Origin of the sequence: Streptomyces sp. Y1, from assembly GCF_041053115.1 — a bacterium.
In the GTDB taxonomy this organism is placed as follows: Bacteria; Actinomycetota; Actinomycetes; order Streptomycetales; family Streptomycetaceae; genus Kitasatospora; species Kitasatospora rubellomurina.
On sequence record NZ_CP163445.1, the window covers coordinates 1 to 54,499 of the forward strand.

General features: G+C 75.1%; 57 protein-coding genes (1 of these 57 cut by a window edge). 25 read left to right on the forward strand and 32 right to left on the reverse strand.

Annotated features, from left to right (window positions below; translation table 11 throughout):
• Positions 1-289 precede the first annotated feature (289 nt).
• From AB2U05_RS00005 to AB2U05_RS00015, 3 genes are all read left to right on the forward strand, one after another.
• Entirely contained in the window at positions 290-754 is a 465-nt protein-coding gene (locus AB2U05_RS00005; RefSeq protein WP_045705386.1) for a MarR family winged helix-turn-helix transcriptional regulator, read from the forward strand.
• Positions 755-1,191: 437 nt separating this feature from the next.
• Positions 1,192-2,298 carry an NADH:flavin oxidoreductase/NADH oxidase gene (locus tag AB2U05_RS00010; RefSeq protein ID WP_369181994.1) on the forward strand — a complete coding sequence of 369 codons (1,107 nt, stop codon included), beginning with the start codon at positions 1,192-1,194 and terminating at the stop codon, positions 2,296-2,298.
• 36 nt (positions 2,299-2,334) lie between these two features.
• A complete protein-coding gene (locus AB2U05_RS00015) occupies positions 2,335-3,849 on the forward strand; it encodes a hypothetical protein (protein WP_369181995.1) in 1,515 nt (504 codons plus the stop codon).
• 30 nt (positions 3,850-3,879) lie between these two features.
• On the opposite strand, the gene AB2U05_RS00020 is transcribed toward AB2U05_RS00015, so the two are convergent.
• Entirely contained in the window at positions 3,880-4,524 is a 645-nt protein-coding gene (locus AB2U05_RS00020) for a TetR/AcrR family transcriptional regulator C-terminal domain-containing protein (protein WP_369181996.1), read from the reverse strand.
• Between the two features lie 65 nt (positions 4,525-4,589).
• Here AB2U05_RS00020 and AB2U05_RS00025 point away from each other — a divergent pair, with 65 nt between their 5' ends.
• Positions 4,590-6,026, forward strand: a complete 1,437-nt coding sequence (locus AB2U05_RS00025) for an FAD-dependent oxidoreductase (RefSeq protein WP_369181997.1) — start codon at positions 4,590-4,592, stop codon at positions 6,024-6,026.
• A gap of 740 nt (positions 6,027-6,766) precedes the next feature.
• On the opposite strand, the gene AB2U05_RS00030 is transcribed toward AB2U05_RS00025, so the two are convergent.
• The 10 genes from AB2U05_RS00030 to AB2U05_RS00075 form a co-directional block, all read right to left on the reverse strand.
• On the reverse strand, positions 6,767-7,708 hold the full coding sequence (locus tag AB2U05_RS00030; protein ID WP_369181998.1) for a RimK family alpha-L-glutamate ligase: 942 nt from the start codon (positions 7,706-7,708) through the stop codon (positions 6,767-6,769).
• A gap of 20 nt (positions 7,709-7,728) precedes the next feature.
• Positions 7,729-9,063, reverse strand: a complete 1,335-nt coding sequence (locus AB2U05_RS00035; protein ID WP_369181999.1) for a hypothetical protein — start codon at positions 9,061-9,063, stop codon at positions 7,729-7,731.
• A complete protein-coding gene (locus AB2U05_RS00040) occupies positions 9,060-10,244 on the reverse strand; it encodes a hypothetical protein (protein WP_369182000.1) in 1,185 nt (394 codons plus the stop codon). The genes AB2U05_RS00035 and AB2U05_RS00040 overlap by 4 nt, the downstream gene beginning before the upstream one ends.
• A gap of 59 nt (positions 10,245-10,303) precedes the next feature.
• Positions 10,304-11,692, reverse strand: coding sequence for a DUF6002 family protein (locus AB2U05_RS00045; RefSeq protein ID WP_369182001.1), 1,389 nt, complete (start codon positions 11,690-11,692; stop codon positions 10,304-10,306).
• A 63-nt stretch (positions 11,693-11,755) separates the two neighbouring features.
• Positions 11,756-13,030, reverse strand: a complete 1,275-nt coding sequence (locus AB2U05_RS00050) for an MFS transporter (RefSeq protein WP_369182002.1) — start codon at positions 13,028-13,030, stop codon at positions 11,756-11,758.
• Between the two features lie 314 nt (positions 13,031-13,344).
• Entirely contained in the window at positions 13,345-14,481 is a 1,137-nt protein-coding gene (locus AB2U05_RS00055; protein ID WP_369182003.1) for a hypothetical protein, read from the reverse strand.
• A complete protein-coding gene (locus AB2U05_RS00060; protein WP_369182004.1) occupies positions 14,478-15,341 on the reverse strand; it encodes a hypothetical protein in 864 nt (287 codons plus the stop codon). The genes AB2U05_RS00055 and AB2U05_RS00060 overlap by 4 nt, the downstream gene beginning before the upstream one ends.
• Positions 15,338-16,225 (reverse strand): hypothetical protein, encoded by an 888-nt coding sequence (locus tag AB2U05_RS00065; RefSeq protein WP_369182005.1) that lies wholly within the window; start codon positions 16,223-16,225, stop codon positions 15,338-15,340. Before AB2U05_RS00065 ends, AB2U05_RS00060 begins: the two co-directional genes overlap by 4 nt.
• Positions 16,226-16,290: 65 nt before the next feature.
• Positions 16,291-17,157: a hypothetical protein gene (locus AB2U05_RS00070; RefSeq protein ID WP_369182006.1), complete on the reverse strand. Its 867-nt coding sequence runs from the start codon at positions 17,155-17,157 to the stop codon at positions 16,291-16,293.
• A 263-nt stretch (positions 17,158-17,420) separates the two neighbouring features.
• Positions 17,421-17,963 (reverse strand): NUDIX hydrolase, encoded by a 543-nt coding sequence (locus AB2U05_RS00075; RefSeq protein WP_369182007.1) that lies wholly within the window; start codon positions 17,961-17,963, stop codon positions 17,421-17,423.
• Between the two features lie 456 nt (positions 17,964-18,419).
• Between AB2U05_RS00075 and AB2U05_RS00080 the strand changes: the two genes are divergently transcribed.
• The gene (locus tag AB2U05_RS00080) at positions 18,420-18,677 is read left to right on the forward strand and encodes a hypothetical protein (protein WP_045697862.1); all 258 of its coding nucleotides are present in this window, start codon (positions 18,420-18,422) and stop codon (positions 18,675-18,677) included.
• 16 nt (positions 18,678-18,693) lie between these two features.
• Positions 18,694-19,008, forward strand: coding sequence for a hypothetical protein (locus AB2U05_RS00085; protein ID WP_369182008.1), 315 nt, complete (start codon positions 18,694-18,696; stop codon positions 19,006-19,008).
• A gap of 66 nt (positions 19,009-19,074) precedes the next feature.
• Here AB2U05_RS00085 and AB2U05_RS00090 read toward each other — a convergent pair whose 3' ends face one another.
• Positions 19,075-19,677, reverse strand: a complete 603-nt coding sequence (locus AB2U05_RS00090) for a DUF3995 domain-containing protein (RefSeq protein ID WP_244178826.1) — start codon at positions 19,675-19,677, stop codon at positions 19,075-19,077.
• A 571-nt stretch (positions 19,678-20,248) separates the two neighbouring features.
• Between AB2U05_RS00090 and AB2U05_RS00095 the strand changes: the two genes are divergently transcribed.
• Positions 20,249-21,520: a LuxR C-terminal-related transcriptional regulator gene (locus tag AB2U05_RS00095; RefSeq protein WP_369182009.1), complete on the forward strand. Its 1,272-nt coding sequence runs from the start codon at positions 20,249-20,251 to the stop codon at positions 21,518-21,520.
• A 177-nt stretch (positions 21,521-21,697) separates the two neighbouring features.
• Here the strand turns inward: AB2U05_RS00095 and AB2U05_RS00100 are convergent, their stop codons facing one another.
• A complete protein-coding gene (locus AB2U05_RS00100; RefSeq protein WP_369182010.1) occupies positions 21,698-21,841 on the reverse strand; it encodes a hypothetical protein in 144 nt (47 codons plus the stop codon).
• A gap of 250 nt (positions 21,842-22,091) precedes the next feature.
• Here AB2U05_RS00100 and AB2U05_RS00105 point away from each other — a divergent pair, with 250 nt between their 5' ends.
• From AB2U05_RS00105 to AB2U05_RS00115, 3 genes are all read left to right on the forward strand, one after another.
• The gene (locus AB2U05_RS00105) at positions 22,092-22,508 is read left to right on the forward strand and encodes a hypothetical protein (RefSeq protein WP_369182011.1); all 417 of its coding nucleotides are present in this window, start codon (positions 22,092-22,094) and stop codon (positions 22,506-22,508) included.
• Positions 22,505-22,759 (forward strand): hypothetical protein, encoded by a 255-nt coding sequence (locus AB2U05_RS00110; RefSeq protein ID WP_045710093.1) that lies wholly within the window; start codon positions 22,505-22,507, stop codon positions 22,757-22,759. The genes AB2U05_RS00105 and AB2U05_RS00110 overlap by 4 nt, the downstream gene beginning before the upstream one ends.
• A 122-nt stretch (positions 22,760-22,881) precedes the next feature.
• Positions 22,882-23,214 (forward strand): DUF6087 family protein, encoded by a 333-nt coding sequence (locus tag AB2U05_RS00115; protein ID WP_369182012.1) that lies wholly within the window; start codon positions 22,882-22,884, stop codon positions 23,212-23,214.
• 37 nt (positions 23,215-23,251) lie between these two features.
• Here AB2U05_RS00115 and AB2U05_RS00120 read toward each other — a convergent pair whose 3' ends face one another.
• Both AB2U05_RS00120 and AB2U05_RS00125 read right to left on the reverse strand, forming a co-directional pair.
• Entirely contained in the window at positions 23,252-23,623 is a 372-nt protein-coding gene (locus AB2U05_RS00120) for a hypothetical protein (RefSeq protein ID WP_369182013.1), read from the reverse strand.
• Between the two features lie 46 nt (positions 23,624-23,669).
• On the reverse strand, positions 23,670-24,191 hold the full coding sequence (locus AB2U05_RS00125) for a peptidylprolyl isomerase (RefSeq protein ID WP_045697852.1): 522 nt from the start codon (positions 24,189-24,191) through the stop codon (positions 23,670-23,672).
• Between the two features lie 151 nt (positions 24,192-24,342).
• On the opposite strand from AB2U05_RS00125, the gene AB2U05_RS00130 reads away from it, so the two are divergent.
• Complete coding sequence (locus tag AB2U05_RS00130; RefSeq protein ID WP_369182014.1) at positions 24,343-25,281, forward strand: NAD-dependent epimerase/dehydratase family protein; 939 nt, start codon at positions 24,343-24,345, stop codon at positions 25,279-25,281.
• Between the two features lie 9 nt (positions 25,282-25,290).
• Here the strand turns inward: AB2U05_RS00130 and AB2U05_RS00135 are convergent, their stop codons facing one another.
• Together AB2U05_RS00135 and AB2U05_RS00140 are read right to left on the reverse strand one after the other, a co-directional pair.
• Complete coding sequence (locus AB2U05_RS00135) at positions 25,291-25,623, reverse strand: DUF1330 domain-containing protein (protein ID WP_045710094.1); 333 nt, start codon at positions 25,621-25,623, stop codon at positions 25,291-25,293.
• Between the two features lie 74 nt (positions 25,624-25,697).
• On the reverse strand, positions 25,698-26,096 hold the full coding sequence (locus tag AB2U05_RS00140; protein ID WP_369182015.1) for a hypothetical protein: 399 nt from the start codon (positions 26,094-26,096) through the stop codon (positions 25,698-25,700).
• Between the two features lie 371 nt (positions 26,097-26,467).
• Here AB2U05_RS00140 and AB2U05_RS00145 point away from each other — a divergent pair, with 371 nt between their 5' ends.
• Positions 26,468-26,974 (forward strand): helix-turn-helix domain-containing protein, encoded by a 507-nt coding sequence (locus tag AB2U05_RS00145; RefSeq protein WP_244178825.1) that lies wholly within the window; start codon positions 26,468-26,470, stop codon positions 26,972-26,974.
• A gap of 93 nt (positions 26,975-27,067) precedes the next feature.
• Here the strand turns inward: AB2U05_RS00145 and AB2U05_RS00150 are convergent, their stop codons facing one another.
• Both AB2U05_RS00150 and AB2U05_RS00155 read right to left on the reverse strand, forming a co-directional pair.
• Positions 27,068-27,484, reverse strand: a complete 417-nt coding sequence (locus tag AB2U05_RS00150; protein WP_045697901.1) for a VOC family protein — start codon at positions 27,482-27,484, stop codon at positions 27,068-27,070.
• A 10-nt stretch (positions 27,485-27,494) separates the two neighbouring features.
• Positions 27,495-27,869: a helix-turn-helix transcriptional regulator gene (locus AB2U05_RS00155; RefSeq protein ID WP_063773520.1), complete on the reverse strand. Its 375-nt coding sequence runs from the start codon at positions 27,867-27,869 to the stop codon at positions 27,495-27,497.
• A 155-nt stretch (positions 27,870-28,024) separates the two neighbouring features.
• Here AB2U05_RS00155 and AB2U05_RS00160 point away from each other — a divergent pair, with 155 nt between their 5' ends.
• On the forward strand, positions 28,025-28,645 hold the full coding sequence (locus AB2U05_RS00160; protein ID WP_045710096.1) for a carbonic anhydrase: 621 nt from the start codon (positions 28,025-28,027) through the stop codon (positions 28,643-28,645).
• 133 nt (positions 28,646-28,778) lie between these two features.
• Here the strand turns inward: AB2U05_RS00160 and AB2U05_RS00165 are convergent, their stop codons facing one another.
• Entirely contained in the window at positions 28,779-29,342 is a 564-nt protein-coding gene (locus AB2U05_RS00165; RefSeq protein WP_369182016.1) for a GNAT family N-acetyltransferase, read from the reverse strand.
• A 157-nt stretch (positions 29,343-29,499) separates the two neighbouring features.
• Between AB2U05_RS00165 and AB2U05_RS00170 the strand changes: the two genes are divergently transcribed.
• Positions 29,500-30,324 (forward strand): isocitrate lyase/phosphoenolpyruvate mutase family protein, encoded by an 825-nt coding sequence (locus tag AB2U05_RS00170; protein WP_369182017.1) that lies wholly within the window; start codon positions 29,500-29,502, stop codon positions 30,322-30,324.
• Positions 30,325-30,416: 92 nt separating this feature from the next.
• Positions 30,417-31,004, forward strand: a complete 588-nt coding sequence (locus tag AB2U05_RS00175; RefSeq protein WP_369185866.1) for a histone deacetylase — start codon at positions 30,417-30,419, stop codon at positions 31,002-31,004.
• Between the two features lie 16 nt (positions 31,005-31,020).
• Here AB2U05_RS00175 and AB2U05_RS00180 read toward each other — a convergent pair whose 3' ends face one another.
• Positions 31,021-31,416 carry a cupin domain-containing protein gene (locus AB2U05_RS00180; RefSeq protein ID WP_369182018.1) on the reverse strand — a complete coding sequence of 132 codons (396 nt, stop codon included), beginning with the start codon at positions 31,414-31,416 and terminating at the stop codon, positions 31,021-31,023.
• Between the two features lie 52 nt (positions 31,417-31,468).
• Between AB2U05_RS00180 and AB2U05_RS00185 the strand changes: the two genes are divergently transcribed.
• Together AB2U05_RS00185 and AB2U05_RS00190 are read left to right on the forward strand one after the other, a co-directional pair.
• Entirely contained in the window at positions 31,469-32,461 is a 993-nt protein-coding gene (locus tag AB2U05_RS00185) for a GlxA family transcriptional regulator (RefSeq protein WP_369182019.1), read from the forward strand.
• 29 nt (positions 32,462-32,490) lie between these two features.
• Positions 32,491-33,858 (forward strand): HEAT repeat domain-containing protein, encoded by a 1,368-nt coding sequence (locus AB2U05_RS00190; RefSeq protein ID WP_369182020.1) that lies wholly within the window; start codon positions 32,491-32,493, stop codon positions 33,856-33,858.
• An 18-nt stretch (positions 33,859-33,876) separates the two neighbouring features.
• Here AB2U05_RS00190 and AB2U05_RS00195 read toward each other — a convergent pair whose 3' ends face one another.
• On the reverse strand, positions 33,877-34,872 hold the full coding sequence (locus AB2U05_RS00195) for a zinc-dependent alcohol dehydrogenase family protein (protein ID WP_369182021.1): 996 nt from the start codon (positions 34,870-34,872) through the stop codon (positions 33,877-33,879).
• A 136-nt stretch (positions 34,873-35,008) separates the two neighbouring features.
• Here AB2U05_RS00195 and AB2U05_RS00200 point away from each other — a divergent pair, with 136 nt between their 5' ends.
• Positions 35,009-36,016, forward strand: a complete 1,008-nt coding sequence (locus tag AB2U05_RS00200) for a phosphotransferase family protein (protein ID WP_369182022.1) — start codon at positions 35,009-35,011, stop codon at positions 36,014-36,016.
• A gap of 27 nt (positions 36,017-36,043) precedes the next feature.
• On the opposite strand, the gene AB2U05_RS00205 is transcribed toward AB2U05_RS00200, so the two are convergent.
• Positions 36,044-36,664, reverse strand: a complete 621-nt coding sequence (locus AB2U05_RS00205; protein ID WP_369182023.1) for a TetR/AcrR family transcriptional regulator — start codon at positions 36,662-36,664, stop codon at positions 36,044-36,046.
• Between the two features lie 502 nt (positions 36,665-37,166).
• Between AB2U05_RS00205 and tpx the strand changes: the two genes are divergently transcribed.
• Positions 37,167-37,667 (forward strand): thiol peroxidase, encoded by a 501-nt coding sequence (gene tpx, locus AB2U05_RS00210; protein ID WP_045697830.1) that lies wholly within the window; start codon positions 37,167-37,169, stop codon positions 37,665-37,667.
• Positions 37,668-37,791: 124 nt separating this feature from the next.
• Here tpx and AB2U05_RS00215 read toward each other — a convergent pair whose 3' ends face one another.
• Positions 37,792-38,478, reverse strand: coding sequence for a polysaccharide deacetylase family protein (locus tag AB2U05_RS00215; RefSeq protein ID WP_045697828.1), 687 nt, complete (start codon positions 38,476-38,478; stop codon positions 37,792-37,794).
• Positions 38,479-38,735: 257 nt separating this feature from the next.
• Between AB2U05_RS00215 and AB2U05_RS00220 the strand changes: the two genes are divergently transcribed.
• The 4 genes from AB2U05_RS00220 (at position 38,736) to AB2U05_RS00235 (ending at position 43,241) form a co-directional block, all read left to right on the forward strand.
• Positions 38,736-40,100: a hypothetical protein gene (locus AB2U05_RS00220; protein WP_369182024.1), complete on the forward strand. Its 1,365-nt coding sequence runs from the start codon at positions 38,736-38,738 to the stop codon at positions 40,098-40,100.
• Positions 40,101-40,171: 71 nt separating this feature from the next.
• Positions 40,172-41,419, forward strand: coding sequence for an AAA family ATPase (locus AB2U05_RS00225; RefSeq protein WP_369182025.1), 1,248 nt, complete (start codon positions 40,172-40,174; stop codon positions 41,417-41,419).
• Between the two features lie 11 nt (positions 41,420-41,430).
• Positions 41,431-42,693 (forward strand): VWA-like domain-containing protein, encoded by a 1,263-nt coding sequence (locus AB2U05_RS00230; protein WP_369182026.1) that lies wholly within the window; start codon positions 41,431-41,433, stop codon positions 42,691-42,693.
• Positions 42,694-42,782: 89 nt separating this feature from the next.
• Positions 42,783-43,241, forward strand: coding sequence for a hypothetical protein (locus tag AB2U05_RS00235; protein ID WP_369182027.1), 459 nt, complete (start codon positions 42,783-42,785; stop codon positions 43,239-43,241).
• 27 nt (positions 43,242-43,268) lie between these two features.
• On the opposite strand, the gene AB2U05_RS00240 is transcribed toward AB2U05_RS00235, so the two are convergent.
• Positions 43,269-44,441 carry an erythromycin esterase family protein gene (locus tag AB2U05_RS00240; RefSeq protein ID WP_369182028.1) on the reverse strand — a complete coding sequence of 391 codons (1,173 nt, stop codon included), beginning with the start codon at positions 44,439-44,441 and terminating at the stop codon, positions 43,269-43,271.
• A gap of 89 nt (positions 44,442-44,530) precedes the next feature.
• Here AB2U05_RS00240 and AB2U05_RS00245 point away from each other — a divergent pair, with 89 nt between their 5' ends.
• Positions 44,531-45,232, forward strand: a complete 702-nt coding sequence (locus tag AB2U05_RS00245) for a MerR family DNA-binding transcriptional regulator (RefSeq protein WP_045711319.1) — start codon at positions 44,531-44,533, stop codon at positions 45,230-45,232.
• Here AB2U05_RS00245 and AB2U05_RS00250 read toward each other — a convergent pair.
• The 5 genes from AB2U05_RS00250 to AB2U05_RS00270 all read right to left on the reverse strand — a co-directional run bounded on the left by AB2U05_RS00250 (position 45,227) and on the right by AB2U05_RS00270 (position 52,584).
• On the reverse strand, positions 45,227-48,214 hold the full coding sequence (locus AB2U05_RS00250) for a bpX6 domain-containing protein (RefSeq protein WP_369182029.1): 2,988 nt from the start codon (positions 48,212-48,214) through the stop codon (positions 45,227-45,229). The genes AB2U05_RS00245 and AB2U05_RS00250 overlap by 6 nt on opposite strands.
• Entirely contained in the window at positions 48,211-49,929 is a 1,719-nt protein-coding gene (locus tag AB2U05_RS00255; RefSeq protein WP_369182030.1) for a hypothetical protein, read from the reverse strand. Before AB2U05_RS00255 ends, AB2U05_RS00250 begins: the two co-directional genes overlap by 4 nt.
• On the reverse strand, positions 49,926-50,330 hold the full coding sequence (locus tag AB2U05_RS00260; protein ID WP_369182031.1) for a hypothetical protein: 405 nt from the start codon (positions 50,328-50,330) through the stop codon (positions 49,926-49,928). The genes AB2U05_RS00255 and AB2U05_RS00260 overlap by 4 nt, the downstream gene beginning before the upstream one ends.
• Positions 50,327-51,526 carry an AAA family ATPase gene (locus tag AB2U05_RS00265; RefSeq protein WP_107072995.1) on the reverse strand — a complete coding sequence of 400 codons (1,200 nt, stop codon included), beginning with the start codon at positions 51,524-51,526 and terminating at the stop codon, positions 50,327-50,329. Before AB2U05_RS00265 ends, AB2U05_RS00260 begins: the two co-directional genes overlap by 4 nt.
• A 71-nt stretch (positions 51,527-51,597) precedes the next feature.
• Entirely contained in the window at positions 51,598-52,584 is a 987-nt protein-coding gene (locus tag AB2U05_RS00270; RefSeq protein WP_369182032.1) for a hypothetical protein, read from the reverse strand.
• A gap of 192 nt (positions 52,585-52,776) precedes the next feature.
• Between AB2U05_RS00270 and AB2U05_RS00275 the strand changes: the two genes are divergently transcribed.
• Entirely contained in the window at positions 52,777-53,520 is a 744-nt protein-coding gene (locus AB2U05_RS00275; protein ID WP_045697807.1) for a G1 family glutamic endopeptidase, read from the forward strand.
• A gap of 48 nt (positions 53,521-53,568) precedes the next feature.
• On the opposite strand, the gene AB2U05_RS00280 is transcribed toward AB2U05_RS00275, so the two are convergent.
• Both AB2U05_RS00280 and AB2U05_RS00285 read right to left on the reverse strand, forming a co-directional pair.
• On the reverse strand, positions 53,569-54,177 hold the full coding sequence (locus tag AB2U05_RS00280) for an ester cyclase (RefSeq protein WP_369182033.1): 609 nt from the start codon (positions 54,175-54,177) through the stop codon (positions 53,569-53,571).
• A 50-nt stretch (positions 54,178-54,227) separates the two neighbouring features.
• Positions 54,228-54,499, reverse strand: the end of a protein-coding gene (locus AB2U05_RS00285; RefSeq protein WP_045711172.1) for an SDR family oxidoreductase. 454 nt of this gene lie beyond the right edge of the window; 272 of the gene's 726 nt are visible here — the last part of the coding sequence; the start codon falls outside the window, past its right edge; its stop codon occupies positions 54,228-54,230.

Consider the following 54,499-nt stretch of genomic DNA (forward strand, 5'->3'; position numbering starts at 1 on the left):
CCCGAACACAACCCCACGAGCACACAGCCCCACGCGGCCGGGGGGAGAACGGGCGGGGCCCACACCGAGGCCCGCGCCGTGCCGAATGCGGATGGCGCCGGGGCCGGGAGGGACGGCGGGCGCCGGGGCCGACCTCGGGGCCCGCGGCGAGCCGCGACCGGCAGCGGGCCGGGGCCCGGGGGCGGGGCCGCGGGGCGAATGCTTGCGGGGGCTTGCTATTGGCCCTGGCCGGTATTTCCACAGGTGGCTTACCCTGGAGGCCAGGACGCTCGGAAGGAGACCAGGGCCCATGACCGCCACGGATCCCGCGCTCACCGCCCTCGCCAACGGCTGGGGGGCCCTGTCGCTGCTGCACGCCAGGATCGAGGCGCACATCGAACGGGCCCTGCAGGGCGGGCACGAGTTGAGCGTGCGGGAGTACTCGCTGCTCGACGTGCTCAGCCGCCAGCACGACGGGGAAGGCGGGCACCTGCAGATGAAACAGGTCGCCGACGCCGTCGTGCTCAGCCAGAGCGCCACCACCCGACTGGTGACCCGACTGGAGGACCGCGGGCTGCTGGCGCGCTACCTATGCCCGACGGACCGGCGCGGCATCTACACCGACGTGACCGCGGCCGGCCTGGAGCTACTGGCGCAGGCCCGGCCGACCAACGACGCGGCGCTGCAAGAGGCGCTGGACGAGGCGGCGAAGCACCCGGAGCTCGCATCGCTGGTCAAGGCGGTGAGGGACGTGGACGCGCCCGCCGCCCGGTAGCCCGGCCGCCGACAGGACGTGTGGCGCCACCGCCCACCCCGGGCGGTGGCGCCACACGTGCCCACGATTGCAGGCGGGATCCGCACCCGCCGCCCTCGTCGCCCCGGCCATCGGCGCCTTCGGGATCCCAGCGCCACCACCGGCCACCCGCCGTGGAGCGCACCCTCCGAAGACGGCCACTGACACACCGGCCCCCACCACGTCCCCGCCGGCCCGGCGAGGCAACGACCACCCTCCACCGGCCCGGCCACGGCCACCACGCTCGCCACCGGCGCCGGCGCCGACGCTGCCGCCGGGTCGTAGCCCCCCGGGTCCCCTCACAGTCCTTACCCTTGCAAATTACCTTCATGCGCAACTATTGTTTGAGCACACAAAGTGCCGACGCAATGATGTTCCGGCGTCCCGATGCCCGCCCGCCCCGGCCCCCAGGAGTCCGCATGAGTACCCCCGCCCTCTTCACCCCCTACACCCTGCGCGACGTCACCACCCGCAACCGGGTCTGGATGCCGCCGATGTGCCAGTACAGCGCCGCACCCGCGGGGGACCTGGCCGGCGTGGCCACCGACTGGCACTTCACCCACCAGGGCGCCCGCGCCGCCGGCGGCACCGGGCTGATCATCACCGAGGCCACCGCCGTCAGCCCCGAGGGCCGCATCAGCCCGTACGACCTCGGCCTGTGGAACGACACCCAGACCCAGGCCCTGCGCCGCATCACCGCCTTCCTCAAGGACCAGGGCACCGTCCCCGCCATCCAGCTCGGCCACGCCGGCCGCAAGGCCTCCACCGAACGCACCTGGGTCGACCGCGGCCGCCCGCTGGCCGCCGACGAACCCCACGGCTGGCGCCCGCTCGCCCCCAGCGCCCACGCCTTCTCCCCCGCCCACACCACCCCCGACGAACTCACCCGCGAACAGATCGACGTCATCGTGCGCCAGTTCGCCGACGCCGCCACCCGCGCACTCGCCGCCGGCTACCAGGCCGTCGAGATCCACGGCGCCCACGGCTACCTGATCCACGAATTCCTCTCCCCCCACACCAACCACCGCACCGACGCCTACGGCGCCTCCTTCGAAGGCCGCACCCGCCTCGCCCTCGAAGTCGTCGACGCCGTGCGCGCCGTATGGCCCGAACACCTCCCGCTGTTCTTCCGCACCTCCGCCACCGACTGGCTCAGCGAGGACACCACCGACCAGCGCGAAGGCTGGACCTCCCAGGACACCGTGCGCCTGGCCAAGGAACTGCTGGCCCGCGGCGTCGACCTCATGGACGTCTCCACCGGCGGCCTCGTCCCCGACGCCCGCATCGACGCCACCCCCGGCTTCCAGGTCCCCTTCGCCGAAGCCGTGCGCACCCAGACCGGCATGCCCGTCGCAGCCGTCGGCCTGATCACCGAGGCACGCCAGGCCGAGGACATCCTCGCCTCCGGCCGCGCCGACGCCGTCCTGATCGGACGCGAACTGCTGCGCGACCCCTCCTGGGCGCGCCGCGCCGCCGCCGAGCTCGGCGCCGACTTCACCGGGCCGGTGCAGTACCACCGCGCCTGAACGCCCGGCCCGCACCGGAACATGCGAAGGTGAGGCATGTTCAGGTTACGCATCGCAGCGACGCACGCGCCGGGACCATGGCAGTGGGACGGCACCCGATGGCGGTGCGCCACCTCGTGGATCGAACCACTGCGCCACCCGCTGACCACCTGGTCGTGCGCGGCGGACGGGACGCGCACCTCCTTCACCAACACCGCCCGCACCAGCGGCAGTTCGACCGCCCCGGGGCCGGGCCCCGGGGCGGTCGACGACTGCCAGGACTGGGTACGGGTGGAGCTCGACCCAGCCGGCGGGGGCCGGGTCCGGGTGCGGGTGAGCACCGGCACCGCCGGCACCGCGCCGCTCTACCTCGCCGCCGGCCGCGACGCACTCCACGCCTCCTGGGACCTGCTGGAGCTGCGCCACCACGCCACCGGCCTGAACGTCCTCGAAGCCGCACGGCGCCTGGCACCGGCCGTCCGCTACACGGACGCGACGCTGTGGGCGGGGGTGCACCTGCTCACCGAACGGGCCTTGGCGACCTACGAGTTCGGCCGTCTGTCCGTACGCCTGCCCGAACCCGCCGAACCCACCGAACCCGCTGCGCAGGAGGAGACGGACCCTGTCGAGACGTTCGGGCACCTGCTCGACGAGGCCGTACGGCAGGTGCCGTGGCGGACGGGCGCCACGGCCGTACTACTGCCCGGCGACCTCGCCAGCGCCAACACCGCCCTGTCACTGGCCACCGACGAACGCGGCCACCACCTCACCACGGCCGCCCTCGTCCTGGACGGCGAACGAGGCACACAACAACTACGCCGCCGCGCCGCACTGCTGGAACACCTGGGGCGCGGGTGGGCGGACGTACAGGTGGCGGCGGCAGAACACCTGCCGTACGCCCCAGGATCACTGCTCGACCAAGGGACGGCCGTGTCGCCGTACGAAGACCTCTACCTCGACGCCGCCGACACACTCCACGCCGTGCTGCAGGAACGCGGGACACAAGCGCTGTTCACCGGAGTGGGCGGCACAGAACCGACGGCACCCCGCGGCGGCGCGGCGCCACCGGCGGCGCCGGGATGGTTGGGGCCGGTGGCGCGAGAGGCGTTGCGGGAGGTAGACACGGGATTGGCGCCGGCATCGGTGGTGTCGGCGCGCGCGTTGATGGTGAAGGCGGGGATGGCCGCGCCACTGCTACGCCGCGGCCTGTGGCCGATACACCCCCTCACCGACACGGCGCTGGCAGGATGGTGCGCGTCCCTGCCGGCACCCTGGCGCGCGAACCGGCGGCTACTGCGGGAACGGATCCAACGCCGCGCCATGGCGCCGGAGGTGGCCCAGCCGCCGCTGACGGAACACTTCGGCACCATCATGGACTCGGCCGTACACCACCACGGCGCCCGGCACATCCGGCGACTCCTCCACGAAGGCTCGCCGCTACTGGAAGCCGGACTGCTCGACGCGGTGGCGCTGCGCGAGGTCGCCGAACGCCTCGAAACCGGCAACCTCCAGCGCGGCGACCGCAGCGTGCTGTTCACACTGACCACCAACTCGGCACTCACAGCACACTGACCGGCCACCGGGGGCCCGCGAGGCCGGGGGTCAGGTCAGCAGGGTCGCCTCGATGCCGGCGAGGACGGCGGTCAGCCCCTGGTCGTAGCCGTGGTCGAAGTCGTCGAACATGACGCGGCCGGCCTCCGCCGCCAGGGGGTGGTCGGCCAGGCGCCGGGCGCGGGCATCGAGGTCGTGACCGCCGTCGCCGGTGAAGTCGTTGGGGCCCATGGCCTGCTGCTCGATGGTGTAACCGATGGTGTACGCGTAACCGGTGTACCAGGCACGGGCGGCCGCGGGCAGGGTGAAACCGGCATCGACGAGCACACGCAGACCCGCTTCCTGGCCGGCCGCGAAACCGGTGTCGGTGAACCGCGAGCCGCTGAACACCCGGGCGCCGTCGCGGTGGCGCAGGAGTTCCGCGCGCAGGGAGTGCATGGTGGCGAGATAGGTCTCGCGCCAGTCGCCACTGGGGGGCAGCGGGGTGGCGCTCATGCGGCGCATCATCTCGGTGGCCATCTCGTCCAGCAGAGCCTGCTTGTCCTTGAAGTGCCAGTACAGGGCAGGTGCCTTGACATCGAGTTCGGCGGCGATGGCACGCAGGGTGAGGCCGTCGAGGCCGGTGCGGTCCAGGAGGGCGAGAGCGGCGTCGACGACGGTGGCACGGTCGAGTCGGGGAGTGCGCTGGGCGGTCACGCTTGACAGTTTAACGGCGTTAAGTCCATGCTTCGGGACACCAGCCACTTAACAACGTTAAGGAGATGCTCGTGGACACCCCCGCGCACACCGACGTCCTGATCGTCGGCGCCGGCCCCACCGGACTCGCCCTCGCGATCGACCTCGCCCGCCGCGGCACCGACGCCCTGCTCGTCGAACGCGCCCCGGCCCTGTCCCCCGGCTCGCGCGGCAAGGGCCTGCAGCCGCGCACCCTGGAGGTCCTGGAGGACCTCGGCGCCCTGGAAGCGGTACGCGCCCACGCCGCCCCCTACCCGCCGCTGCAGCTGTGGAACGGGGGCCGACCCCAACGCGAACAGCGGATGTTCGACGCCATCAAACCCACCCAGGCCCAGCCCTACACCCAGCCGCTGATGCTGCCGCAGTGGCGCACCCAGCAGGTGCTGCACGAGCGGCTGCGCGCACTCGGCGGGCGCGTCGCCTTCGGGCACGAGCTGACCGCCCTGACCCAGGACGAGCACGGCGTCAGCGCCGAGTTCACCGGCGGCCACCGCGTGCGGGCCCGCTACCTGGTGGCCGCCGACGGCGGGCGCTCCACCGTACGCACCCTGCTCGGCATCGGCATGAGCGGCCAGGACGTCGACCCGCAGCCGATGGTTGTCGCGGACCTGCGCATCAACGGCCTGGACCGCGAACACTGGCACGTCTTCCCACCCACCGACGACCAGGCCGGCGGCGCCACGCTGGCACTGTGCCCACTACCCGGCGGCCAGGACTTCCAACTCCTCGCACGCCACCGGGGCACCGACGAGATCGACCTCACCCTGGAAGGCCTGCGCGCCGCCGTCACCGCCCGCACCCACCTGCACGCCGACCAGATCGAGGCCGTGCACTGGGCCTCCACCTTCAAAGCCAGGACCGCCCTGGCCGACCGCTTCCGCGACAGGCGCGTCCTGCTCGCCGGGGACGCCGCGCACCTCCACTCCCCCGCCGGCGGCCAAGGCCTGAACACCAGCATCCAGGACGCCTACAACCTCGGCTGGAAGCTCGACGCCGTCCTGACCGGCACCGCGCACACCTCCCTGCTCGACACCTACGAACAAGAACGCCGCCCCAACGCCGCAGCCATGCTCGAACTGACCACCGCCGTCCACCACGGCAAGGCCCGCCGCGGACGCGCCACCGCCCAACTCGACCTCGGCTACCGGCAGTCCCCGCTGTCCGTGGAGACCCGCCCCGACCTGCCCGAGGACGCCCTGCACGCCGGCGACCGCGCCCCGGACGGCCACCACGCCGGCACACGTCTGTTCCACACCCTCCACGGCCCCCACTGGACCCTGCTCACCGTCAACACCGACACCGAACTACCGGACGCCGCCTGCCCGGTACTACGCATCCCCACCCACCAGGCCTACGGCACAGGCGTGTTCCTCATCCGCCCGGACGGCTACATCGGCTGGGCCGGACACACCACCCACGGCCTGACCACCTACGCCACCCGCCACGGCGCACCCATCGGCTGACCACCCGACCCCGCCAACCCACCCGCTCAACACGGCAGATCACGCCCCGGGACGCGCAGGACGCCATCCCCCTCCCGCACGGGCCACTCCGGGAAGGCCTCGGCACAGCCCCCGGGCTCCCCCGGTTCCGCGGGCTCCCCGGCCGATGCACAGCGCCGGCGCTCCAAACGCCCGCGCCGAAGCCCCGCCTCGTCGCCCCGCACCTCCGGCTCCGACCACCGCACCTCCGGCACGGCCGGGCGGGCCGTCGCCCAGTCCTCGCCGCGCCACGCCCCCCACTCGCCGGGCATCCCGTCCACCAGGTACTCCTCGAAAGCACTCACGCCGCGCATTCAAGCAGCACCACCCCGAGCCGGAACAGTGCCGTGCGGCCCCCAACTCCCCTCCTACCGTCCGAAGTCGCGCGGGCCGCCCGGTCCCCGGGGCGGACGGTGTCGGCAGGTGTCCGCGCCACCACGCGCGGCCGCCCTCCAACGGAGCGCCGTAGGAGCAGCCGACCGGATCGTCGCCGTCGTAGGCCACGACACACACGTAGCCGGGCCGGGCACTCCAGTGACGGGCGAACCGGTCGAACCGCCGGACGAACGGGTCGCCGGCCTGGTCCCGACAGGCGTCCGCGTGGACGTCGACCAGCAGGTGCACGTGGTCAACGGGAAGGGCGCCGGCGGCCGATGGGCTCTCGCGAGACCGGCGAGGTGGGAGCCGCGCCTGCGGGAGATGGGACGGCGGTGGAGGCGGGGTCAGGCGCGGGTGGTGCGGCGGTGGATCCAGCTGAAGAAGGCGTCGGCGACCAGGTCGCGCTGGGGCTGGGGCAGGTGGGTGAAACCGCCGTGGGCGGTGCTCCATTCGTTGAGGACGGGGCCGGCGGGGGTGGTGAGCCAGTCGACGCACAGCCATTGGGCGCCCAGGGACTCGGCGATGCGCCGGCAGTGGTCGGCGACGAGGTGGTGGTCGTCGTTGGCTTCGGCGCTGCCGCCCTGGCTGAGGTTGGCGAGGTAGCCGCCGGGGCGGGGGCGGCGGGTCAGCGAGGTGACGATGCGCCCGTCCGCGAGGTAGACGCGCATGTCGCCGCTGTGGTCGAGCAGCGGCTGGACGAGGTAGCCGGCGGCGCTCTGGGCGGCGAGGTCGACGGCGGCCTCGAGTTGCTGGTCGGTGTCCACGCGCAGCACGCCCACCCCCATGGACAGTTCGCGGGGTTTGACGATGTAGGGGCCCTCGCCCAGGGCCCGGCGGACGAGGGGGACGGCGCGGCGGGCGTGGCGGCCGGGGGGCAGGGCGATGGTGGGGATGGTGGGCACGCCCACGGTGGCGGCGTGCTGGATGAGGGCGAGTTTGTCGCGCTCCAGGTAGTCGGGGGCGGTGAAGGCGCGATTGAGGAGGACGGCGCCGGCGGTGTGCAGGGTGCGGTAGATCGCGCGCAGCGCCTGGGCGCCCTGGGGGTGGCTGCTGGCGTCCTCGACGATGTAGCTCTGGGGGGTGGCGAGGAGGTCTTCGCCGTGGTGCAGGAGTTGGGGGCGCTCCAGGCACAGGGGCACGAGGTCGGCGGCGGGGATGACGCGGAAGTCGAAGCCGCGGGGGTTTGCGAGTTTGCGGTAGCGCTCGGTGATGCCGGTTTCGAAGGCGTCGATGTCGGCGGGGTCGTAGTCCTCGCTCGGGTAGATCCAGGTGATGAGCCCGGTCACGGGGGGTCTCCTCGGCGATGTCAGGCGGATCGGTGGGTGAGGGCGGCGTTGGCGAGGGCGCCGTGGCCCAGGATGCTGACGACGCCTTCGCCGCCGGGGGGCAGGTAGCGCACCAGGCAGCCGGCGGGCCGGCCGTCGAAGAGGAAGGGGCTGAAGACGGGCTGGACGGGGGCGTGGAAGGTGGTGGTGGCCTGGTCGTCGGCGGCGAACTCCATGGTGATCGGGGCGGGCTCGACGTGTTCCTGGACGATGTGGTCCTCGGCGGCCGCGGCCCGGGTGACGGTCTCGCGCCACAGCCGCGGCTCGCAGGTGCGCCCGACGAGGACCTGCTGGCCGCTCATGCCGATGGCGGGTTTGAGGACGTAGTCCTCGGGGTGGTCGAGGAGGAGTTCGGGCAGGGGGCGGGTGCGGCCGCGGTGGCGGGCGGGGCGGTCCGCCAGGACGCGGGTCCAGGGCAGGTAGCGCTCGACGGCGGCGCGCTCCGTCTCGCTCATCCAGGGCCGGCCCTCGGAGATCCAGGCGAGGACCTTCTTGTTGGCGACCAGGTAGGCGCTCTGGGTGGCGATGAGGGCGCAGCCGGCGTCGAGGGCGGCGCGTACGGGGGCGAGGTCGATGCCGTGGCGTTGCCATTCGAGGATGGTGAGGTGGCGCAGGCCCACCTTGTAGCGGGTGGGGTCGGCGGGCAGGTCCTCGGGTTCGAAGAACTCGGCTTCGAGGCCGTGGCGGCGCAGGGAGTCGAGTTGGAGCTCGAAGTAGCGGCCGGCGGGGTAGTCCCGGCGGGTGCCGAGGAGGGCGACGGCGGGGGGTGCGTGAAGGTCGCGGACGGCGCGGGCGAGCAGGGTGTCGCGCACGGCCAGGGGGTCGGGGGCGGTGAGGGGGGTGGTGTCGGGGCCGCCGAGGGCGTGGGTCCAGGCGCGGGTGTGCAGGGCGGTGTCGACGACGCCGCCGATGCCGGAGCCGATGTTGAACTCGATGAACTTGGGGCCGCCGCCGGTCTCGATGAGGACGTCGGGTCGGGCGATGCACGTGGCGTAGCGCTCTTCGAGGGGACCGGTGACGGTCAGCGGGTAGAGCGCGGGATCGGCACCGAGGGCGGCGATGCGCGAGGCCGGGTCGGGAGCGGCGGTGAACAGGGCGCGGCGCAGCAGGGAGAGGAGAGTGGCGGTGGCGGTGAACAGTTCCCGCCAGGACGCCGGGGGCAGGACCACCGGGTGCAGGGAGCGTTCGGAGGGCACGAGGTTGGCGTATTCGCCGTCCCTGAGGGCGGTGAGGTGGCGGGCGACGTCGGGCAGGGGCAGGCGGGTGTGCAGCGGAGGCGGCTGGGTGCCGTACCACGGCGTGGCGGGGGTGGTCATCGGGCGGCCCGGTGGCGCGGGGTGGTGAGGGGGGCGAGGAAGGTGTCGAGGTCGAGGTGGCGCGTGTGGTGGACGCCGGGGGATGCGGCGCTGTAGTCGAGGCGGGCTGGGCGCTGGTGGTCGTGGAAGTAGACGGCTTCGAGGTGGCCGTGGGGGTCCTCGGCGAGCAGGGGGTTGGCGACGAGGAAGTCGCGGACCTGGGGGGTGTCGTGGTTGACGCGCAGCCACAGGCGTTTTTCGCCGAAGTGGTTGGGGGGCAGGACGACGCGGCTGCCGAAGCGGCGTTTCCACTGGTAGGTGCCCTTGCTGAGGAAGGGTTCGGTGCCCTGGAAGTCGAGGTGGCGTACGCCGTTGCGGGCGGCCCAGTCGATGAGGAGGTGGTAGATGGCTTTGAACGCGCCGCTGTCGTAGTGCTTGCTGTCGCCGTCCTGGATGCCGAGCAGGCGCAGGGTGAGGGTGGCGCTCGCCCGGTCCCAGTGGCACAGGGCGCCGCCGATGCGCTGTCCGTCGTCCTGGGTGAGGGCGAAGAGGCGGCCGGTGCGGAAGAGGCACTCGTAGGCGGCGTCCTTGGTCTCGGTGCGTTCGCGGTCGCCGTGGCGGGCGCGCATGGTGGGGCGGTACATGCGGTCGTAGAACTCGTCGAACCAGCAGGGGTCGTGGACCGGTTGCCAGGCCCAGTGGTGGGTGCGGCGGGTGGCGGCGTACTGCTGGCGTTCGCGTTTGGAGATGCGGGCGCGGGTGGCGTCGGGGCCGGTGTGGGTGTCGACGACGAAGTGGACGCGCATGGGGACGATGAGGGAGGCGGCGCGCGGGAGGGCGCGGGCGCGGGTGGCGCTGGTGCCGATGATGGCGATGTCGGCGTCGGGCAGGGTGGCGGGGTCGCGCAGGTGGCGGCCACTCAGGCGGGTGGTGTCGCGCCGGGCGCTGTCGTGGCCCGCCTCGCGGCGCAGTTCGGTGAACTCCAGGGTGTAGGCGAGGCCTTCGGCGAGGCCGGCGTAGCAGACGGAGAGGCCGGCGAGGTCGGAGCGCACGGCGGGGAAGACGGCGCCGTCGCGGGTGTCCCAGGCGGTGCGGGTGCGGGTGAGGCGGGGGTCGGCGCTGTTGCGCCAGTGGTAGCCGGCGTGCAGGCGCAGGCGATCGGGCAGGGGCAGGCGCGGGGGCGCGGGGGTGGTGGGGGGCACGGGCGGGTTCCTCACGGGTGCGTCGGGGCCGGTCGTCAACCTGGGTGCGGTGCCCGGGCTCACTGGGCGCAGGCGCCCAGGACCAGCCGGCGCAGGGCCTCGGTGTCGGGGGTGTCGTGCAGGTCGCGTGCGCTCAACTGGCCGACCTGGTCGGCGTGGTAGTGGCCGGAGGCGTGGATGAGGATGTCGTCCTCGGGCACGAGGCCGCGGTCGACGGCGTTGAGCAGGCCGACGACGGCCATGACCAGGGACCATTCGCGCACCGCGGTGGGGTTGGCGGGCAGGTCGATGGCGGCGCGGGCGAGCAGGTCGCGGGCCTGGGCGTAGCGCTGGAGGCATTCGGCGAGGGAGACGACGATGCCGCCGCCGCCCTGGGTGTGGATGAGGTGGTTCATGCGGGCGCTGGTGGGCGGGTTGCGGGTGTAGAAGGTGGGGTCGAGGTCCTCGTGGGGGTCGAAGGTGTGGGTGGGGAAGTGCGGGTCGGTGTGCTGGGTGTACAGGCCGGTTGCCGGGTCGCGGGTGTAGGCGGGGGCGTGGGCGGGGTCGACGACGCCGTGGTGGTAGAGGCTGAGGACCATGTCGGGGGCGCCGAGGTGCTGGACGAGGAGGTAGTGCGGCTCGGGGGTGGCGGCCCGCGCGGTGGGGTCGAGGAGGGTGCGGCCGTAGGCGTGGCCGAGCAGGCCGTAGGCGCTGGAGACGGCGTGGACGTGCAGGCGCGGGCGGTCGGGGGCGGGCGGGAAGTGCTGGTGCTCGGCGAGGGCGCGCACGGTGTCGGCGGCCAGGTAGTTCTCCAGCTGCAGGGTGTACCAGAGGTTGGTCTTGGTGGCCTGCTCGATGGGCGTGCGGTGGTCGTCGACGAGGGCTCTGGCGATGGTCTTGACGGCACCGGGGGTGGGGCCGTGGTGGACGGCGATGGGGTTGCGGGCACGCAGGGCGGGGTCGGTGAACAGCTCGGAGCTGCGCAGTTTGGGGACGGAGGCGGCCGGGACGACGGTGATCACGTTGAGCTGGTCGGCGCCGACCAGGCCGCAGGTGATCGCGCGCAGGACGGCGTCGCGCAGGGCGATGGCCTTGTTCGCGGAGGAGGGGGTGACGATGGTGACGCGCTGGCCGGTGTCCTGGATGAAGCGGATCGCGCGGGCGACGATGACCAGGGACGGGTAGGTCTTGGTGGTGCCGGTGGCGGGGTTGCGGGTGAGGTCGAGCAGGGCCAGCTGCTTGCCGGCGTAGTGGCCCATCGGGGCGTGGGCGAGGCCGGAGGGGGCGAGGAAGTCGCGCATCGCGGCGCTCAGGTGCGGCAGTTCGGTGCCGGGGGTGAAATCGCCGCCGGTGTCGGGGGTGGTGGCGCCGCCGGTGTCGGGAGTGGTCTCGGGGGTGGTGGCGAACAGGTCGCGCAGTGCGTGCTGGATGTCCCCGTAGTAGGTGGCCAGTGCGTTCTCGATGAGCATGTCCGAACCTTTCGGGAAGGGGGCGCGCGCGGCGGCGGCCGGGTGGGCCGTGGCGCTCGCGCCTCAGGGCGGGGGCGGGGTGGGCAGGTGGGCGGCGCGCAGGCGCACCGTCCACACGAGCAGGGCCGCCAGGGTCAGGGACACCACGGCGCAGGCCATGCCGGCGCGGATGCCCGCCCGCACGGTGACGGTGCTCGCGACCAGGGCGCCCAGGGGCACGCCCAGGCCGGAGGAGAGCATGCGGCGGGTGGTGTTGACGCGGCTCTGCAGGTGGGGCGGGGTGACTTCCTGGGAGTAGGTCATGGTGTTGACCAGGACGACGAGGTAGGCGCAGCCCCAGGCGGTGATGGCGGGCAGGGCCGGGCGCCAGTCGCGGGTGAGGACGACCAGGACGCCCAGGGCCGCGCCGGCGGGCAGGACGCCGAGCAGGATCCGGAAGGCGTCGAAGCGGCGCAGCAGTCGGGGCAGGAGCAGGGAGCCGCCGATGCCGCCGGCGCTCCAGGCGGTGTAGAGCAGGCCGATGCGCGGGTCGCTGTCGTGCAGGCCGAGTCCGCGGTCGGCGAAGACGACGAGTTGGCCGATGACCGCGCCGCCGGCGAAGGACTGCAGGGTGCCGACGGCGGTGAGCAGGCGCAGGGTGCGGTGGTGCCACAGGAAGCGCAGGCCTTCGGTGACGGAGCGGCGCAGGCTCGGGCGCGGGGGTGGTGCGGGGTGGGGGGCGGGTCGGGTGATGGCGCGCACCAGCAGGGCGGAGGCGGCGAAGCTGAGGGCGTCGCCGGCCAGGGTGGTGGCGGGGCGCAGCGTGGCGATCAGGGTGCCGGCGGCGGCCGTGCCGGTGATGCGCATGAGGGTTTCGACGCCGTAGAGGGCGCTGTTGGCCCGGGCGAGGGCGTGTTTGCCGACGATGTCGGGGACGAGGCCGTAGACGGCGGCTTCGTAGAAGAGGGTGAGGCTGGCGCTGGTGAGGGCGGCCAGCAGGAGGTGGGCGGTGGTGAGGGTGTGGGTGGCGTGGGCGAGGGGGATGGTGGCCAGGACGAGGGCGTTGAGCCAGTCGGTGGCGACCATGAGGCGGCGGCGGTCGACGCGGTCGGCGAGGGCTCCGGCGAGCAGGCCGAAGGCGACGTAGGGCAGGGTGGCCGCGGCGGAGACAAGGGAGACCAGGACGGCGGAGTGGGTCTGCTGGTAGGTGAGGACGGGCAGGGCGACGGTGGTGACGGCGGAGCCGAGTTCGGAGACGGCGCGGGAGATCCAGAACCGGCGGAATGCCGGGTGTTCGCGGAGCAGTCCTGGGGGCTTTTCGGCCGTGGCTTCCTTCTCGGTGGTTTCCTGGTCGGTCATGGTGGTTTATAGGCAGAGTGCCAATGGCAGTGTCAAACCGTCGACGGGATGCAGTCGCATCGGTGACCCCCGCAGTGTCAACTGTGCCTGGATCCGCCTGGTTTGCGGCTAACCGGAAGCGACCCTAGGTGACGGCTGTCATGGACACAAGGGGTCGGTTCCCGCGGACCCGGCTCCACCCGGTCCGCGCGCCAGGGCGGTTGAGTCTGATCGGCCGTCAAGTCGGCTCTGCGGCACGGGGTTTACGGTCGGGAGTGCGGATGGCCGGGTCCCCGGGGCCGGCCGGTGACGGCCGGCCGGCTCCGGGGGCGGGGTCAGGAGAGCAGGTCGGCCTGGAGGGTGACGACCTGGCGGAAGGGCGCGGCCGCGACGCCGCCCGGGTTGGTCATGGTGACGATGCCGACCACGTCGCCGGCGCTCAGGTAGGCGATCCGGCCGGTGGGGTCGTTCTTCGCGCCGCCCTTCTTCGTGCCGTTCAGCGCGGTCAGGCTCACGCCCTCCACGGTGTCCCAGTCCTTGGTGGACGCGCTGTCGCTGTCCGGCACCGCCTTGAGCCGGCCCTTGCCGCGCAGCCAGGTGTAGGCGTCCCAGGACTCGCTGGTGGAGTCGAAGCGCAGCAGCCGGATCTGGGTCCGGGTGCCGTCGGATGCCGTCCACTCCCGCACGGTCGCCCCCACGCACACGTCGCGGTTCAGGACCATGCGCGCCTTGGCCGCGTCGCCCTGCTGCTCGGCGAGGAACGCGTCGCACGGCACCCAGTCGGCGAAACCCGGGGTGGCGGTGGCCGGTGCGGCGGCGGTCGGCGCCGGCGCGGTGGCGGCGGGGGTGGGCGCGGCGGTGGCGGTGGCGTCGGCGGAGGCCGAGGCGGTGGGCGCGGCCGGGGAGGGGAAGGGCACCGGCACCCGGGCGCCGCCGGCCTCCTTCGGGGCGGGCAGCACCAGGTAGCGCAGGTCCGCGTGGTGGGTACGGGCCGGGCTCTGCGGGACGCCCTGGCCCGCGGGCAGCGGCGGCAGGGTCAGGGCGGGGAAGGTGTAGCGGCCGTCGCTCGCGGTGGCCAGGCCCGGGATGTCGGTGCGCTCGGGCGCGGTGACGGCCAGCGCGGTGCCGGTGCCGGCCAGGGCGAACACCGCGGCGGCGCAGCCCCAGCGCACGGCCGCCCGGCGGCGGGCGCGCCGGACCTCGGGGTCCACCGCCGGGGCGGCGGCCTCGGCGGGCGGGGCGTAGAAGGCATCGAGGCCGTCAGCAGGATCCCCGGCAGGAGCCGGAGCGGGAGCGGGGGCCGGAGCGGGGGCCTCGGGGACGACGGGCGCGTCGCGGGCCCAGACGGAGTCCGGCACCGGAGCCTGCGGCGGCACCGACACGGGCGCGGCCGGAGCGGCTGCCGGGGAAGCGGGCGCGGGCTGCGACTCGGGCTGCGGCTCGGGCTGCGCGGCGGTGGGCTGGTCGGTCATGCGGTGGCTCCCGGGGCGGCGAGTCGGTCGAGCTGCGCGGCGAACAGCGCGATGATCTTGTCCTTGGGCAGCGGCGCCGGGCCCTCGGCGTTCATGATCACCAGGAGGTCGCCCTCGGCGGCCGAGCACTCCAGGTAGTCGATCGGCGCGGACGGCGGAGCCGGCATCAGATAGCAGTGCGCCTCCGGGTGACCCGGCACCTGCGGGCCGACCCGGAACAGGCCCGTGTCACCGGTGAAGACCGCCGTGTACTCGTTGATCTTCTGCACCTCCTGCTGGTTGAACTGGCGCAGCTTCACACCGATCAGCAGGTCATCGGCCTCCGTGCGGTAGGTCCGCACACCGGTGCCCTTGACGTGCAGACCCTCCCAGTACTCGCGCATCTTGTCGCGCTGGGCCTTGGGCACCTGCTGCAGCTCGGCGTCCAACTCCTCGGCCAGCTGCTGGCTGCCCAGCTCCGCGTCGTTGCCGTAGCCGCCGTCGTCCGGGCCCAGCCGGTAACCGGCCGGCACGGGCAGCAGCAGGTCGCGCAGCGAGCCGAAGTGACTGCCGTTCGACTTCGCGCCGTAAGGCGTCGCACTCGCACTCGGCACCGGAGCGGCGGCGGGCGCGGCAACCGGGGCCGGGGCGTCGTCGTAGTGGACCTTGATGACGCCGATGCCGATCGCCACGCCGGCCAGCGCCGCCGCCACCGTCGCCGCCGACGCGCGCAGCAGCGGGCTCGCACCGGCGGGCCGGGGCCCGGCGCTCTGCGACTGATCGGCGCTCTGCTGCCCGGAGTCGGGCTGCGGCACGGAGTCGGGCTGCGGCGCGGCCGGCTCGGGGGCGGCCGGGGTGCCGGTCACCGTGTTCTCGCTCATACCAGCCGCTCCCACTGCTCCTTGGCGAGGCTCTTGACGGCCTCGGCGTCCAGCGGCTGGGGAGCGAAGACCTCCACCAGCATCTGCACCGAGCCGCGCTTGGCGGCGGCCGAGCCGTAGTAGTACGTGTCGGTGCTGTCGGCCCAGTGCCGCGGTGTGTCGTAGATGCGGAAACTGCTGTCCACGTCATCGGCGAACTGCTGCCCGCGGTCGGGCTTGGCGTTGTCGGCGTCCTGGGCCGTGTACTGGGTCAGCGTCACCCGGTAGCGGATGCCGTCCTTCTTCCAGTCCACCTCGGCCGCGCGCCGAATGCCGGAGCCGAGCAGGGACTTGAACAGATCGGCCGCATCGCCCTTGTGCTCGGCGAGCTCACCGACCGACACCCAGCTCGCCTTGTCGGGGAAGTCGCCCCAGGGCTCGCTGCCCGCCGGGGGCTTGACCAGCAGTTTGGTCAGGTCGCCCTCGATGGCCGGCGCCTTGGGCTGGGCGGCGGCGAACGCGGAGGCGTCCACCGGCGCGGCCGGGTAGCCCGGCAGGGCGACCTGCAGCGGCGGCAGCGGCGTGGGCGGGCGCTGGGCCTGGACGGCGTAGCCGACGCCGCCGCCGGCCAGCACGCCCAGCACCAGGCCGTACACCGACAGCAGCACCGGGCGGGGGCGGCGCGGCGCGCGCGCCGGCTGCTCGGGGCCGGCGGCCAGCACGTCGCCCGGCGCGGCCGGGGCGAGGGCCGGGCCGGCGTGGGGCGCGGTGTGGGGCTCGGCGCTCAGGTCGGTGATGGCGGCGGCGGGCGCGGGTGACGGCTGTGGCGGTACGGCCGGCGCGGCGGGCGCGGGCGGTACGGCCGGCGCGGGCGCGGGTGACGGCTCCGCGGGTTCGGTGGTCACGAAGGTGGCTCCAGAGGAGGAGAGGCGGAGGAGAAGGAGGCAGGGACTCGGGCGGCGGGGCGGGCTCAGCCGCCGGAGGCCAGCCAGTCGCGCTGGCGCTTCATCAGGTCGCTCAGCAGCGCCTTGTCCGGGGTGCCCTTCACCTCGACGTCGATGGTGTACTGCACATCGCCCTGGCTGGAGACGCCGGTCATCGACCCGGTGTAGGCCTGCTGCTTGGGCTTGCGCAGGAAGCCGTGCGCGTCCGGGTCGCCGTCGATGTCGATCGACTCCTGCGACTTGATGCTGTAGCCCTTGACGAACTGGCTCGCCGTCGCGGCGGAGCCCAGGTGCAGCAGGGTGACGGTCACCTGCGCCTTGCCGTCCGCCGTGCGGTACATGCGGGTGGCGCCGCCCTGGTAGCCCAGCTGGTGCAGGAGGTCCATGATGCCGTCCTGCTTGCCGAAGATCTCGGCGACCTCGTCGTCGGTCATCGTCGCCCCGTCCGCGGGGCCGTAGGACTCGCCGCCGGCCGGGATCGGGAGCAGGAAGTAGCGCAGGTCACCCTCGTGCCTGCCGTCGCTGACCGTGCCCTTGACGGTGCTGGACGGCTTGGGCTGGTCGGGCGCCGCGGTGGGCACGGGGACCGGCACCGCGGAAGGCGTCGGGCCGGCGCTCGCCGCGGCGGTGCGCGCGATCGTCGGCACGGGCGCGGCGGCCGCCGCACGGTCGGCCGGCTTGCCGACCGCGACGGTCACCGCGGCGCTGGCCGCCGTGACGGCGAGGAGCGCGACCGTGGACAGGGCCACCCGCGCCGAGCGCGGCATCCGCCGCACGGCCGGGGCCTGCGGCTGCGGTTCCGCCGGCTGCGGCGGCTCCGGCAGCTCGGGCTGCGGCGGCGCGGGCGGCTGCGGTGCCTGCGGCGCCGCGCTCTCGTTCTCGGGCGTGGACAAAAAACTCCCCCGGGGAAAAAGTGGATTCCACGCGCGGGCCCTCTCACGGAAATCCGCTCCCCCGAGCAGGCCTCCGGACCGTCCATCGCGCGTCTCAGCAGGAAGTATGAGAGTTCGATGACGATCCCGCCAACACAATGAACCGTCACACTCCACCGCAATGCCCGATGAATCGGACAGGCCGTGATCCAACCGCAATCGGCGCAGGCCACACGCGGTGCGAGCGGGGCCCCGGCCTCCACTTTCGGGTGGGCCGGGGAGGGTCAGCCGCCGGCCAGGCGGTGCGGGCCGAGGTAGTAGGAGAGCGCGGCCTGCGTGGCGCCGTCCGAGACCTGTCCGCCGGTCAGCAGCTCGACCACCTCGGCCTCGGGCAGCCACTCGACACGGGTGGCCTCGGCGACGTCCTGCGGCTCGCCCACGTACGTGCAGCCGGTCACGTGGAAGGCGTGGAAGCGGGCGTCGGAGATACCGGTCAGGGCGAAGTACTCGGTCAGCGGCTCGACGCGGCCCGGGCGCCAGCCGGTCTCCTCCTCCACCTCCCGGGCGATCGCCGCGGCCGGCTCCTCCCCCGCCTCGACCCACCCGGCCGGCAGCTCCCAGCCCCACCGGCCGGTGATGAACCGGTGCCGGTACAGCAGCAGGAACCGGCCCCGCTCGTCGGTGACGACGGCCGTGGCGCAGGCCCTGGGCATGCGCAGCACGTGGTGCTCGACGCGCCCGACGCCCGGAATCTCGACATCGTCCAGCCACAGCTCCACCCACTCCGAGCCGTACACCCTGCGCCGCCCGAACACCTGCCACCGCACCCTCAACGCCTCCTCCGGCCGCACACCGCTCCGAAGCGCCACTCTGCCACCCCCACGACCGGGCCCGGCCGACACGGGGCCGGGCCGACACCGCCCGCAGGCACGGAACCTCCCACCCGACCCCTCCGCCGCCCGGTCACCATCCGCCATACCTCCCCCGGCGAACCGCCCAGTCTCATCCCGCAGTTCACCACCGGGCGCAACCGGGGCCCACCGCCTGGACGGGCGCAGCGGGGTGTTCGTCGCGTCGATATTTGTCATGGGCATGATGACATGTCCGGATGCGGACAGGCCGATTGGCGACATCCCGAAGGCCTTCCGGCGGGGTCCGCGGGCGACGAAGCTGGTGATCGCCGCCAGGAGGACGAGCCCGGACGGCAGCCGGACGAAGCGTCAACCGCGGGACGCCCCGACCGGCCAGGCCCACCCCTTCCACCGACAGCAGAGGACTCCACCATGATCCGCACCCGTATCGCCCAGGCCGCCGCGGTCGCCTCCGTCGCCCTCACCACGCTCATGATCGCCCCCGCTGCCTCCGCCGCCACCACTTCGGCGGCCGCCCCGGCCACCACCGTCGCGTCCGACAGCATCGGCTGGGGCGGGACCGTCGCCCCGGGCAGCATCGGCTGGGGCGGCACCGTCGCCCCGGCCGGCACCACCGGCTCCGACAGCATCGGGTGGGGCGGCACCGTCGCCCCGGCCGGCATCGGCTGAGCCGGCCGAGTTCGCGATGGAGATCGTCCACGCCAGCCTGAAACGCCGCCACCCCGCCTCCGCAGCACGGAAGAACGAGGCCGCCGAGGCCGTGGACGCCCTGTGGGCGCACGCCGAACCGGCAGACGGCCTCCAGCACGCCAGCGCCCTGCCCGCGCCCGACCGCATCGACCTCCTGCTCTACCTGCTCACCCAGGACACCCCCGGCCAGGGCGACGCCGTCAGCCGCGCCCACCGCCTGATCACCCGCAGCCACCGCACCTCGCCGCTGCTGCGCCACAGCTACCTGCCGCTCGACCCCCGGGCAGCCACCGGCCGCACCGCCCGCTGACCCGCCACCCGGCCCCTGCCTCGGACTCCACCGGGTCCGGGGCCGGCCTCCTACGCCCGTGCGGACCTAGCCGATCCCGGCGATCACGGCGGCCACCGACAGCCCGAGCGCGCCCAGGGCGCCGACGCGGCCCGCGAGGACGGCACCGCGGCGGTCCGCCACGCCGCGCAGGTGCGAGCGGCCGGCCAGCAGGAAGGCGAGGCCGCCGGCGACGAACCACGGCCCCCACAGGTAGGTGTACCAGCGGCTGACCGACTCCAGCTCCGGGTCCAGCGAGATGACGTGGGCCTGCACCAGCAGGCCCTGCCCGACGAACAGCGCCCCGTGCCACACCAGCAGCACCGCCGCGCCCCACGCCATCAGCTGCAGCAGCCGCTCCTCCCAGGGCCGCCAGCGCCCGCGCCCGAAGGTGCGGCCGCTCACCAGCGCCAGGCCCAGCACCCCGCCGACGACCTTGAGGGCACCGGTGGCCCACAGCACCGCGATGAAACCCGCATTGTGCTCCTCCATCAGCCTGACCAGCGACGGCGAGACCGTCGAGGAGGCCAGGGCCGTACCGCCCAGCGCCCAGTAGAAACTCGGGACGGCGAAGGAGAACCCCCACACGGCGGCGGCGTAGCCGGGCCAACGGGCGGATCGGTCGGACGGATCGCGGTGCAGGAGGCTCACGGCCACGATTGTGCCCCGGGCGCGCACGGCACCGGCCGGTTTCGGCCACCCGGGGCCACCCCGGGCCGCACCGGGGCCTGCCGTGTTCACGAGCACGTTCTCGAATGCCCCGGGGCGGATCCCACCCACCCAGCCGGCAGCGGATGGCTCCCGCTGCCCCTGCCCCGCGGCGAGCCCCCGTTCGGGCTCAGGCGAGGCAGTGCCCGAAGGGGGGACGGCCGTCTCCCCAGGCGGTGGTGAGGATACGGGGGCACGGCGGAGCGGGCGAGGCGGCGGGGCCCGCGGCGGCCGCTGCGACCGTGTCCCAGGCCGTCGTGCCCGGGGCCGCCCAGGCGGCCGTACCCGCTCCCGTCAGGGCGGCCAACGCCAACCCCAGTACCACCGCCGACGTGCGCCGTGCGAACCTCTTCACCACGGGATCTCCCTTCCCCACCTGCTCAGTGACCTGGCATCGGATCGCCGGGCTCCGGTTGGGCGCCCGCCGATGGGAAGAACACTCGCAGGCCGAAGCGGTCCGCCGGGAGAGATCGCAGGTCTCATCTGCGCGCCATGCACGTTCAGGAGGTATGCCGTGACCAGCCGGCCCCAGGAGCCGCAGCTCAGCGAAGAGGCCCAGAGCCTCTACCACTGGGCGCTGATCAACGACCCGGTGACGGCACAGGCACGGGCGCGGGCCGCCGACGAGACCGACCTCGGCGAGGACGCCTGCACGGCGGCCTTCGCCACCCTGACCGGCGCGGGCCTGCTCAAGGAAGTCCGCACCGCGCGCGGCACCGTCTGGGAGGCACAGAGCCCCCAGGCCGCCGGCGCCCAGCACCTGGCCGAACGCGAGGCCGCCCTGCGCACCCGCGAGGACGACCTGCGCGGCCAGGAGGACGACCTGCGCCGCGAACGCGAACGCCTGCGCGGACTGCGCGAACAGTACGCCGCCCTGATGCCCGTCTACCTGCACGGTCGCCAGCTCTCCCACCCGCACGGCATGATCGACCTGCTCACCGACAAGATCGCCGTACGCGCCATGCTCGTGGAGGCCGTCGACGCCGCCCGCGAGGAAGTCCTGGTCTCCAAGCCCGGCGGCGCCTTCCCGCCCGCCGCCCTGCGCGAGGCCCTGCCGCGCGACCTGGCCCTGCTCGCCTCCGGCCTCCGGATGCGCAACCTCTACCAGCACGCCACCCGCTACGACCAGCCCACCCGCGCCCACGCCGAACAGCTGATCGCCGCCGGCGCCGAGATCCGCACCCTCACCGAAGTGCTGCCGCAGATGATCGTCATCGACCGCGAACTGGCCTTCCTGCCCGCCCCCGGCAGCGGCGCCCTCGTCATCCGCGAACCCTCCCTGCTCGCCTTCCTCATCGCCGCCTTCGAACGCGACTGGGGCAACGCCGCACCGTTCTCCGTCGGACCGCAGGCCGCCCACGACGTCTCCGAGGACCTCAAACAGACGATCGTCCAACAGCTGTCCAACGGCCTCAAGGACGAGGCCATCGCCCGCCGCCTCGGCGTCTCGCTGCGCACCTGCCGCCGACACGTCTCCGAACTGCTGGAGACCCTGGGCGCCACCAGCCGCTTCCAGGCCGGTGTCATCACCGAACGCCTGCGCGCCGCGATGGCCGCACGCACCGAGGAGGCGGGACCGCCCGCCCACGCCGCCGCGGAGGCGGGACCGGAGTCGGAACCGGGGGCGGGACCAGGGGCTGGACCGGGGGCGCAGCGGTGCGAGCAGTGCGGCGGCGCGCTGCCCGCGGCCGCCGCCACCGGGCGCCGGCGCCGGCACTGCTCGCCGCGCTGCCGCTCCCGCGCCCACCGCGCCCGACAGCGGCCCGCCGACCCGCCCCGGACGTGACGGAACACCACCCCGCGACGAAACCAGGCCGACCGCCGGGCCGCCGCAGACCGGGGCGTTCACTACCAACTCGGGCAATCCGCGCCCGATGTGGCGACGCAACGCAACGAAACGCGCCGGCCCCGGGGCGGAAGGAGCCCGAACAGCCGGAGAACAACTGCTTCCGCCCGGTAGCGGCTACTCGTCGAATTCCTCGAACGGAACGCCGTGGCCGGCGTTGTGGCACTCACTCTCGAATCGGCCCCGGTGTTTCGCCGGATGTTCCTGCGCCCGGCCCAACGACGCGCGCAAACTGCGCACTTCGACGCCGAACTTGGCCACGAGTGGACGCTTCTGTGCCAAGTTCCCTGCCACTCATGACCCTTGAGCCTCCTTCCCCCCCTTTCGCGAGGTTGAAGAGCTTCGGACGCTGGAGGAGAGTTGAGCGCCCTGGGTAGTCATCTCGCTACGGAACGGAGTCATCGCCATGGCGCGAACCCGCCCCCGCACGGCCGCCGGACGGCCGACGCCCTACCGCCCTCGGGAAGGTGAACCGGTCCTGGACCGAACCACCGGCGCTAAGGTCGTCTCCATGGATTCGCGGGGCGGGCTCGCCCATGTGCGGCCGGTGGGCGGGGGCGTGGAGCGGACGGCCCTTCCCGCCCGGATCGAGCCGTTGCCGGACGGGCCCGAAGCGGTGGTCGCGGTGGCCCCGTACTCGCGCCCGCGCGGCACCCGGGGCCGGGTGCGACAACAGGGCCAGGGGGGCCGGGTGAAGCGCCGCCCCCGCCCCGAGACGGACGTGCTGGTCGCGATCTGCGTCGTCGGCGCGCTCAGCGGCGCGGCCTCGGCGGCCGCCGCCTGGGCGGTGCCCGGGCCGCCGAGACCCACCACCGCGCTGGTGTGCCTGCTGGCGTTCGCCTCGGCCCTCAACTCCGGGGTCGTGCTCTCCGAACCCGTCCTGCACCGCGCCGCCGGACGCCGCAACGAACCGGCCGTTCCGCGGTGAGCGCCTCCTTCGCCTCGCCCGCCTCCCCCGCCTCCCCGGCCTGCCCGGCGCGCGGCTGCGGCACCCCGGTCGACCTGCTCAACGACGCCAACGCGGCCGGGCGCACCTGGAGTTGCCCCGGCTGCGGCAGCTGGGGCGTCGCCTGGTCGGCCTCCTACCTGGCGAGCCAGCCCTTCGAGGACCCCCTCGTCCTGCTCGGCCGCAACCTGCGCTACCGCGAGCCGGGCAGCGGCCCCGCGCCGGCGCGCTGACCCCTGCAAGCCCGGCGCTGCCCGGCGCCCGGCGACACCCCGCGGCCCACCGCCGCGAAGGCGCCCGCCCGCGGCAGCGGCACCGGCTACCCTCGGGCCGATGCCCGGGGAGAGGAGCAGCGGTGCTCGGAGCCGACGACGACGGACAGTCCATCGCCCCGTGGTACGGGGCGCGCGCGGGGCGGGTGCGCCCGGTGGGGACGCGGGACGCGCTCGCGCTCGGACCGGCGCCCCGGCGCGGCGCCCTGTTCGAGGACGCGGTGTGCCTGGTCGTGGAGTGGGACGGGGCCTGCTGGCGGCCGCTCGGGGTGGCGGACGGCTACGCCGAGGCGTACACCGTGATCGTGCGGCGCGGCGAGGCCTTCGCCGCGCCGCAGGAGGACACCCCCGTGGCGCTGCTGCGCAAGGGCAGCGGCCGCCACCGGCGGGCGGACGAGGGGACGGCGGGCGCGTGAGCGTGGCAGGGGGCCCACGGTGCTACGACAAGCGCGGCTACGTCCGGCCGGACGGCTCCTGGCCGCCCCGGCTGTTCGGGGCGGCCAGGGCGGCGAGGGCCTCGCGCGCGGCCAGGCGTCCGGCCATCCGGTAGGAGTGCTCGCGGGTGTCGATGAGGTGCACCGTGGTGTGGTGGACCACCAGTGCCAGCGCGAGCGGTACGCCGGGCAGTTGCTCGGCGAGTTCGGCGCGCACGCCCTCGGCGAGCGCGGCGTGGAAGCGCTCCAGGTCGCCGGGGAGGACGTCGCCGCGCACGGTGGCATCGGTGGCGGCCTCCAGGTGCAGGCCCTCCTCCCACGGTTCGAAGTCGACCGTGGTGACCGCGACATCGGACGGACAGCCCGCCTGACGCACGTAGCGCACGTGCACGCCCCGCACCGGGCGGGAGGGAAAGGAGACCACCGCTCCGGTGCCGTCAGGAGTGGTCGATCTCGACCGAGGTGATCACCACGTCGCTGACCGGGCGCTCGCCGTCCACCGGGACGGCGGCGATCGCGTCGACGACGGCCTTGGACGCGGCGTCGGCGACCTGCCCGAAGATCGTGTGCCGGCGGTTGAGGTGGGCGGGCGTGCCCACCGTGATGAAGAACTGCGAACCGTTCGTCCCCGGGCCCGAGTTGGCCATCGCCAGCAGGTAGGGCCGGGTGAAGAACAGCTCCGGGTGGAACTCGTCGGCGAACGCGTAGCCGGGCCCGCCCGTACCCGTACCGGTCGGATCACCGCCCTGGATCATGAAACCGGCCACCACCCGGTGGAACAGGGTGCCGTCGTAGAACGGGCCGGTGCCCGCCTCGCCCGTCCGCGGATCGGTGTACGCGCGGGTGCCCTCGGCGAGTTCGACGAAGTTGCGCACCGTCTTCGGCGCGTGGAAGGGGAACAGCTCCAGGCGGACCGGACCCGCCGTGGTGTGCAGGGTAGCGAACCGGGCGGTGGCCACGAACAACTCCTCGGACAAGGACACACAGGACGAGGGCATCCTGACACAAGCCCACGCCCCGAGCCGAACCACACACTCGGGACACGAGCGGCGCGGGGCGAGAGCGGGCCCGGGTACGGGGTGGGGCCGGGGGCCTTCTAGGGTGGGGCGGGTGAGCTTTCATCTGGTCGTCGGACACGGGCCCGCCGGGGCCGCCACCGCCCGCCTGCTGGCCGAACGGGGGCACGAGGTCCGGGTGGTGACCCGCAGCGGGGGCACCGCCGCGCCGGGCGTGGAGCACGTGGTGCTGGACGCGCGCGACGCCCGCGCCCTGACGGAGGCCGCGCGCGGAGCAGCGGCCATCCACAGCTGCGCGGCGCCGCCGCTGCCGCAGTGGGGCACGCAGTGGCCGGCACTGGCCCGGTCGCTGTGCACCGCGGCCGAGACCAGCGGCGCGGTCCTGGTGATGCTCGGCAACCTGTACGGCTACGGCCCCGTCACCGGGCCGATGACCGAGGACCTGCCCCTGGCCGCGACCGGCACGAAGGGACGGGCCCGGGCGGCGGCGTGGCAGCACGCCCTGGCGCTCCACGAGGCCGGACGAATCCGCGCGGTGGAGGTTCGGGCCTCGGACTTCTTCGGCCCCGGTGTCACCACCGGCGGCCACCTCGCCGCCCGAGCCGTACCCCGGCTCCTGGGGGGCCGGGCCGTGACCGTGCTCGGCGACCCGGACGCCCCGCACAGCTGGACCTACCTGCCCGACGTCGCCCGGGCCCTGGCCGAAGTCGCGAGCGAACCAGGGGCCTGGGGACGGGCCTGGCACGTGCCCACCGCCCCGGCGCGCTCGGCCCGTCACATGGCCGAGCTCATCACGACCGAGGCGAACGCCGAACCGGCGACGGTACGCCGCCTGTCCCCGGCCCTGCTGAACGCGGCCGGGCTGTTCTCCCCGCTGCTGCGCGAACTGCGCGAAGTCCGCTACCAGTTCGAGGGCCCGTTCGTCATGGACTGCTCCGCCTACGAGGCGGCGTTCACCGCACGGGCCACGCCCGTCACGGAACAGATCACCGCCACCGTGACCTGGTGGCGCGAACGCCTGCGCCGTCCCTGACCACAGCCGTCAGAGCTTGGCCAGGTGATCGGCCGCCCGGTAGCCCTCCGGCACACCCTGTGCCAGGACGATGTCGGCCCGCATGTTCCGCGTACGCAACGGGGCGATGTCCCGGTAGGCGGGCGAGTGCCACCAGGCGAGGGCGCTGTCGTGGTCGGGGAACTCGATGAGGATCAGGCCCAGGGCACCCCAGGTGCCCTCGACGGTGTCCAGACGGTCGCCGCCGTGGACGAGGAAACGCCCGCCGAACGGGTCGAGGGTGTCATCGATGCGCCGCAGGTACTCGACGATGTCGGGACCGGGGGTGACGGCATGGACCTGGGCGACGGCGTAGGCGGTCATCGGGATGCTCCCTGGGTGTCGTGGGGTGATGCCCTCGACGGTAGGGGGCGGCGGGCGGCCCGCGAATCCGTCACCTATCGGTACCGGATACGTAGACCGGCGGGCGGGCCGGGCCGGCGGGGGGTGCCGGGGGTGTCGGGTGCGGTGTCGAGGCGTTCCAGGCGCAGGACGAGATTGGCGTAGTCCAGGGGCTTGCCGCTCCGGTGGCAGTCGTTGCTGGTGACCACCTGGCAGGGGGTGCCGTCGCGGTCGGTCAGCGGGCCGGGAGTGGTGCGCAGGTTCGGCCGCCAGAGGCGGCCGGGGGCAAGGTGTTCGAGGGCGAGGGTCCAGCTGTCCTCGTCGACGACGAGGCTGGCGCCGGCACAGCCGGGCAGGACGCGGGTGCCGTAGCGGCCGCGCACGAGAACGCGCTGCTCGAAGTCGGTGTCCTTGCCCAGCACGGTGATCCGCCACGGCCCGTGATACCTCAGCATGCCCGCCTCCCAGCGCACTCGGCGCGCCGCGCTCGGACGCGCTCCCGCCTGCTCTACGGACACGGGAGGCGCGACGGCTCAGCGAGGCGGCCGGTCACCGGCCGACCACCGGTCGACCCACCCCGGCGGCGGGGCGCGCACGCCCTCACGCGGCGCACCCCGCCCGGCACTTGACGAGCTATCAGGTATATTCTCGCGGCCGCCCGTTCCGGAACGCCGGCCGACACCACAGGCCAACTGGCGCGGATCACCGGCAGGTTCAACATCCACACCAGCTGACGGGCTTGGGCTATCGTGACGTGACCCGGTCGGCCCCGCGGGGAGCGGACCGCAACGGCCGGGGAGCCCGAACGGGGCGAGGAAGGCAGGGCATGGCGAAGCCAGACAAAACGGGCCTCAAGCCCGCGACGGCACAGGAAACCGCCGCAGCGAGGACAGCCGTACGGACAAGCACCCAGGCGGCGCAGGCGGGTGCGCTCGCGGCCAGGATCGAGGCACTGTTCCACACCGTCCGCCGCCCCGACCGCGAGCAGTACACCAACGAGGAAGTCGCACGGGCCTGCCGGGAGGCGACCGGGGAATCGTTCTCCACCACCTACCTGTGGCAACTGCGCACCGGGCGGCGGGACAACCCCACCAAACGCCACCTGGAAGCACTCGCACGGTTCTTCCAGGTGCCACCGGCCTACTTCTTCGACGAACAACAAGGCACCCAGATCGCCAGAGAACTCGCACTCCTGGCCGCCCTGCGCGACGCGGGAGTGCGCTCACTGGCCCTACGGGCCATCGAACTGTCCCCGGAAGGACTCGACACCGTCAACGAACTCATGGACGTCATCGCCCGCCGGGACACCGCACGCCGGCGCCCGTCACCCTGACGGAACCGCCACCACACGACAGGACGGGCGCCGTCCGCGCTACGGCCACGGCCGGGGGCCGGGTTCGGGGGCCGGGGTCGGGGTTCGGGGCGGCTACGCCGTGCGCGCCTGGTTGAAGCGCAGCATGTTGCCCGCGGGATCGCGGAAGGCGCAGTCCCGCACACCGTAGGGCTGGTCCATCGGCTCCTGCAGGACCTCGGCACCGGCCGCGCGGATGCGCTCGAAGGTGGCGTCGCAGTCGTCCGTGCGGAAGATGACACCGCGCAGCAGGCCCTTGGCCAGGAGTTCGGCGGCGGCGCGGCGGTCCTCGGCACTGGCGTGGGGATCGGCGAGCGGCGGTTCGAGGACGATCTCCACGCCGGGCTGCTCGGGCGAACCGACGGTGACCCATCGCATGCCCTCGAAGCCGACGTCGTTGCGGACCTCGAAACCGAGCACGTCACGGTAGAAGGCCAGGGCCCGGTCGTGGTCGTCGACGGCGATGAAGCACTGGGCGAGTTGGATGCTCATGACGCCCACGCTACGGCAGGCCCGGCAGTCCCGGGCGGGGCCGGCGGCCCGGACGGGTGGCGACCTTGGCGACGCACGCGGGGATCGCGGCGCCGCCCCGGTGGTCACGGGCGCGGTAGGCGCTGGGACTCTCACCCACGAGCTCCGTGAAACGGGCGCTGAAGGATCCCAGCGACGTGCAGCCGACCGCCATGCACACCTCCGTGACCGACAGGTCCCCCCGACGCAGCAGGGCCTTCGCCCGCTCGATGCGGCGCGTCATCAGGTAGCTGTACGGCGTCTCGCCGTACGCGGCACGGAAGCTGCGGGAGAAGTGCCCCGAGGACATGAGGGCGGCCGCGGCCAGCGCAGCCACGTCCAGCGGCTGGTCGTAGTCGCGGTCCATGCGGTCACGAGCCTGACGCAACCGAACAAGATCATCCAAAGACACCCGGGCCGCCACGGACACCACGCTAGCGAACCGCCCCGACACCCACCACCCTGCCCCCGACCACGGGGTCGCCCCGCCGGGGCCGGGCACCCCGATCTAGGGTGGTGACCATGACCCCCTCCCCCATACCCGGCCCCGCCGAGGCCCTGCAGGCACTCCTGGAAGGCAACGCCCGGTTCGTCGCCGGCAAGCCCGAACACCCCAACCAGGACGCCGGCCGGCGTGCCGCACTCGCCCCCGCCCAGCGCCCCTTCGCGGTCCTGTTCGGCTGCTCCGACTCCCGACTGGCCGCGGAGATCATCTTCGACCAGGGGCTGGGCGACCTGTTCGTCGTCCGCACCGCCGGGCACGTCACCGGCGCCGAGGCGCTCGGCAGCATCGAATACGGAGTCAGCGTCCTGGACTGCCCGCTCGTCGTCGTCCTCGGCCACGACTCCTGCGGAGCCGTCGCCGCCGCGCTCGACTCCCTCGAGCAAGGGCAGCTCCCCGGCGGCTTCGTCCGCGACGTCGTCGAGCGCGTCACACCCAGCGTGCTCGCCGCACGGGCCGCCGGCATCGAGGACCCCGACGCCATCGTCGACGAACACATCCGCCAGACCGTCGACCTCCTCCTCGAACGCTCCCACCTGCTCGCCACCCGCGCCGCCGGCGGCAAGGTCGCCGTCGTCGGCCTGTCCTACCGCCTGCACGACGGCCAGGCCCGCCTCATCACCGGCCACGGCCTCACCTGACCCCCACACACCGGGCAGCGGTGAGCGGGCCGTGTGCGCGAGAAGTCGGCCCCGCCGACTTCTCGCGCACAGCGAGGCCGTCCACGCCCGAGCACGGGCCCCGCTTCCGCTGCGGTCTCAGCGCCTCAGCACCTCAGCGCCTCAGGTCACGCGCGAGCGCCGCGTACACGTACTCGCTGCCCCAGCGCTGCCCGTCCACGTCCAGGTCGTTCTCCACCAGGTGCGCCTCCCGGCGCATCCCCAGCCGCTCGCACACGCCCACCGACCCCGCGTTCTCCACGTCCAAGCGCGCGAACACCCGGTGCACGCCCAGCGCGTCGAACGCCAGCGCCGCGAGGGCCGAGGCCGCCTCCGTCGCGTACCCGTGGCCCTCGTGGTCCGGATGCAGCGACCACCCGATCTCCGCCTGCCGCGCATACGCCGACGCCACCTTCAGCGACACCTCCCCCACCACCCCCGGCAGCCCGCGCCGGCACACCGCCAGCGCCAGCGCGTCCCCCTCCTCGCCCCAGGAGAGACACCGCGCCCGGGAAGCCACCAACTCCTCGCAGCGCTCGCGCGAGTACGGCTCGCGGTACAGGTAACGCGCCACCGACTCCAGCCCCTGGTACGCGAACACGTCGGCCGCGTCCCCCGCCGCGAACGGGCGCAGCACCAGCCGGTCCGTGGTCACCGGAACCAACGAGACGATGTCCATCCGTCCTCCCCGAAGCCTCAGCAGCAGCGCGCCCCGGCCCGGGCCGCGCCCGGCCACACCACCACCCACCACCCCGCCCGTGCAACCGGATTCCTCCGCGGCCGCCCCGGCGCCGGTTCGGGTGGTCCGTGGGGGGTGGGCGTGGTTGGCTCGGGGTATGGCCTCGCAGCGTGACAAAGCCGTCCGTTTCCGTGAGCTGCACGTTCCCGGGAGCCCGCTCGTCCTGGCCAACGTCTGGGACGTCGCCGGTGCCCGCGTCGTCGCCGCCACCGGCGCTCCGGCCGTCGCCACCACGAGTGCGGGCGTGGCGTGGGCGCTCGGCGCTCCGGACGGCGACCGCCTCGACCGGGCCGACGCGCTCGCGCTGATCCGCCGCGTCGCCCGCGCCCTCGACGTCCCCGTGACCGTCGACGTCGAAGGCGGCTTCGGTGCCACGCCCGGGGAGGTGGCCCACACCGTCGAGGCCGTCATCGAGGCCGGCGCGGTCGGCATCAACATCGAGGACGGCGACCGGCACCCGGCCGACTTCGCCGAGCGGCTCGCGGCGGCGCGCCACGCCGCCGACCGGGCCGCCGTCCCGCTCTACATCAACGCGCGCACCGACGTGTACTTCAAGGGGATCGGCGAGCCCGAGGGCCGCCTCGACGAGACGCTCGCCCGAGCGGCGCGCTACCTGGAGGCGGGGGCCAGCGGGATCTTCGTGCCCTTCGCGACCACCCCCGACGACGTGGCGTCGCTGACCCGGGGGATCGCCGCGCCGGTGAACGTCCTGGCGGCCGCCGGCGCGCCGAGCGTCGCCGAACTCGCGGCCCTGGGCGTCGCCCGCGTCAGCCTCGGCTCCAACATCGCCGCGGCCGTCTACGCCCTGGTCCGGCGGGCCGCCGAGGAGCTGGCCACGACCGGGACCTACGCGTCACTGGCGGAGACCATCCCCTACCAGGAACTCAACCGGCTCCTGACGGACACCGCCCAGCCTCGGTGAGCGCCTTCCCGAGCCGTCCCACCGCCCCGTGCGCCGGACACCCGGACGGGCCCGGAGAGCGACTCGTCTGGTACGCCGCGTACGGCTCGAACCTGAACCCCGACCGCCTCGCCCGCTACCTGCGCGGCGGCAGGCCCCCCGGCGCCGCCCTCGCCCACCCGGGCTGCCGCGACCCCCGCCCGCCGCGCCGCCGGACGACCACCACCCTGCCCGGCACCCTCTACTTCGCCACCACCTCCACCCTCTGGGGCGGCGGGCGCGCGTTCTACGACCCGCACGCCCCCGGGTGGACGGCCTGCGCGGCGTACCTGATCACCGCCGGCCAGTTCAGCGACATCGCCGCCCAGGAGATGCGCCGCAGCCCCGGTAGGGACCTCGACCTCGGGCCCGTCCTCGCCACCGGGCGCCACCGTCTCGGCCCCGGGCGTTACGAGACCCTCCTCCGTCCGGGCGACCTCGACGGACACCCCCTGCTCACCTTCACCGCCCCCTGGGACCTCGCCGGGGCCGCGGCCCTCCTCAACCCGCCCAGCCCGGCCTACCTCCGGAACATCGCCACCGCTCTCGTCCGCGTCCACCGCTGGGGCCCCTGGCGCACCGCCGCCTACCTCGCCACCCGGCCGGGCGCCGCGCCCTGCTGGACGACCAGCACGGTCTGCGACGCCCTCGGCCCGCCCTGAGCCCCCGGGGTGTCGCTCAGACGTCGAGGACGTGTCCGGTCGTCGCGTCCACGTGGGCGGGGACCTCGTCGTGGCGGTCGCCCACGGTCGGCGTGCCGGTCGGCTCGAACATGAGGATCGCGGCACCGGACGGCGCGGACGGCCGGTGCTCGGTACCCGCGGGCACGGTGAAGACCGCCCCCTTCGGCAGCCGGACGGTGCGCTCGCCCTCGGGCTCGCGCAGGGAGATGTGCAGTTCCCCGTCGAGCACCAGGAAGAACTCGTCGGTGTCGTCGTGGGCGTGCCAGATGTGCTCGCCCTCGACCTTCGCGACCCGGACGTCGTAGTCGTTGACGCGGGTGACGATGCGCGGACTCCACAGCGCGTCGAAGGAGGCCAGGGCCCGGGAGATAAGGATCGGCTGGTTGCTCATGGCCTCATCCTCGGCCGCCTCGCACGGGCGGCGTGAGTGCTAGGAATTGCGCATGGCGAAAGAATCCTCGCAACGGGCTCGTGCGGCGGGCGCCCACCGGGTGGTCGTGATCGTGGACGAGAACTCGAACCCGTTCGAGCTCGGCTGCGCGACCGAGGTCTTCGGCCTGCGCAGGCCGGAGATCGGCCGCGAGCTCTACGACTTCCGGCTCTGCTCCCCCGAGCCGTCGACCGCGATGCGGGACGGCTTCTTCACCCTCACCGGGGTCGCCGGCCTGGAGGCGGCCGAGACGGCGGACACCCTGATCGTCCCCAACCGCCCCGATGTGGAGGTGCCCCGCCGGCCCGCGGTGCTCGACGCCATCGCACGGGCGCACGCGCGCGGCGCTCGCCTGATCGGCTTCTGCAGCGGGGCCTTCACCCTCGCCGAGGCCGGTGTCCTCGACGGGCGCCGGGCCACGGCCCACTGGCAGTGGGCCGACTCCTTCCGCTCCCGCTTCCCCGCCGTCCGGCTAGAGTCGGACGTGCTGTTCGTGGACGACGGTGACATCCTCACCGCCGCCGGGAGCGCGGCCGCACTCGACCTCGGGCTGCACGTGGTCCGGCGCGACCACGGTGCCGAGGTCGCCAACTCGGTCAGCCGGCGACTGGTCTTCGCGGCGCACCGCGACGGCGGGCAGCGGCAGTTCGTCGAGCGCCCCGTGCCCGACCTCCCCGACCAGTCCCTGGCACCGGTCCTGGCCTGGGCGCAGGAACACCTCGACTCGCCGCTCACGATCGCCGACCTCGCGGCGCGGGCGGCGGTCAGCCCGGCGACACTGCACCGCCGCTTCCGGGCACAGCTGGGAACGACCCCGCTGAGGTGGCTCACGGGGGAACGGCTCGCCCTGGCCTGCCGACTGATCGAGCGGGGCGAGTCACGCTTCGAGGTCGTCGCACGCCTGAGCGGGCTGGGCACCGCGGCCAATCTGCGCGCCCTGATGCGCCGCGGGACGGGCATCACGCCGTCTGCGTACAAGCGGCGCTTCGGGCTCGAGGCGAACTGACGGCAGCCCGCGGGTTAGCCTGGGCGGCCGTGTCCACTTCTCAGCTCCTGGCGGCCCTCGGGGACGCCGACCCGGCCGTCCGGCGCGCCGCCGAGGACGCCCTCGTCGCGCTCGGCCCGTCCGCCCTGCCGCTCCTGCTGGCGCGGCTGCTCGACTCCGATGTGCCGGCGTTCGAGAACGCCGCGCTGAACGTCGTTCGCCGCAGCGGGCGGTCGGCCTTTCGCGCCTCGCTGGACGCGCTGCGCGAAGCGGCGCCGGGCCAGGCGCAGCGGCGGGCGGTGCGGGCGTTCACCGGTCTCGGTGCCGCGGCGCTGGCGGACTACACCGGCGCGCTCGGGCACGAGGACCCGGTGGTCCGGCGCGCGGCGGTCTCGGCGCTGGGCGAGTTCGGGAAGCTCGGCGAGTTCGGGGAGCTCGGGAAGTTCGGGGAGGAGGGGGTGGCGGTCGCCGCGCAGGTGGTGCCGCTGCTCGGCGATCCGGACGCGGAGGTGCGGCGGCAGGCCGTGTCGGCGTTCTGCTCGTGGGGGGCGGGGGTGGTCCCGCTGCTCCGGGCCGTGCGGCGCGGCGGTCCCGGCGCCGCCCGTGCGGGAGCGCTGGAGGCCCTGGCCGAGATCGGTGGCGAGGCGGTGCTGAGCGCCCGGGACGTCGCGGCGCTGGAGCGGCTGGTCCGCATCAAGCTGCCCGACGACGTGCCCTCGCCGCTGACCTGCTGCCACCTCTCGTGGATCGCGGTGAGCACCGGGGACCAGGGCGGGGTGATGGACCTCCTCGGCCTGTCCGATCCGCGCCGGGTGCCCTTCGCCGCAGGCGTGTTCGCCGCCGACTGCGACGGGCACGGCGGCCTGGGCGCGGACCCGCTGGCCCAGTACCGCCGGGTCTTCGTCACCCCCGAGCTGGACGGCTGGACCCTGGTGGTCGGCGCGTGGTGCGACCCCGCCGACGAGGAGCGCGCGGCGGAGGTGCTGGCGACGTGCGCCCGCCTGAGTGCCCGCTACGGGCGCGCCCAGGCCTACTGGCACAGCTACCAGAACGACGGGTCGGCGGTGCTCGTCGCCGAAGGGGGCACGGTCCTGCGGCGGTTCGCCTTCGTTCCGGGCGAGGAGGTGCGGCACCTGGAGCTGGGGGCGCCGCTGCCGTACGAGCAGCAGCGGCGCGCCGCGCTCGGGCTGCCCCCGCTGGCGGCCGTCCGTCCGGACGTCGACGACGAGGAGGACGAGGGGGAGGAGGACGACGACTGGTTCTGGGAGCTGATCGACCTGGCGCCCGGTCTCGCCGGCCACCTGAGCCTGGACCCCAGGAACGTCGACGGCCGGACGCCGGCCCGGGGCACCGGCTGCCTCGCCCTCACCGGGTACGGCCGTGAGTCCGGCGCGCCGCCGGGGGCGCTCAGGCTCTGAGGGGCCGGCGACGGCCGGTCAGTCCCCCACCGTCAGCACGATCTTGCCGACCTGGGTGCCCGCCTCCAGGTAGCGGTGCGCGTCGGCGACGGTGTCGAGGCCCGCGAAGACGCGGTCGACGACCGGGACGAAGCCGCCGTCCGCGAGCCCGGCCGCGACGAAGGCGTGGGCGCGGCGCAGCCGTTCCCGGTCCCGCGTCACCTCGTGCATGGAGTAGAAGCGGCTCACGACGGGCGCGAAGTCCTCCTGCCCGGGCAGCGGGGTGTCGCGCGGGTCGAGGCGGCCGTAGACGATCACCCGGCCGCCGGGGGCGACGGTGCGGGCGAGGGTGAGGATGCCGGGGCCGGCGACGGGGTCGAAGACCGTCCGTACGCCCTGCCCGCCGGTGGCGTCCAGGACCGCCTCGACCAGGTCCTCCTCGCCGGTGACGACGACGCGGGCGGCGCCGGCGTCGAGGAGCTGCTGCTTCTTGCCGGGGGTGCGGGTGGTGGCGATGGGGACGGCGCCCAGGCGGCGGACGGTCCGGATCGCGGCGAGGCCCACGCCGGAGGCGGCGGCGGTCAGCAGGACGTGGTCGCCGGGGCGCAGGTGGCCGTCCTCGGCGAGGGCGCCGTACGCGGTGAGGTAGGGCATCCAGACGGCCGTGCCCTGGACGGGGGTGAGGCCGGCGGGGTGGTGGACGACGGCGTGCACGGGGGCCAGCACGTGGGTGCCGTAGGTGCCGTAGTCGTTCATCGAGAAGGCGGGGACGGTGTCGACCAGGTCGCCGACGGCGAACCCGGTGACGCCCTCGCCGAGGGCGTCCACCGTGCCGGAGGCTTCGTAGCCGAGGGTGGCGGGCAGCTTCGGGTCGTCCAGGTAGGTGCCGGAGCGGAACAGGGCTTCGGCGCGGTTGAGGCCGATCGCGGCGACGCGGATGCGCAGTTCGCCGGGGCCGGGTTCGGGCATGTCGGTGGTGCGGACGGTGAGGACCTCGGGCCCTCCGGTGGTCTCGAAGACGACGGTCCTGGGCATGGCTGTGCTCAACTCCCCTGGTACGGGCGGCTGCTGATGCTCGATCGAACGCCGCTCAGCCAACCCCCGGTCCGGGGGCGCTGTCAAATTTCGATATCCGTCGAAAAAGCGGGGCGGCAGGCGTAGGGTGGCGGGCGTGATCGAGAAGCACAGCGCTGGACACTCCGCCGGGCCGACCGAGGAGTGGGGTGCCACCCGCCGCTGGGTGGAGGGCCTGCTCGCGCCCGGGGAGCGGATCGTCGGGGCCCGCACGCTCCAGGGCGGGTGGACGTCCCGGATGCGGCGCCTGGACGTCGAAGGAGGCGCGGGCGAGGGCGGTGACGACCCGGCGCGGCCCGGGTACGCGCTGGTGCTGCGCTCCTTCGTCAAACCGTTCTACCTGCGGCACGCCGAGAACATGCTGGCCCGCGAGGCCCAGGTGCTGCGGCAGTTGGAGCCGAGCGCGGTGCCCACGGCGCGGCTGTGCGCGGTGGACGCGACCGGCGAGTTCTGCGACCACCCGTCGCTGGTGATGACGCTGCTGCCCGGCACGGTGCGGCTCGCCGAGGACGGCGACGTCGACCGCCGGATCACCCTGCTGGCCGGGCAGTTGGCGGCCGTGCACGCGCTGGAGGTGCCCGCGGAGCAGCGGCCGCGCGACTGGCAGGCGTGGACGGCGCCGGATCGGGTCGCGGTGCCCGAGGGGACGGCGCGGCCGGACCTGTGGCGCCGTGCGATCGCGGTGATCGACCGCCCGGCGCCCGCCCACCGGGCCTGCTTCCTGCACCGCGACTTCCACCCGGGCAACGTACTGTTCACCGGCGCCGGCGAGGAGTTGGCGGTCAGCGGGGTCGTCGACTGGGTGGAGACCTCCTGGGGCCCGACCGACCTGGACGTCGCGCACTGCTCCACCGCGCTGGTCCTGCTGCACGGCGTCGAGGCCGGGATGTCCCTCGCCGACCGCTACCAGGAGGCCGGCGGCCGGCTGAGCGAGGCGCCCGGCGACCACCTGTACTGGCGGGTGCTGGACGCGCTCGCCTTCGCGCCGGACGCGGAGAAGGTCGCCGTCCCGTGGCGCGGTCTCGGGCGCACCGACCTCACCCCGGAGGTGCTGACGGGCCGCCTGGAGGACTACCTGCAGGCGCTGCTCGCGCGGTACGCCTGAAACCGGCGGGGTCCAGGAGACAGGCCCTCAGGCCTGGACGCCGTCCACGGAGTCCGCGGAGTCCGCGCCGGCCGTGACGATGGCCAGGGCCCGCCCGACCAGCTCGACCGGGTCCGACAGCCCGTACTCCTCCGCCCAGTGGACGAGCGCGGCCCCGGCGGCGGCCAGGCAGGCGCCGGCGGCCACGGTCAGCCGGAACTCCTCCTCCGGGCCGGCCCCTTCGCTGCGCAGCGCCGAAACGAACGCGCGCTGGATGAGGTAGTGGTTGTGCAGGTTCCGGGCCCGCAGCGCGGGGGTGACGTTGCCCAGGCGGGTGCGGGTGAGCAGCATCCGCCGCTGCGCCTCGGTGGCTTCCTGCATGCTCTCCACCAGGGCGCCGGCGATCCGCCGCATCGGCCCCTCGGCCGCCGGGCGCGCCGCGGCCCGCTGGGCCAGCACGGGGTCGAACTCGCCGCTGAAGACGAGGTCTTCCTTGGTCGGGAAGTGCCGGAAGACGGTCACGGAGGACACCTCCGCCGCGCGCGCGACGTCCGCGACGGTGGTCCCGTCGAAGCCGCGCTCGACGAACAGTGCCAGTGCGTGGTCCTGGATGGAGCGTCGGACCCGCGCCTTCCGCTGTTCCCGGAGTCCTGGTTCCCGTGCGTTCATGACGTCACGGTGGGACGACGGCCGATGGGGGTGGAGGATGTCATGGGCGATTCCTGGTCGAGGGGACGGGTGGCGGAGAAGCCGGGCGCTGCCCGGGGTCAGGCTCTGGGCGCACCTCCGGCCGACTGCCGAACGCGTACGGTCGGCAGACGATCGACGGCGGCCGCAGGGGCCGCTCCGCAGGCGATGTAATCGAATAACGTCATTGGCATCTGTTTACAGCGTCGGCTCCGGGGCCACAACGCGATTCCGCCCGCCTGGCAGGAACAGGACCAGGAACGGCGAAGACCGGGACGCCGCGCGGTCGGCGAGCTTAGGGGCGCGAGCGATCAAGGGCCACGCGATCAAGGGCCCGAGCGATCAAGGGCCCGAGGGACCAAGGGCCTCGGCGATCAGGGCCGGCGGATCCCGGGCCACCCTCGGGGCGGGCACGGCGGACGGTAGGATCGTCGGCGGCTGGCAATCGCCGCGCCCGTTTACCGATGCTGGTAGGAGAGAGTTCATGGCTCAGGTCACGCTGAAGGGGAACCCCATCGAGATCGGCGGCTCGCTGCCCGCCGCCGGGAGCCAGGCCCCCGCGTTCACGCTGGTCGGCGAGGGCCTCGCGGACACCTCGCTCAAGGACTTCGCGGGCAAGCGGAAGGTCCTCAACATCTTCCCGAGCATCGACACCCCCACCTGCGCCAGCTCGGTGCGCGCCTTCAACTCGAAGGCCTCCACGCTGGACAACACCGTGGTGCTGTGCATCTCGGCCGACCTGCCGTTCGCGCAGGCCCGCTTCTGCGGCGCCGAGGGCCTGGAGAACGTCAAGACCCTCTCCACCCTGCGCGGCCGCGACTTCCACGACACCTACGGCGTCTCGATCGCGAACGGCCCGCTCGCCGGCCTGACCGCCCGCGCCGTCGTCGTCCTCGACGAGAACGACACCGTCCTGCACACCGAGCTGGTCGCCGAGATCGCCGACGAGCCGAACTACGAGGCCGCCCTCGCCGCCCTCAACTGACCCGGGCCGCCCGCCGGTCGGGCACCTGACGCTCGCCGAAGGGGCGGGGTACGGCAGTGGCCGTACCCCGCCCCTTCGCGTCGGCCACCGCCTGCCGCACGGCCGGGGCTGCGCCGGCGGCGGGTCAGCCGCAGAGGACGCCGAAGCCGTAGCCGCGCGCCTTCAGGGTGGACAGGATCGCCGGCAGCGCGGCGACGGTCTGGCTGCGGTCGCCGCCGCCGTCGTGCAGCAGGATCACCGACCCGGGGCGGACGTCGCGCAGCACCCGCGACTGGATCGCCGCCGTGCCCGGGCGCGCCCAGTCCTGCGGGTCCACCGACCAGAGCACGACCTGCTTGCCGTCCGCGGCCGCCCGGGAGCGCACGGTCGCGTTGACGGCGCCGTACGGCGGGCGCAGGCAGGTCGGGGTGCGGCCGGTCTGCGCGCGGATCGCCCGATCGGTGTTCCGCACCTGCGCGTCGACGGCCGGGCCGGACAGCTTGCGCAGGTCCGGGTGGGACCAGGAGTGGTTCTGCACGCTGTGGCCCCGGCGGGCGACCTGGCCGGTCACGCCGGGGTGGGCGGAGACGTTCTGGCCGATCTCGAAGAAGGTCGCGCGCACGCCGTAGCGGTCGAGGACGGCGAGGACCTTCGGGGTGTAGGCGGGGCTGGGGCCGTCGTCGAAGGTCAGGTAGACGACCTTGCCGCCCGCCGCCCGCGCCTCCGCCGCGGGCAGGCCCACCGCCGTTCCCGCCGCCAGGGCGACGGCGAGCGCGCCGATCGCCGTCCGGAGCCTTCGCCCTGCCCTGCGCCTGCCTGTCCGTGCGGCCATGGCCACCCCCTGCGGTCGGTACTTTCCGGGTACGGACAGTGTGCGCGGCGGTGCGCCCGCGCCGCGAGCGCCGACGACCCTCCGGGGGCTGAAATCGGCCATCCGGCACGAGGGTTGAGGATCCACGCGGGCCCCTGGCCTCCGGCGCCCGCGCGAAACGACCTGGCGGACGGGCCGCGGCAGGGGCTATGCTCCCCGGCGATGACCACTCACGCTGTTCTCAGATTGGGGGTCCCGTCCGCGCAAGGTGAGTGCTGATGGCCACTCACACCGCGCACGGGGACACCTCCCACCTCTCCTTCTGGCGGCACGTCCGCGAGTTCGCGGTACCGCCCGCCATGATCGAGACCGCCACCGCCCGCCGCCTGTCCGGCGACTGGGCCGGGGCCCTGACCGCCGCCCGCGTGGACCTCGACTTCCGGATCCGGGACGTCGTCCGCGCCCACGGCCGCGAGTTCACCGATCACCTGCTGGCCGACCTGCACCGCCTCGCGCCGGACCTGCTGCGCTGGCACCTGCCGAGGACCGCCCCGGACGGGCTGCTGCGGCCGGGGCTGACCGTGCCGCTGGCCCGCTACCCGGGCGAGCGCCCGGTGGCGCTGGTGGTCCGGACGCCGCCCGCCTGGGCGGACTTCGGGCAGCGCATCGGCCTCGCGCTCTGGGACGGTTCCGCGAACGGCGGCCCGCCGCTCCAGCATCCGCACCCGCACCCGAGCCGGCGCTTCCGCTTCGACCTGCACCGGCACCTGTGGGACGCCGGGCGCAGCGGGGAGTTCGCGGCCCGGGCCGGCACCGGGGGCCCGAGCGGCCTTCCGGCGGCCGACGCCGTGGCGGCCGGCCTGCGCTGCGCCGTCGACCGGTGGGGCGCCGAGGCCGGGCTGCTGCTGCGCGCCGAGGGGCGCCCGGCCGGGCCGGTCGCGGTGCGGCTCGGGCGTCGGCGGATGCTGCTGCTCGAACCCGGTGCGGCCGGGGTCACGGCGGTCCGTCCGGTCGGGGACGTCCGGGAGGCGCGCGGCCTGCCGCTGCTGCCCGACGCGGCGACCTGGGTGGCGCCCGACCTCGACCTGCTGCGGTCCGGCACCCTCGGGCCCGAGCTCCTGCACCCTTTGGTGGCACGGGCGTTGGCCCCCGGGCATGCTCGCGGGCCGGTCCGGCCGGGCGGAGCGGGCGAGTCGGGTCGTGCGGGCGGCTTCGGCGGGCCCGGGCTGGTGGACTGCCGGGGGGCGGTCCACCGGATCGGTCTGGTCGACGGGGTGCTCGCCCCGCTCGACCACGCCCCGGCCGAGCTGCGCCGCGAGCGGCTGCTGATCGCGCTCTCGGGCACCCCGCTGCCCTGCCTGCGGGCCGTCGAGCGGGCGCACCGCCGTCCGCACGAACTCGCCGGTCTGCGCGAGCGGTTGGACCACGGCGACGTGGACGGCGCGCTCGCGGCGGTCGAGGCCGTGCTCGGCCCGCAGGCTCGGCTGCGCGAGGGGCCGCTGCGGGACGCGCTGGCGGCGATCGAGGAGCGGCGGAGCACGTACGAGCGCTACCGTGCCGGCCTGGCCACGCCCGGGCCGGACGCGGTCGCGTTCCGCCGCCGCGACCGCCGCCCGAAGCACCACTGGTCGCACCCGCGTTAGGGCCTTGGGCCCTCCGGCGCCGAAGCGCCGGCGCATTTCCTCCCCTTCCCTACGCCACGAGGTGATCACCCATGCCCACGTCCATGCCCACGTCCATGCCCACACACCCCAGCCCGCGCCTCGATGTCGCCGACCAACTCCTCGGCCTGCTCGGCGAGTTCGACACCGAGCCGCGCCCCGACACCCAACTGGAGGCGCTGACCCTGGCCGTCGCCGCCGATCTGCCCGTGCTGCTGTGGGGCGAGCCGGGCATCGGCAAGACCGCCGCGCTCAACCAGCTCGCCGCCGCCCTGGAGCTGCCGCTGACCACGGTGATCGCCAGCGTCCACGAGCCCTCCGACTTCGCCGGGCTGCCGATCCTCGGCGACGACCCGGCGCAGCAGGGCGTGCCGCTGGCGCCGCCGGACTGGGCGGTGCGGCTGGTCCGGGCCGGGCGCGGCCTGCTGTTCCTGGACGAGCTGTCCACCGCGCCGCCCGCCGTGCAGGCCGCGCTGCTGCGGCTGGTCCTGGAGCGGCGCATCGGCGCGCTGCAACTGCCGCCGGGCGTACGGATCGTGGCGGCCGCGAACCCGCGCGCCTCGGCCGCCGACGGGTGGGAGCTGAGCCCGCCGCTGGCGAACCGGTTCGTCCACCTGCCGTGGGTGCACGACCACGAGGTGGTGGTGCGCGGGCTGGGCGGCACCTGGCCGGTGGCCACCCTGCCGTGGCTCGACCCGGGCGCGCTGCGGCCCGCGGTCGCGCTGGCCCGGCGCGCGGTGTGCGGGCTGCTGACGGCCCGTCCCGAGCTGGTGCACCGGCTGCCGAGCAGCGAGACCCGGCGCGGCGGAGCCTGGCCGTCGCCGCGCAGCTGGGACATGACGCTGCGGCTGATCGCCTTCGCGACGGCGGCCGGCTCCTCCCGGGAGGTGCTGTCGCTGCTGGTGCGGGGCACGGTCGGGGACGGCCCGGGGCTGGAGCTGATGGCGCACCTGGACCGGATGGACCTGCCGGATCCCGAGGACCTGCTGGCGGATCCGGCGGGCGCGGTGCTGCCCGAGCGCGGGGACCTGCGCCAGGCGGTGCTGGACGCGGTGGTGGCGGCGGTGCGCAACCGGCCGGAGCGGGCGCGCTGGGACGCGGCGTGGGCGCTGCTGGTGCGGGCGGTGGAGACGGGCGCGCCGGATCTGCTGGTCGTCCCGGCGACCACCCTGGCGGCGCTGCGCCGGGAGGACTGGGAGGTGCCGGCGGCGATCGAGCGCCTGGCCCCGGCGGTGGCGCTGTCCCGCCGGGCCGACCTCGCGGCCGCCGCGGTCGCCCGTCCGGCGCGGGCCGGCCGGTGAGCGCGCGGCCGGTGGACGCCGGGAAGCCGCCGGACGCCGGGAAGCCGCCGGACGCCGGGAGGCCGCTGGACGTCGAGAAGCTGTACGCGGCCCGGCTGCAGGCCACCCGGGCCCGCCCGTACCTGGCGACGGCGCTGTTCGCGCTGCACCTGGTCGAGTCCCGGCAGGTGCCGACGATGGCCGTCGACGTGCACTGGCGCTGCTACGCCTCGCCGGTGTTCGTCGACCGCACCCCGGTGGAGGAGCTGGCCGGGGTGTGGGTGCACGAGGTGTCGCACCTGCTGCGCGACCACCACGGGCGCGGCGACCGGCTGGCCCGCCGGCTCGGGCTGGCGGGACCGGGGGTCCGGCTGCGGATGAACATCGCCGCCGACTGCGAGATCAACGACGACGTGTACGGCGACGGCCTGGCGACGCCGAGCGGCGCCGTCCTCCCGTCCCGGCTGAACCTGCCCGAGGGGCGGCTGATGGAGGACTACCTGCGGGAGTGGCAGTTCGACCCGACCGACCCCCTGCTCGCCTGGCTGGACTGCGGCAGCGGCGCGGACGGGCTGGCGCGGCCGTGGGAGCTGGGCCCGGACGGCGCGCACGGCCTCGGTCCGCAGGAGCGGGACGCGGTGCGCTTCCGGGTCGCCGAGGGCATCCGGGCCCGCCCGGGCGAGACCCCGGCGGGCTGGCGGCGCTGGGCCGAGGAGGTGGTCCACCCGCCGCAGCGGTGGCGGGAGCTGCTGGGGGCGGCGCTGCGGTCGGCGCTGGCCGGCGCGGGGGCGGGGGACGACTACAGCTACGGCCGGCCGGCCCGGCGCTCGGCCGGGCTGCCGGGCGTGGTGCTGCCGAGCCTGCGGCGCCGTCCGCCGCGGGTGGCGGTGGTGGTCGACACCTCGGGGTCGGTCTCGGACGAGGAGTTGGGCAGCGCGCTGCTGGAGGTCGCGGCGATCGGCCGGGCGGTCGGCGGCCGCCGGGACCAGGTGTCGGTGGTCTCCTGCGACGCGGCCGCGCAGTCCGTCCAGCAGCTGTGCGGGGCCGCGGGCATCGAGCTGGTCGGCGGCGGCGGGACGGACCTGCGCACGGGCTTCGCGGCGGCGCTGCGGGCCCGCCCGGCGCCGGACGCCGTGGTGGTGCTGACCGACGGGCAGACCCCGTGGCCGGAGGCGCAGCCGCCCTGCCGAACGGTGGTCGGCCTGTTCGCCCGGCCGAAGCGGGTCCGCGAGTACGACCCGGACTACCGGCCGGACGCGCCGCCGACCTGGGCGCGGGTGGTCACCATCGGGTGAGGGGGTGGGGTGACCGCCTTGGTGTGCGGGCGAGTTCGGACAGGCCCCTCTTCTCGTCATTTTGACGACAACAGGCTAGGGTGTCCGGCATGAGAGTCGTACTGACGCGGGCGAGCGTCTGCATGGCCGACGACTGCGACGCCCCGCACGAGGCCGTCTGGGAGACTCCGGACGGCGGCGCGGTGGCCGACGTGCTGGAGCGGTCCGCCGGCTACCTGCTGAGCCTGAACACCTCCTGCTGGGTCGCCTACCTCGGCTACGGCCGGGGCGACGGAAGGCCGCTCGCGGTGGCCTCGCCGCGATGGTCCGGGCTCCGCCTGCTGCCCGACGCGGAGGCCCACGCCCGACTGGGGCCGCACGCCGACCGGCTGGAGATCTACTGGGCCGTCCGGTCCGGTGCGGACCCGGAGGTGGTGTGGTGGGAGCTGACCGGCCGCCAGGGGCCGCGCCCCCGCCCGCAGGCCGCCCCGGCCCCGCAGCCGGAGGCCCTGCGCCTCCGGCTGCGCGACCACCGCGACCAGCTGATCCGGCGCATCCGGCTCGGCTAGGGCCTGCCGGTCGGCCGGAACGGACGGTCAGCCGAGCGCCCGGGCCACGGCCGCGCCGTCCGCGACGTGCAGCAGCGCGTCGGCGCCGTCCAGGAGCTCCCGGTCGAGCGGGAAGTAGCCCTGGCGCGGAAGGGTGTCGGTGCGGCGGGCGGTGGCCTCCCCGGCCGCCGCCGGGTCGGTCAACTCCCAGTCGGCGGAGCCGCGTTGCAGGGCCGCCTCGAAGGTGCCGGGTGCCGGTTCCGGCAAGCCGAGGACCGGGCTGCGCCCGAGGCTGCCGACCACCAGGACGTACCGCTCGGCTAGCAGCGGTTCGAGGATCATGCCGGCGCCCGTCCAGTCCGCGCGCCACTCCCCCGCCGACCAGGCGCTCGGGGTGCGCTTCAGGTGCTCGTTGTGGGCGAACACCAGGGTGGGTCCGCGCCGGGCCTCGGCCTCGCGGATCTCCCGCAGGTTGCGGGCCATCAGCGTGTCCCGGCTGCCGAGCAGCCGCGCGATCCGGACGCCCTGCTCCAGGCCGGGGACGGCCGCCTGGGCGTGGTAGCGCAGCAGCCCGAGGCAGGTGGTCAGGTGGGCGCGGGCCCGCAGCCACGCGGCGTGCGAGCCGGCGGCGATCAGGCCGGGCGCGCGCTCGTGCAGCAGGTTCAGCAGGTCGTCGGCGAGGACGCGCAGCCGCTGCGCCTCGGGCGAGGCGCCGGGCGAGGCGGCCGCGTCGAGGATCGCCTCGGTGCGCTCCCAGCGCTCGTCGGGGCCGGTGAGCGCGGCCACGTCGAGCTCCAACCCCAGGTAGTCGCGGGCGTGTTCGAGGTAGCGGCGGGGGCTGGGGGCGGTGGTGTTCTCGGTCGGCGCGTCGAAGCCGTGGAAGGCGATCCGCTCGACGGGCGGCCGCTGCGCGTTGTGCGCGCGCAGCCGGGCGACGAGGCTCCGGTTGGCGTCGAGGTCCCCGAAGCCGTGGCTGAAGCCCGTCGCCAGTACCCCGTCCAGGGTCCCGGTGCCGTGCCGGACGTAGTCGTCGACGGCGAGCGCGGCGATCCGGTCGGTCTCCAGGGCGACCGACCGGAAGCCCCGCCCGGCGAGGTGGAGGAAGAGGAGTTCGTTGCGCACCCACCCGAAGGCGGGCTCCTGGTGGGTGGGCTCGCCGAGCGCCAGCACACCGCAGTCGGGGGCGAGCAGGTCATGGAAGTGGTGCAAGTCCCGGTTCATGGACCTCAAGCGTATCCTTGAATGGTCGGTTGAGACTTTTCCGGTCTCAGCCCGGGTTTTTCTCCAAGAAGTCTCAAACGGGGGTCCGGATGCGCCCAACCGATCTCGCCCGCGAGCACGGCATCTCGACCCAGGCCGTGCGCAACTACGAGCGGGACGGCTTCCTGCCGCCCGCCGCCCGTACGGCCAGTGGCTACCGGGTCTACACCGAGCGGCACGCGGCCGCGCTGCGCGCCCACCTCGCGCTCGTCGCGGCGTACGGGCACGCGACGGCGGGCGAGGTGATGGCCGCCGTGCACACGGACCGGCTCGACCAGGCGCTGACCGCCGTCGACCGGGGCCACGCCCGGCTGCTGCGCGACCGGGAGACGCTGGCCGCCGTCCGGGAGGCGGTCGGCCACCTGACCGGGCGGGCGGACCCCGCGCCGCACCGCCCGGACGACCGACTCCCCCACAGCATCGGCGAGTTGGCGCACCGCCTCGGCGTCACCCCGGCCACCCTGCGGGCCTGGGAGGCCGCCGGGGTGCTGGCCCCGGCGCGCGACCGCGCGACCGGGCACCGGGTCTACCTCGCCGCCGACCTGCGCGACGCCGAACTCGCCCACCTGCTGCGGCGCGGCGGCTACCCGCTGGCCCGGATCGCGGGCGTGCTCCGGCAGGTGCGGGCGGCGGGCGGCACCGCCGAACTGGCCGCCGCCCTGGCCGGCTGGCAGCACCGGCTCACCGAGCGCGGCACGGCCATGCTGACGGCGGACGGCCTGCTCGGCCGCTACCTCGGGGACGGGTCATGACCCGGTCGTGACCCGCAGGTTGGCGAGCAGCGTGGCGCCGTCCGGAGTGGTGGCGAACAGCCGGCCGCTGCGGTGCCAGCAGGTGAGCGCGTCGCCGTGCCGGCGCAGGCCGACCGGGGAGGCGTCCGCGCCGGGGAAGACTGCGGTGAACCCGCCGACGAGCGGGGCGCCGGGCGGGCCGCCGCCGAGGGTGACGTGCAGCGCGCCGGACAGCCGCGCCGCGAACGCCCAGTGGGTGCCGTCCGCGCTCAGCACGCCCTGGCCGCGCACGCTCCGCTCGGCCACCCGGCCGTCCCCGACCGCCCGGACCAGGGTGGTGTCCGCCGCCGCCCCGGGGCCGGTGTCGAGCAGCCGGCCGTCCGCGAGCAGCACCGCGCCGTCGAGGTCCGCCACGTACGGGCCCGGCCGGTCCGGCCCGGTGCGGTTCAGGTGGGAGCGGCCGCGCAGCGTCCAGTCCGGCTGCTCCCACTGCCACAGTTCGGACATCTCGACGCGGTGCGAGCCGGGCGCCGGGTGGGTGTGCACGAGCCCCGCGCAGCTGTCGGGCGTGCGGGCGATCGCGCCCAGGAGCCGCTGGTCGCCGCCGAGTTCGCGGTGGACCACGGTCGGGCGGGCGGTGCGGGTGTCGAGCACGGCGATGGTGCCGTCCGGGTCGACGGTGACGAGCCGGCGGCCGTCGTAGGAGCGGGCGAGCCCGCGCACCCGCAGGGTCGTCCAGCGCTCGACCGCGCGGGTGACGAGGTCGAGCCGGGCGATGTCGCGCACCTCGCCGTAGCGGGCGACCAGCAGCGCCGAACCGCCGTGGTCGGCGAGGACCAGTTCGTCGGCGGGCACGTCCCAGCGGGCCCGGGTGCGGCCGTCCGGGCCGAGCAGCCGCACCCCGGCGTGGCCGCAGGCGACCAGCACCGCGCCGGAGTCGAGCCGGGCCGCGTCCAGGACGGGCAGGGTGCCGGGGCGGTCGGCGGCGGTGACCTCCAGCGGGGTGCCCGGGGTCGGCGCGGCGAGGCGCGGCTTCGGCAGGTCGGCGGCCGCCAGCGGGTCGGCGCGCTGCGACAGCCGGGTGTAGCGGGCCCGTTGGGTCGTGGTGTCACCGCCGTCGCCGAACCCACCGCCCCGGGTGACGGCGCGCAGGGCGGCGGTGGCGAGCTGCCGGTCGACGGCCGGATCGGCGGCCGGGACGGTGGCCAGCGCGGTGAGGGCGGCGGCCCGCTCGCTGTCCGGGGCGTCGGCGGCGAGGGTGGCCAGGGCGAGGCCGGCGATGACCTCGGCGGCGTTCCGCGCGTCGGCGGCGGTCCGCGCGTCGTGGGCGGTCCGCGCCTCGGGGCCGGTCGCGGCGTCGGCGGCCCTCCCGGCGGGGCCGAGCGCGAGCAGGTGCACGAGGGCGCGCCCACGGGCCGCCCCGCCGAGCAGGACGGCCTCGCGCAGGTCGCCCACGGCGGTGGGGCGCAGCGCCGCGTCCGGCCAGACCGCGTCGACGGCGCCGAGCCGGTCGCCGGCCTCCCGGCAGTGCGCGGCCCAGGCGGTGCGCAGCTCGCGCGCGGCCTGCGGGTCGGTGGCCGCGAGCCGTTCGACGGCGGCGGCGAAGGCGCCCCGGCGGTGGGCGATCCGCACCGCCCGCTCGCGCTGGCCGGCCCGCCACCAGAGCCGGACCACCTGGTCGGCCGGGAGTCCGCGGCCCTCGGCGAGTTCGGCGGCCTGCTCGACGCGGCCGTGCCGCTCCAACAGGGCGACGGCTTCGGCGGGTTCGGCCAGCAGGTCGGCGAGGACGTAGGCGGCCTCGTCGATCCGGGCCTCGCGTTCCAGCGCCTCGGCGGCCTCCCGGTAGAGGTCGTTGAGGAAGCCGTGCACGGTGGGCCCGCTGATCGGCATCGCGGCCGGCGCCCCGGCGCGCTCCCGCGGGTCCGGGCGCAGCGCGCCCCGGAAGCGGGCGGGCAGGCGCAGGGCGAGCAGGCCGCCGGGCCCGCGTCCGGCGTCCCCGGCCAGCCGGACGGCGTCGCGCAGGGCGTCCTCCCAGCGGCGCTGCCGGAAGGAGCGGGCGAGGCGGGCGACGTAGCGGGCCTGGCGGCGCTGGAACAGGGTGCCGGCGGGGCTGCGCAGGGCGAGCCGGGCCAGCCACTGCCCGCGCGGGCGGCGGGCGGCGGCACTCTTCCGTGGACCGTCCGGAGCGCCGGACTGCCGTGCGGCGCCGGCGTGTTGGGGGGCGGCGGCCTTCCGGTCGCGCCGGGCCTTGGCCCAGGGGAGGACGGCCAGGCCGATGCTCGCGGCGGTCAGGACCGGGATGACGCTCCAGATCTCGGACTCGCCCCGCTCGACGGCGCTGGGCAGGTACGGCAGGGCGCCGCAGAGCACGGCGGCGAGGAACAGCGCGTTCGGCCAGACCGGTGGCGCCGGCCGGCCGGCCGGGGGCCGCGGGTACGTCGGGTCCCCCGGCCGGCCGGCCAGGCTCCTCGGCGGCCGCGGGCGCTGCGGGCGTCGCGGGCGGCGCTCGCCCAGCAGCCGGGCGGCCCAGGAGCTGCGCTCGCGGACGCCGGCCGCCGCCCGCAGGTCGACGACGGGCGGGCGCAGGGCCTCGTCCTCCTCGACGGGCTCCGGCGCGGCCGGGGTGCCGACCGGGCCCAGCCGGTGGACGGCGATCCCGGTCGGGTCCAGCCAGTGGGCCGGGTCCAACGGCCGCATCCCGGCAATGGCATGACGGTACGTCAGACCGCCCGCGACGAGGAGGACGTCTCCCCCGTCGAGCGCGCGCTGGTCGGCGCCGGCGGCCACCAGCGCGCCGCCGACCGCCCGCAGCGGTTCGCCGGGCGCCCGGTCCGGGCGGGTGCGGACCGGCGCGGGCAGCGTCAACACCCAGCGGCCGTCCGGCAGTTCCAGCAGGCGCGCGCCGTCCTGCCAGTGGCTCAGCACGCGTTCGGCGGCCTCGGCGGCACCGATCAGCGGCACGTCCAGAACGAAACCGGCGGCGTCCAGGGCGGGGTTCGTCACTCGCTGCTCCTGATGGTGAAGTGCCGTCGGCCGGTCACCGTGTCCGCGACCACCAGGGCGCCGGGCCGCGGTTCGGCGACGATCAGCGGCAGCTTCGGGTGGACGGCGGGGGTGCCGGCGCCGCCGGACAGGCCGGTGTGGGTGCGCACGCCGTCCGCGCGGACGGCCCGCACCAGGCCGGCCGCCCCGGTGCGGGTGATCAGCACGGGCTCGCCGCCCTCCTGGGTGAGCCCGATCACCTCGGCGCCCTCGTCGCGCAGGACGATCGAGCGGGGGCCGATCCGCTCGTGGTCCAGCCGCCACTCGCGGCCGTCCGCGGACCAGCCGACCAGCCCGGCGCCGTGCACGACGTGGGCCGCGTCCGCCGCCGCGGGCGGCAGCGGGACGGCCGACAGCCTCGGCTCGCGCGCCCACCGGAACGGCCGGCCGCCCGCGGTGGACGCCACCGGCCCGTCCTCGGTGACCACACCGCCCGGTGCGATCCGTCGCCACCGGCCCGCGACCGGCAGCAGCAGGCCGTCGTCCTCGCGCAGGACGGGCAGCACCGGCTGGTCCGTCAGCTCCGCGAACGCGGCGGAGCCGGCCGGGGGCAGGCCGACCGCCGCCGCGTCCACCGCGTAGCCGTCCGGGTCGGGCACCGGGCGGCCGATCACCTCCAGCACCAGCCGCCCGCGCACCACGCACAGCACCAGCAGCCGCCGGCCGTGCTGCGCGGCGGCCACCACCGGCCCGCGCAGCACGTGGCGGCGCGGCCGGCCGCTGCTCTCCACCGAGCCGTCGCACACCAGCTTGACCGCCACCAGCACGGACGCGTCCGCCCCGCGCAGCAGCAACTCCCGGGTGCCCGAGGTGAACACGGGCAGCGCGCCGCCGGTGACGGGCAGCGGCGCGGAGGTCTCCGTGGTCGCCGCCCGGGCCCGGCGGAACTCGGCCCCGCGCAGCGCCCGCACGGCGATCGGCGCGGGCGGCAGCGTCAGCTCGGCGTCCGCGCCGCCGTCCACCCGGACCCGCACCCGGCCGACGCCCTCGGCGCTCCAGCCGGCCTCCTCGGCGGTCAGGGTCCGGGGCCGGGCGGGTAGTTCGGCCGCCAGGCGCGGGGAGGCCAGCAGCCAGGCGCGGTCGGCCGCGTCCAGCGCGTCCTCGGCGCGCCGGACGTCCTCGGCGCTCGGGTCGGTCGGGCGCCGGGCGTTCAGCCAGCGCGGCAGCAGCTCGGCCGGCTCGCCGCCGAACAGCCGCCCCGGCTCGTCGCCCAGTACGCCCACCACCAGCTCGCCGCCGCGCGCCGCGGCCCGCCGGTGCAGGACCAGCAGCGCCGCCAGCTGCACCAGCCGCCCCGCCCCGGCCTGCGCCGGGCCGGCCTCCACCAGCGCGACCACCCGGCCGCGGCTGGTGGTGCTGCGCAACTCGGCGGCCAGGTGCAGCAGTTCGTGCTCGGTGTAGCGCCGCAGGAACTCCTCCGGGAACTCCTCAGCCAGCAGCCACTCGGAGGGCAGCAGCCGCTCCAGGGGCCCGGACCGGGCCAGCCCGCCGAAGCCGTCCGGCTCGCCCTGCGCCTCGGCGACGGGCTCGCGCTCCCCGATCAGCGCATCCAGGCGGCGCAGCAACGGGCCCAGTGCGGAGGCCAGTTCGGGCGTCAGCGCGGCCAGCGTCCCGGCCCACGGCTCGACTGCGGCCCGGGTGCCGCCCGGGGTGGTGAGGTGTCCGGTGCCGCTCATGCCGCTCCCCCGAGCAGGGCGGCCAGCGCCTCGGGGTCCGTCAGCGGCGGTGGGACGTCCGCGACCAGGCCGTGGCCGGGCACCAGGGCGCAGAGCTGGCCGTCCGCCGCGCCGAGGGCGGAGCGCCACAGGTCGGCGGCGGGCAGCGGGCGGGCGGTGGTCGGGACCAGCAGGCGGCCGTCCAGGCCGAGGTAGTGGGCGCCGTCGGCCCAGGGCAGGTCGTCCGCCGGGCCGAGGACGAGCAGGGCGGTGCCGTCCGTGGCGGCCGAGAGGCGGTGGCCGGCGCGGAGCCGGTCGCGGGTGGCGGCGGCGAGGGCGGGGACGGCGGGGCCGAGGGCGAGCACGGCGGCGGCGCTGAGCGGGGGTTCGCGGCGTTCCCAGCGGAGTCGGAGGGTGGTCACGCGGGTGCGACCACCGCGACCAGGCCCGCCCGGATGCCGGCGAGCGGGGCGGGCAGGTCGGTCGGGGCGAATCCGGCGTCGATCTCGCGCAGCACGGCTTCCAGGCGCAGTCGGGAGTCGCGGCCGTCCGGCAGGCCGCCGTGTTCGGCGAGGACGGCCGCGCCGGTGCGCATCAGCCGCTCGGCGCGGGCGGCGGCGCTGCGGGACATCTCCTCGGCGGTGTGGGCGAGGCTGCGGTTGGCGGCCCGGCCGACCAGGTCGGCGAGGGTTTCGCGGGCCAGGGCCTGGGCGTCGGCGGTGGGGGCGACGAGCGGCAGCACCCACAGGTCGCGGGCGGAGGCGGTGTCGCGCCCGTCGAGGACGGCGGCGGCCGCGACGAGGTTCTGGGAGCGGACGGCGCGCCGGTCGCTGATCGGGATGCCGGCGGAGCGCAGCCGCCGCAGGGCGGTGCCGAGCAGGCCGGTGACGGGGGTGAGGTCGCAGGCGCGGGCGGCGGCGGCGAGCCGGTCGAGGGCGCCGAGCAGGTCGCCGGCCGGCGCGTCGGGGGTGGTGGGCCGGCCGCCGCGCCCGGCCTCCAGGAGTTCCTCCAGCCGGGCGTCGGTGACGGGTTCGACGAAGACGCGGGCGAGGAAGCGGTCGGCGAAGGCGGCGAGGGCCGGGTCCTCGGGGAGGTGGTTGGCGGCGCCGACGCAGATCCGCAGCGGGCTGGCCACCGCCGTCCGGCCGCGCCGGAAGACCCGCTCGTTGAGCAGGCCGAGCAGGGTGTTGAGGACGGCCGTGGAGCCGAGGAAGACCTCGTCCAGGAAGGCGATCTCGGCTTCGGGCAGCATGCCGGCGGTCTCGAACTCGACCCGGCCTTCCCGGAGTCGGCGCAGGTCGACCGGGCCGAACAGTTCGTTGGGTTCGGTGAACCGGCCGAGCAGGTACTCGAAGTACCGGCCGCCGAGCTGCCCGGCGACCCGCCGTACGGCCTCCGACTTCGCGGTGCCGGGGGCGCCGATCACCAGCAGGTGCTCGCCGGCCACGGCGCACAGCGCCACCACCTCGGCCACCGTCTCGCGTTCGACCAGGCCCCGCCCGGCGGCGGCCACGGCGGCGGCGATCAGCCCGGCGTCGCCCGAGGGCGCGGCGGCAGCGGCCGGAACGGCGGCATCAGTGGTACCGGTGGCATGAGTGGTGTCGGTGGTGTCGGTCACGAGTACGGGAGTCTACGGGCGCCCGCGCGCCGCTCACCAGCGGGTTTCGCCGCACGGCAGCCGCCCCGGCCTCAGCCCGTCCGGCGGCGGCCGTCGTCGGGGCGGCAGAGGTGGACGGTCCGCCGCGGGTCGGCGGGGAACGCGGGGTCGAGCGTCCAGCCCTCCTCGGCGGCCACCCGGAGCACGGCCGCGGCGCCCGCGCACCGGAAGTGGCAGGGCTTGACGCCGACCCGGCGCAGGATCCGGCCGTCCGGGCCGGAGCGGTAGTGCTTCCGCGGGTCGCACGCCAGCTCCTTCCGGAACTTCCTCGCCAGGTGCCCGCGCAGGTGGCGCGCGTACGCGTCGGGGCTGCGGCGCAGTTCCAGCAGGCGCACCCGCGGCCGGAACACGAGGGTGAGCAGCGACAGGAGCACGCGGCAGCGCATCGGCCCCCACGGCGCGCCGCGCTCGGGCACCGGGCCGTACGGGAGGGGCACGCCGAGGTGCTCCGGAGGCGGCATCGGGCGGAAGAAGTGCAGTTGGCCGTCGTTCTCCGAGCGGGGCTTGGCCCAGTCCACCGACCAGCCGTGCCGTGCGGCCAGTTGCTCGACCCGGGTCGGGGCCAGGCCGCGGTAGTGGTGGAGCCCGAGGGAGGCGACGGCCCGGCGCACGCCGTTGGGCGGCAGGTCGCCCGGCTCCCAGCCGCTCTTCCGCTCGGCGCGGGCGAAACGCTTCTTCAGGATCCCTTCGGTGAACGGCTCCCAGGCCTCGGGCCGGCCGTTCCACTCGACGCGCAGGCGCCGCCAGGAGAGCCCGAACGCCACGGTCGTGAACGGGCCCACGATCACGTCACCCTCACCACCGCTTCCGGCACCCCCGCCCGACGAGACCAGCAGGGCCAGCAGGGCGATCCCGACCAGCGGCCCCAGCCACAGGTAGACGAACTGCAGGACGAACTGCGCGACAAGTCCGACCCGCGACCGGCGCGGCGCGGCGCGGTCGATCCCCGCCCGGGCCGGGACGACCGGCCCGACCGGTCTGCGGCTGTCCGGACCTTGCGACGGCACGGCTGTGGACATCGGATCCGCCCCCCTCGGCTCGCTGTGCTGCGCATCAGCTTCGGGCAGCCCGACCTGCGCTGACCACCACTCGCCTTCGGCCGTCACAGACAGCGCACGGGTTCGTTATCCCCCCGTAACTCCCCGGGATCCTCCACCGGGTCTACCTTTGTCGACGCTCGGCCAACTCCACACCCTCACAAGGGAGTAGCCATGTCCGCAGTTCGTCGGCACACCATCGCCGTGTCCACCGCCCTGCTGACCGTCCTGGGCACCGCCGCACCGACCGTCGCCGCCACCGCCCCCACCCTCGTCCAGGCGCCGCTCGCCCACCACGGCGGCGGCCTCCTGCACAGCACCAGCGGCAACTGGGCCGGCTACGCCGCCACCGGCGCCCGGTTCACCAGCGTCAGCGCGAGCTGGGTCCAGCCCGCCGTCTCCTGCTCGGGCTCCAACACCTGGTCCAGCTTCTGGGTCGGCCTCGACGGCGACGGCAGCAACAGCGTCGAGCAGACCGGCACCGAGGCCGACTGCTCGAGCGGCACGCCGGTGTACTCCTCCTGGTACGAGATGTACCCGCAGTACCCGTCCAACTTCAGCAGCACCGTGCGGCCGGGCGACCACTTCACGGCGAGCGTCACCACCAACGGCAGCGGCTCCTTCACCCTCACGCTGTCCGACACCACGGCCGGCTGGAGCCACACCGTCAACAAGTCCCTCAAGAGCGCCGCCCTCGCCTCCGCCGAGGTGATCGCCGAGGCGCCGTCCAGCTCCTCCGGCGTCCTGCCGCTCTCCAACTTCGGCTCGGTGTCGTTCAGCGGCGCCAAGGTCAACGGCCAGAGCCTGGGCGGCTTCAACCCGGACAACATCACCATGGGCTCCGGCAGCACCACCAAGGCCACCACCTCCGGGCTGAGCGGGGGCTCCGCCTTCTCGGTGACCTGGAAGCACAGCTGACCCGGCGGACGGGGCCGCGCCGCTCGACGGCGCGGCCCCGTCCCGCGCTCAGCCGCGAACGCCCAACTGGGCCAGCAGCGCCTCGTTGTCCTCGATGTGCCAGTCCTCGACGATCCGGTCGGTGCCGACGTGCTGGATGTCGATGGCGTTGAACTCGACGTTCTGGCCCTGGCCTCTGATGCCGTTGAAGGTGCCGGTGAAGTGGCCTCGGAAGACCAGCCGGGCGGTGATGCGGTCGCCGGTGACCAGGACGTCGGACAGCTCACAGGTCAGGTCCGGCACGGCGGCCCGGAAGGCCTTCGAGGCGGCGGCCGGGCCGGCGGGGCCCTGCGGACGGCCGGGCGGCAGCGTGTTGTCCCGGAACCGCGGGTCGATCGCCGCGTCCAGGTACGGCTGCCGGCCGGTGTTCCAGAACGTGTACAACTGCTGCGCCAGGTGGACCTCCTGGGCGGCGCGCCGCTCGCCGATCGAGCGGTCGACGGTGAGCGCCTTCGGCCGGACCAGGTCGGGCGAGCGGTCGATCAGCCGCTGCGGCCAGGCGCGCGAGGACGACGGACGGTCGTCCTCGCGGGCGGGCGCGGCCGCGACGGTGCCGGCCGTCAGGCCCGCCACGGCGGCGACGGCCGCGGCGGTGCGGATCAGGGTGCGCGAGCGCATGGTGCGACTCCTCGGGAGTGGATCGGTGACGGGGACTGCGGGGCGGGGTGTCAGGCGAGCCGGCCGCCGCCGTCCACGTGCAGCACCGTGCCGGTGACGTACGGGTTGTCGATGGCGTAGCGCACGGCCTTGACCAGGTCCTCGGTGCTGCCCACGCGGCGGGCCGGGTTGCGCTGCGCCACCCCGCGCAGGAAGGCCTCCTTGTCGGAGCCCAGGCCGTCCCAGGAGCCGGTGTCGACGATGCCGGGGGACACGGCGTTGACCCGGACCGGGGCGATCTCCACCGCCAGCGCCCGCACCAGGAAGGCCAGCGCGCCGTTGG

Coding starts and splice junctions, on each gene's coding strand:
- AB2U05_RS00135 (WP_045710094.1), bottom strand. CDS start 25,623: ATGACCGCCTACGCCGTCGCCCAGGTCCATGCCGTCACCCCCGGTCCC.
- AB2U05_RS00245 (WP_045711319.1), top strand. CDS start 44,531: ATGCGCCCAACCGATCTCGCCCGCGAGCACGGCATCTCGACCCAGGCC.
- AB2U05_RS00165 (WP_369182016.1), bottom strand. CDS start 29,342: ATGGACATCGTCTCGTTGGTTCCGGTGACCACGGACCGGCTGGTGCTG.
- AB2U05_RS00225 (WP_369182025.1), top strand. CDS start 40,172: ATGCCCACGTCCATGCCCACGTCCATGCCCACACACCCCAGCCCGCGC.
- AB2U05_RS00220 (WP_369182024.1), top strand. CDS start 38,736: ATGGCCACTCACACCGCGCACGGGGACACCTCCCACCTCTCCTTCTGG.
- AB2U05_RS00010 (WP_369181994.1), top strand. CDS start 1,192: ATGAGTACCCCCGCCCTCTTCACCCCCTACACCCTGCGCGACGTCACC.
- AB2U05_RS00280 (WP_369182033.1), bottom strand. CDS start 54,177: ATGCGCTCGCGCACCCTGATCCGCACCGCCGCGGCCGTCGCCGCCGTG.
- AB2U05_RS00105 (WP_369182011.1), top strand. CDS start 22,092: ATGGATTCGCGGGGCGGGCTCGCCCATGTGCGGCCGGTGGGCGGGGGC.
- AB2U05_RS00150 (WP_045697901.1), bottom strand. CDS start 27,484: ATGAGCATCCAACTCGCCCAGTGCTTCATCGCCGTCGACGACCACGAC.
- AB2U05_RS00050 (WP_369182002.1), bottom strand. CDS start 13,030: ATGACCGACCAGGAAACCACCGAGAAGGAAGCCACGGCCGAAAAGCCC.
- AB2U05_RS00155 (WP_063773520.1), bottom strand. CDS start 27,869: ATGGACCGCGACTACGACCAGCCGCTGGACGTGGCTGCGCTGGCCGCG.
- AB2U05_RS00170 (WP_369182017.1), top strand. CDS start 29,500: ATGGCCTCGCAGCGTGACAAAGCCGTCCGTTTCCGTGAGCTGCACGTT.
- AB2U05_RS00025 (WP_369181997.1), top strand. CDS start 4,590: ATGCTCGTGGACACCCCCGCGCACACCGACGTCCTGATCGTCGGCGCC.
- AB2U05_RS00160 (WP_045710096.1), top strand. CDS start 28,025: ATGACCCCCTCCCCCATACCCGGCCCCGCCGAGGCCCTGCAGGCACTC.
- AB2U05_RS00140 (WP_369182015.1), bottom strand. CDS start 26,096: ATGCTGAGGTATCACGGGCCGTGGCGGATCACCGTGCTGGGCAAGGAC.
- tpx (WP_045697830.1), top strand. CDS start 37,167: ATGGCTCAGGTCACGCTGAAGGGGAACCCCATCGAGATCGGCGGCTCG.
- AB2U05_RS00035 (WP_369181999.1), bottom strand. CDS start 9,063: ATGACCACCCCCGCCACGCCGTGGTACGGCACCCAGCCGCCTCCGCTG.
- AB2U05_RS00145 (WP_244178825.1), top strand. CDS start 26,468: ATGGCGAAGCCAGACAAAACGGGCCTCAAGCCCGCGACGGCACAGGAA.
- AB2U05_RS00185 (WP_369182019.1), top strand. CDS start 31,469: ATGGCGAAAGAATCCTCGCAACGGGCTCGTGCGGCGGGCGCCCACCGG.
- AB2U05_RS00270 (WP_369182032.1), bottom strand. CDS start 52,584: ATGTCCACAGCCGTGCCGTCGCAAGGTCCGGACAGCCGCAGACCGGTC.
- AB2U05_RS00045 (WP_369182001.1), bottom strand. CDS start 11,692: ATGCTCATCGAGAACGCACTGGCCACCTACTACGGGGACATCCAGCAC.
- AB2U05_RS00080 (WP_045697862.1), top strand. CDS start 18,420: ATGATCCGCACCCGTATCGCCCAGGCCGCCGCGGTCGCCTCCGTCGCC.
- AB2U05_RS00085 (WP_369182008.1), top strand. CDS start 18,694: ATGGAGATCGTCCACGCCAGCCTGAAACGCCGCCACCCCGCCTCCGCA.
- AB2U05_RS00255 (WP_369182030.1), bottom strand. CDS start 49,929: ATGAGCGGCACCGGACACCTCACCACCCCGGGCGGCACCCGGGCCGCA.
- AB2U05_RS00015 (WP_369181995.1), top strand. CDS start 2,335: ATGTTCAGGTTACGCATCGCAGCGACGCACGCGCCGGGACCATGGCAG.
- AB2U05_RS00275 (WP_045697807.1), top strand. CDS start 52,777: ATGTCCGCAGTTCGTCGGCACACCATCGCCGTGTCCACCGCCCTGCTG.
- AB2U05_RS00195 (WP_369182021.1), bottom strand. CDS start 34,872: ATGCCCAGGACCGTCGTCTTCGAGACCACCGGAGGGCCCGAGGTCCTC.
- AB2U05_RS00240 (WP_369182028.1), bottom strand. CDS start 44,441: ATGAACCGGGACTTGCACCACTTCCATGACCTGCTCGCCCCCGACTGC.
- AB2U05_RS00180 (WP_369182018.1), bottom strand. CDS start 31,416: ATGAGCAACCAGCCGATCCTTATCTCCCGGGCCCTGGCCTCCTTCGAC.
- AB2U05_RS00205 (WP_369182023.1), bottom strand. CDS start 36,664: ATGAACGCACGGGAACCAGGACTCCGGGAACAGCGGAAGGCGCGGGTC.
- AB2U05_RS00005 (WP_045705386.1), top strand. CDS start 290: ATGACCGCCACGGATCCCGCGCTCACCGCCCTCGCCAACGGCTGGGGG.
- AB2U05_RS00215 (WP_045697828.1), bottom strand. CDS start 38,478: ATGGCCGCACGGACAGGCAGGCGCAGGGCAGGGCGAAGGCTCCGGACG.
- AB2U05_RS00060 (WP_369182004.1), bottom strand. CDS start 15,341: ATGAGCGAGAACACGGTGACCGGCACCCCGGCCGCCCCCGAGCCGGCC.
- AB2U05_RS00055 (WP_369182003.1), bottom strand. CDS start 14,481: ATGACCGACCAGCCCACCGCCGCGCAGCCCGAGCCGCAGCCCGAGTCG.
- AB2U05_RS00235 (WP_369182027.1), top strand. CDS start 42,783: ATGAGAGTCGTACTGACGCGGGCGAGCGTCTGCATGGCCGACGACTGC.